Raw genomic sequence first — 57,671 nt, forward strand, 5'->3', positions numbered from 1 at the left:
AGCTTCGTAGGCTTCGACAAGATCGCGCTTTCCACCTTGGCAGACCCGAGATCGTGAAGCAATCCGCCCAGTGCGATCGGCATCAGGTCCTTAACAGGCATATCGACCCACTTGGCTAAATGATATGCAGTCAGGCTAACCATAATGCTATTGTGATGTATATAATCCTGTAGCTGAAAGCCTTTAGGGCTGAAGGTTAAGATTTGATAGGAGTCAATGGACTTGATTAAGCTTTCCAATGCAGTTCGAATCTCGAGTATAGGTAAGCTCTGTCCTCCGGATTCCGCCATACGAAAAATGGTCCGCATCAGCTGCAGCAGCTTGTCGTAGCTCTCATAGAAGGGCACAGCTCCTGTTGGCTGTTCAACAATTTCAACATCCTTCAAATTGGAAGTCTCAACTTCCTGACCTTCCACTTGTACAGACGAGATCAAAAAGGCCTTCAATATTTCTATTTCACGCTCAGTGATGATTTTCCCCTTAGGCAGCAAAACGTTATCGAACTTCGTTAGTACGCTGTCGGCGATCCTCTCACCGCCCTTAAGTTGGGAGACGGGGGTCATAGCCATATCGATTCACCTTACTCTCTGTATGAGCTGATGGAGCTAGCTTAACGTGTACTCAACCGATATTATAAACGAAAAAGAATGGGGATGTAAGTCCCCATTCCTGATACACAGCCTACTCCTCCGTCTCCGGATTAGCTTCTATAGATTCGTCGCCAGCCACACCATCTACTAATAGTGATCCCTGCTCATCCTCGAGCTCTTCTTCCTCATCACTCTTATCTACACGCGCAAGCGTCGATACTTCATCCTCATCCTTAATATGAATGAGACGAACACCTTGCGTATTGCGTCCCATTAACGATATACCGGACATGCTGGTCCGTATAATGGTGCCAAGCGCCGTGATGATCATCAGGTCTTCATTCTCCTGAACAACCTTCAGACCGACGACTGGACCATTCTTCGGTGTAATATGAATTGTCTTAATGCCTTTACCGCCACGGGTCTGCATGCGGTACTCGGACACAGGCGTCCGCTTCCCGTAGCCTTTGCTCGTCACGATAAGGACACTATTGTCCTCTTGCACGACATCCATATCAATGACAATGTCATCGTCGTCCAGCTGAATCCCCTTGACACCTGTAGCGGAACGCCCCATCGCTCTTACATCCTGCTCCGGGAAGTGGATGGACATGCCGAGCTTTGTGCCCATTACGATCGATTGATTGCCATCTGTCAGTCGAACACCGATCAGATCATCGTCCTCGCGAAGCGTTATGGCAATCAAGCCAACCTTGCGAATATTGCTGTAATCATCAAGCGGCGTCTTCTTGACAAGACCGTTCTTCGTCGCGAAGAACAAGTACTTATCCGAATCGAAGCTCTCCACGGGAATGACAGCATTAATCGTCTCGCCTTGCTCGATCTGGATCAAGTTAATGATCGGCGTGCCTCGAGCAGTACGGCTCAAATCCGGAATCTCATACGCCTTCAGACGGTATACCTTACCCTTGTTCGTAAAGAACATCAAATAATGGTGAGAGTTCGTCACGAACAGATGCTCGACGAAATCGTCCGTCTTCGTATCCATGCCGATAACGCCCTTGCCTCCTCGCCGCTGGCTGCGGTACGTCGACACGGGAAGACGCTTAATGTAGCCGGTATGCGAAATCGTAATGACGACTTCGGTTCTCGGAATAAGATCCTCGTCTTCAATGCTCTCTTCGCCGATCGTAATTTCACTACGGCGGTCGTCACCGAAGCGCTCCTTAATCTCATTCAGCTCATTACTAATAATCTCAAGCACGAGTTGTTCATCAGCGAGGATCGCCTTCAGCTCCGCAATGCGCTTCAGAAGCTCAGCATACTCCTCCTCAATCTTCTCACGCTCAAGACCGGTTAAGCGCTGCAGGCGCATATCAAGTATCGCCTGTGCCTGATCATGACTGAGTCCGAAGCGGCTCATGAGACCTTCCCGCGCTTCCTCTGTCGTTCGGGATGCACGAATAAGGGCGATGACTTCGTCAAGGTGATCTAGAGCTATACGTAGACCTTCGAGAATATGCGCACGCGCCTCCGCCTTGCGCAGCTCGAACTCCGTACGGCGACGAATGACGACCTTCTGATGCTCCAAGTAATGGTACAGTATGTCACGCAGGTTCAACACCTTCGGCTCACCATTGACGAGTGCCAGCATGATGATCCCGAAGTTAGACTGCATCGCTGTTTGCTTGTACAAGTTGTTCAATACAACATTCGGATTGACATCTCGGCGCAGCTCAATGACGATGCGCATGCCGTTACGATCCGACTCGTCGCGCAGGTCGGTAATGCCGTCGATCTTCTTCTCGCGGACGAGCTCGGCAATCTTCTCAATCAGTCTCGCCTTAATGACCTGATACGGCAGTTCATATACAATGATGCGCGCCTTATTGCCGGACTCTTCAATGTCGGCCTTCGCACGCATCGTAACCGAACCGCGACCGGTCATATAGGCCTGACGAATACCTTCCCGTCCTAGAATGAAACCGCCAGTCGGGAAGTCCGGTCCTTTAATCGATTGCATGAGCTCGAGTGGCGTTATATCAGGATTCGCAATCAGCTGCTGCACACCGTTAATAACCTCAGTCAAGTTATGAGGTGGAATATTCGTCGCCATCCCTACCGCAATTCCAGACAGACCGTTCACGAGCAGGTTAGGAAAACGTGCAGGCAGCACGGCCGGCTCATGCTCTTCCCCATCATAGTTCGGGACGAAATCAATCGTCTCCTTGTTAATATCGCGGAGCAGCTCCATCGCGATCTTAGACAGTCTGGCCTCGGTATAACGCATCGCTGCAGCCATATCACCGTCAATCGATCCGAAGTTGCCGTGACCGTCTACAAGCATATACCGCAAGGAGAAATCCTGCGCCATCCGCACCATCGTCTCATATACAGCCGAGTCGCCGTGCGGATGATATTTACCGATGACTTCGCCAACGATACGCGCCGATTTCTTATACGGCTTATCCGGCGCCATACCGAGCTCCGACATGGCAAACAGAATGCGCCGGTGAACAGGCTTCAATCCATCGCGTACGTCCGGAAGGGCGCGGCTGACGATAATGCTCATCGCATAATCCATAAAGGATGTCCGCATCTCCGAGCCTATATCGATTTCTTTAATCTGCGAACGTGGTTCTTCCGACATGTCTACCTCCCGCAATCTGAAAGCTATCCAGCTCTATACGTATAATCACGGCCTCATGAAGAAGCCGTATGAGTTAAATATCCAGGTTCTTAACATATTTGGCATGCTGCTGAATGAAATCACGGCGAGGCTCAACGTTATCACCCATGAGCGTATCAAATACGACGTCTGCTTCGATCGCATCCTGGATGCTAACCTGCAGCAGCGTACGGCTCTCGGGATCCATTGTCGTCTCCCACAGCTGGGTCGGATTCATCTCACCAAGACCCTTGTAGCGCTGTACATTCACCTTAACGCCTTCGCCGAACTCCGCCATAATGAGCTCCCGCTGCCGATCGTTATACGCATAGCGGATCGTCTTGTTGCGCTCCAGCTTGTACAGAGGAGGCTGGGCGATGTAGATATAGCCAGCTTCGACAAGCTGCTTCATGTAGCGATAGAAGAACGTAAGCAGCAGCGTTCGAATATGAGCGCCGTCGACATCGGCGTCGGTCATAATAATAATTTTGTGATAGCGCGCCTTCGCAATATCGAAGTCATCGCCGATTCCTGTGCCAAGCGCTGTAATGATCGCCCGAATCTCGGCATTGGACAAAATTTTATCCAATCTCGCCTTCTCGACGTTCAAGATCTTCCCCCGCAGAGGCAGTATCGCCTGAAAGTGACGATCACGTCCCTGCTTGGCGGAGCCACCTGCGGAGTCACCCTCTACGATGTACACCTCACTGATCGAGGCATCCTTCGAGGAGCAGTCCGCGAGCTTGCCCGGCAGTGAGCTCACCTCAAGCGCGCTCTTGCGCCGGGTCAGCTCGCGAGCCTTACGTGCAGCTTCTCTGGCACGCTGCGCCTGCACGCCCTTCTCGATAATTTTCTTCGCAATGGAAGGATTCTCATCGAGGAACTCCTGCAGCTTCTCAGCGAACAGCGACTCGACAATACCCCGCACCTCGCTGTTGCCGAGCTTCGTCTTCGTCTGCCCCTCGAATTGCGGCTCCGGAATCTTAACCGATATAATCGCCGTTAAGCCCTCCCGCACGTCATCGCCGGACAGATTCGCATCATTGTCCTTGATCGCGTGATGCTTGCGGGCATAGTCATTCAATATGCGGGTTAGCGCACTCTTGAAGCCGGACTCGTGCGTACCGCCCTCGCGTGTATTGATGTTGTTGGCGAACGAATAGATGTTCTCACTATAGCTGTCGTTATATTGCAACGCGACCTCAACATGAATATGATCCCTAGCGCCCTCCACGTATATCGGCGGCTGATGAACCGGCTCTCGGTTGCCGTTCAGAAACTCCACGAACGAGATAATACCACCTTCGTACTTGAAGCTTACCGATGCATCTGAGCGCTCGTCGGCCAGCACGATCTCAATGCCGCGATTCAAGAAGGCAAGCTCCCGAATACGCGACTGCAGCGTATCGAAGTCGTATTCGGTCGTCTCGGTGAAAATCTCCTCATCCGGCCAGAACGTCACCTGTGTCCCGCTCTCCGTCGTCTCGCCGATCACCTTCAGATCGTACTGGGGAACGCCGCAGCTGTATTCCTGCTGATGTATCTTGCCCTCGCGCTTCACGGTCACAATCAGCTTCTTCGACAGTGCGTTTACGACCGAGACGCCGACGCCGTGCAGACCACCAGACACCTTGTAGCCTTCGCCGCCGAACTTGCCGCCCGCATGAAGCACGGTAAGCACGACCTCCACAGCCGGACGCTTCATCTTCGAATGCTCGCCTACTGGAATGCCGCGCCCGTTATCAATAACGGTTATGCTGTTGTCTTTGTGAACGATAACTTCAATTTTGTCGCAATGGCCGGCGAGAGCCTCGTCAATACTATTGTCCACGACTTCCCAGACCAGATGGTGCAGGCCTCTCACGCTCGTAGAGCCAATATACATTCCCGGTCTTTTGCGAACCGCTTCCAGACCTTCAAGCACCTGTATCTGACTTTCATCATAGGTTGTACCCGGATTTACCGACATGCAGACACCCACTTTTCCGTGATAAAGAAACTATTATCGCATATAACTATCGTACTCGTCTAAGTCGTCAGCAGCTGATGTGCGCGCTTCTTCAAGGTCATAGAGGAAATAGGTGAATAGTATACCTTCGATTGCGTGACGACGAGCGACTTGCTCTCCTCCTCGCCGATCACTTCCACTTTCTTATCTCTGCTCGCATATGTAACGAACTGCTTTGATATTTTGGAGGACTTCTCAATGGACAGGTCAAAAATAGCGATTAACTCCGATGCGCGGATAATTTTCTCACCGCCTAAATGGATGAACATAGCTTCCCACTCCTTAATCGGCGAAATCGGATCTATATCAAGCCTCCGCTTCGAACATGAAGAACGGAGGTGTTATCCAGCTTGGACACATCTATACTTTCAATGCCGGTCGTCGTGATGAAGGTCTGCACCTTGCGCTGGAACGTGTCAATCAGCTGGGTCTGCCTGTATTGATCCAGCTCCGACAGCACGTCGTCTAGCAGCAATATCGGATATTCGCCCACTTCCTCGCAGATCAGTTCAATTTCGGCTAGCTTAAGCGATAAGGCGGTCGTGCGCTGCTGTCCCTGGGAGCCGAACGTTTGCACTTCCTTCTCGTTGATGAAGAAGCGCAGGTCGTCCCGATGCGGTCCAACGAGCGTGACGCCGCGGCGAAATTCCTGATCCTTTACCTTTGATAACTTTATCATAAATTGGTCGAATAAAACAGCTTCATCTTGACCTTCTGCAGCTGCTAGAGTGCTGTCGTACTCGATTTTTAACAATTCCTGCCCGTTCGTAATACCGGCATGAATTTTTTCTGCCCAGGCTTGCAGCTTTTTTATAAAGCTTTGACGTTTTTTTATAATTTTAATACCAAACTGTACCAATTGTTCGTTCCAAACGTCCAGCATCGCAGCTTGACTCTGTGCCTGGAACATCTGCTTCAAGTAATTGTTGCGCTGCACGAGCACTTTATTATACTGCGACAAGTCGTATAGATAAGACGGCTGTACCTGACCGATCTCCATGTCGAGGAAGCGTCGGCGCACGGCAGGGGAGCCCTTCACGATCTCCAGATCCTCAGGAGCGAACATGACGACATTGAGCGATCCGATGAAATTGCTCAGCTTCCGCTGCTCCAATCCGTTCACCTTTGCGCGCTTGCCTTGCTGGGAGATGGTCAAGTCTAGCTGCAGCGACCCGTACCGCTTGTCGATCTCCGCGTGCAGCCGCGCCGACTTCTCATTCCAGCGGATGAGCTCCTTGTCCTGATTCGTGCGATGTGACTTGGTCAATGCCAGCACGAAGATCGACTCCAGTAGGTTCGTCTTTCCTTGCGCGTTCGGCCCGACGATGATGTTGACCTTGGCATCAGTGCTAAGCTCTAGATGCTCGTAGTTGCGGTAATTCTCGATACTTATTTTTTTTAAATGCAAAATGGCTCCTCCTCAAGTGATTCGGACTACTCCGCTACAACTTGGAATTTGCCGCAGCCTTCCACTTCTACTACGTCCCCGGCGACCAGCTTCTTGCCTCTGCGGTTCTCCGCCTCGCCGTTCACCTTGATGTCTGCTTCCTGAACGAAAAATTTAGCTTGTCCACCTGTGGATATACAGTCAGCCAGCTTCAAAAACTGCCCAAGCGTGATGTACTCCGTACGTATGGCGATCGGCTTCATCGTACTCATCCTCTCTTAGCTCGTCGTGCGATACGGAAGAATGAGCTGAAGGAGGCTTGCATTCTCGTCCGGACGAATAATGATCGGCTGCATCGCGCCGGTAAAGCCAATATGAATATGCTCACTGTCGATGACCTTGAGCGCATCCAGCATATATTTGGAGTTGAACGAGATGCGCAGCATGTCACCAGTCAGCTGCACGGTGTCCAGCTCCTCCGTTACTTTCCCAAGCTCGGTGGAGCTCGATGAGATCTCGATCGAACCGTTGTCGCGCATCGTTAGCTTAACGATATTGCTCTTGTCTTCACGGGACAGCAGATAGGCACGATCAATCGCACTAATCAGCTGGTCCGTATGCACGACGAGCTGCGTCTGATACGACTGCGGAATAAGCTTGGACGTATCCGGATAGGTGCCTTCCAGAATGCGGGTGTAGAACAAGAGGCTGCTCATCTTGAACAGCACCTGGTTGTCGGCAAAAATGACGTCGATCAGCGTGTTTTGATCCGGCAATATTTTGGACAGCTCATTCAGCGTCTTACCGGCTATACATACATTGTTGAGTGTAAAGCTTGCCTCCGTATCAATCGCGGCCTCGCGGCTCGCAAGCCGATGACGATCACAGCCTGTAAACTTAAGCTTACCGTTCTGAACCGTCCACAGTATACCGGTAAGAATAGGCGTTGCTTCGTTCGTTGAGACGGCGAAGGACGTTTGCTTAATCATTTGCTTCAGGACGTCGCTTGGAATCTGGATTCGCTTGCTTTCCTCGATGCCTGGCATGATCGGATACTCTTCGGGATCAAGTCCCATTAATTGAATTTCCGAGGAGCCTGAACGAATAATCGTTTGGAAGTTGTCTTTCACTTCAATTTCGATTTGCTGCGCAGGGAGCTTCCGTGTAATTTCGACAAAGAACTTCGATGGCAGCACAACGCTTCCCGATTGCTTCAGCTCGATGACCTGCAGCTCATTTTTTTCAATCGGAATAAAGCTTTGAATGGAAATATCGGTATCGCTTGCTGTCAATGTCATTCCGCTTGAATCTACATCTATTTTGATTCCTGTCAGGATTGGAACAGTCGTTTTGTTCGATATCGCCTTCGATACATGCTGAATCGATTCATTCAAAAACTCTTTAAGCACGGATAGTTTCATAATGTCACTCCTACAGGTCTAGATTGAGCCGGAACGGCATATGCTTATATATTATAGTCTTTTTTTTTATTAGTAATAGTAGTAGGGGCAGTGGATATGTGGATATGTGGGCAAACCGCGCAAAAACAAAGCCTATCCACATGTGAATAGTTTGTGCATAGGCTTCATTTTATTCAACTTATAAGAGAATGCCAAATCGGACGTTGGAAACGGTGCTTATCCGGTCACATTCTTAATTTTTTCGATCAAGTTTTGCGTAATCTTATACAGCTCTTGGTCAGTCTTCAACGCCTCCGAAATTTTCTCGTGGGCGTGAATAACGGTCGTATGATCGCGGCCGCCGAACGCCTCCCCGATCTTAGGCAGTGAGAAGTCCGTCATCTCTCGGGCCAAGTACATCGCAATCTGCCGCGGATACGCGACCGACTTCGTACGCTTGCGCGCCTTGAAATCCTCAATCTTCAATCCGAAGAACTCTCCGACCTTCTGCTGAATATCTTGAATCGTAATGACTCGCGGGCGGCTGCTCGGAATAATATCCTTCAGCGCTTCTGCAGCCAGATGAGATGAGATGTCCTTGTTAATAAGTGAGGAGTAGGCGACGACTCGGATAAGCGCACCCTCCAGCTCACGGATGTTCGTATCGATCTGATTCGCGATATACACCATCGCTTCATTCGGAATATCCAGATTTTCAGCCCTAGCCTTCTTGCGCAGAATGGCGATTCGCGTCTCAAGGTCCGGCGGCTGAATATCGGTAATAAGCCCCCACTCGAACCTGGAGCGCAGACGCTCCTCGAGTGTCGGAATTTCCTTAGGCGGACGGTCGCTTGATATGATGATCTGTTTCCGCTCCTCGTGCAGGGCGTTGAACGTGTGGAAAAATTCCTCCTGCGTTTGTTCTTTTCCCGCGAGAAACTGAATATCGTCTATAAGCAGAACATCGATGTTCCGGTATTTGTTGCGGAAGCTCTCGCCTCGGTTGTCGCGGATCGCATTGATGAATTCATTCGTGAATTTCTCGGACGAGATGTACATGACGCGTGCTTGCGGATTCGTATCGAGCACGTAATGCCCGATCGCGTGCATTAGATGCGTCTTGCCGAGTCCGACGCCGCCGTATAGAAACAACGGATTATATGCCTTGGCAGGCGCCTCAGCGACTGCGAGCGAGGCTGCGTGTGCGAACCGATTGCCCGAACCGATGACGAACGTATCAAATGTATACTTCGAGTTCATCATATGAGAGAAGGTCTCTTCCGCTGGAGCTGGCTTACCCTTCGCAGGCACTGGCATAGCGGCAGCCAGCGTATCATCAGCTTGCGCTTCTTCGTCGGTCTCGATAATAAATTTCACATCAAGATGCTTGTTCGCATAGTCAAAGATCGCTTCTTTAATATGCTTGGTGTAACGGTTCTCTAGCCAGTCACGAGCAAAATTGTTCGGGGCACAGATGACGACGGTCGAATCGTTAAAGACGACTGCCCTTGTGGAGATCAGCCACGTTTCGTAACTAGGTTTGCTCACCCTTTTTTGCAATATGGAAAGGACTTGCTGCCATTGTTCGTTAGGATGGCTTTCCACAATCTATTCACTCCTTCAATGAGGTACCAATAAGGCTAAGCTGCGGCTGCTGTTGAAATTATAAGAAACATGTCGAACCTATCCACATTATGCAGAACTGTGCCCGATCAATTATACATAGGCCGTGTAAATTGTTCACAAAGTTGTCCACAGCCTGTTGATAACCCTGTTAGTAAAAATACGTATCCACAACGGAAAACATATTCATGATAACAAAAAAGACCTGCGTCCGCAATGAAATGTTTAGGCTTATCCACAAACCCCATAGCTTGTGTACAAAAGTTATCAACAGCACAAGATATTGTTTATAGCTTGTTTACAATTCGACAATTTGGGGATTTGTGCGGTTTTTTTTATTCACAGGGGGGTAACTCTGTTTCGATGGGCAAGCCTGTGCATAACTTTAACCCGGTGACCGCATTGACATTTGAGCTGGAAAGTGATTTAATATTGAAAGGTATTTTTGCGGGATTGAATGACGATCCTGGCTTGAGGAGGTGCACGATCCAATGAGACCTACATTTAAACCAAATGTAAGAAAGCGCAAGAAAGTTCACGGCTTCCGTAAAAGAATGAGCACGGCGAACGGACGTAAAGTACTTGCTGCCCGCCGTCTAAAAGGTAGAAAAGTTATCAGCGCATAAGACGAAAGACCACTTTCAGGTGGTCTTTTTTGCTGTATTGGGATGCTCGAGCGGTTAATTTAGATGAAATTGGCGTACGATGAGGATAGACTGCGCGGCCAGTCGTCTGATGATAAATGGAGAGATGGTCGATGTCGATGGAGAAAAAAAATCGCTTAACGAAACGGGAGTACTTCGACAAGGTATACAAGCACGGCAAATCTTCGGCCAACCATCAATTCGTACTATATTATAAGGTACAGCCTTCCCAGTTGACCTTCAGGTTCGGTGTATCCGTGAGCAAGAAGATCGGTAACGCCGTCGTGCGCAATCGGATCCGAAGGCAGCTGAAGGAGATCGTAAGGCTGAACGCAAGCCGATTGCCGTCCGGGTACGATCTGATTCTGATCGCCCGCAAGCCGGTGCTGGAGATGAACTATCACGAGATGGAGAAGAGTGTATTCCACGTGTTGAAAAGAGCTTCGCTGCTGCGGCGCAAGGAAGAGCCGAAAACGGCGGATTAGTTTCTTTGTGCCCGGAACTGTGATATAGTTTATTATTGGAAAAGCTGAATCTGGGAGGATGTTCTTTTGACACGTCGACTATTGAAATATATGCCTCTGGCGGCATTGCTGTTGCTTGCAGGCTGCAGCACGGAGATCTCTCCGATTGACCGCGAGAACAGCGTATGGGACAAGTACTTCGTAGGTCCGCTGTCGGATGCGCTGGATTGGTTTGCGGATTTGACTGGAGGGCAATACGGCTTATCCATTCTTATTGTAACGATTATTATTCGCCTCGTTATATTGCCGCTTACGTTGAAGCAGTACAAGAGCTCGAAGCGGATGCAAGAGGTTCAGCCTGAGCTGAAGAAGCTGCAGACGAAATATAAGGACGATCCGAAGAAGGTACAGGAAGAGACGATGAAGCTGTTCCAGAAGGAAGGCGTGAACCCGCTTGCCGGCTGCTTGCCGATTCTGGTCCAGATGCCGATTCTGATCGCACTATATAACGCCATCATGCGTAATGAGCATATTGGAGAGCATACGTTCCTCTGGATGCAGCTTGGCGAGAAGGACCCTTATTATGTATTGCCGCTGCTGGCGGCGTTGACGACATATATACAGCAGAAGATGATGGCTCATCAGATGACGCCTCAGATGCAGAGCCTGATGATTATATTCCCGGTACTGATCTTCGTCATGGCGATGAATTTTGCAGCGGCGCTTCCTCTGTACTGGGTATTCAGTAATATTTTCACCGTAGTGCAAACTTATTTTATATACGGCAAGCCGAAGCCGGCAGTAGCAGCAGCAGAACCAGCGAAGCTGAAGTCAAGCTCAGGCGGATCTAAAAAATAAGGGTGGCCGGATGAGATGAAAAAAATCGTGGTAACGGGTAAGACGGTCGAGGCTGCAATCCGCAGCGGACTGGAGCAGCTCGGTACAACCGAAGATCGGGTCAAGACTCAAGTGCTGGAGCAGTCTGCCAAGGGACTGTTCGGATTATTCGGCACGCGCCCTGCAAAGGTGGAGCTTGAGCTGCTACCCGATGCCATGGAAGAAGCGGTTGCCTTCTTGAAGGACGTGCTCCGTACAATGGAGCTGCATGACGTTCGGATTGAACAGAAGAAGGATCGTGACGGCTATGAGCTGCATCTGTACGGTGCTGAGATCGGCATGCTGATCGGCCGCAGGGGGCAGACGCTTGATGCGCTGCAATATTTGGTCAATATCGTGGCGAATCGATATGCGGATCATCATCTGCGTATCGTGCTCGATGCGGAGCAGTTTCGCTTGCGGCGTAAGAAGACGCTTCAGGAGCTGGCTGATCGACTGGCCGAGCGGGTCATTCGAACGGGGAAGGAAGTTGTTCTCGAGCCTATGCCTTCCCAGGAGCGGAAGATCATTCATGCACAGCTGCAGAAGCATACGAATGTGCGTACGTTTAGTCGGGGAGACGAGCCGAATCGTCGGGTCGTTATCGTTTCACGGTGAGATGAGTCAGGTGATAATGAGATGAGCTGCAATGATGTCATGCTTGAATGGCCTCATTGCTTTTTCTTTTGGGACGATGAAATAAGATTACACGGTATGAGGAATGAGGTGCAGGCAGATGATACAAGACACCATAGCAGCGATTGCGACGCCTCTAGGCGAGGGGGGCATTGCCGTTATTCGTGTGAGCGGCGACGATGCCGTTGCGGTGAGTGACCGTGTCTACAAGGGCAGGCTGAAGCTGACGGATGCGCCTACTCATACGGTCCAGTACGGTTACATCTATGATCCGGGCACGAATGCACGCATTGAAGAGGTGCTCGTTACGATTATGAGGGCGCCGCGCTCCTTCACGAAGGAGGACGTCGTAGAGATTAGCTGTCACGGCGGCTTCGTCTCAGTCCGTAAGGTGCTGGAGCTGGTGCTCGAGCATGGTGCCAGACTCGCGGAGCCGGGAGAATTCACGAAGCGGGCCTTCTTGAACGGACGAATCGATTTATCCCAGGCCGAGGCGGTCATTGACCTTATTCGGGCCAAGTCGGACCGGGCGTTCCGCATCGCCTACAAGCAGTCGGAGGGACGACTATCGAAGCAAATCCAAGCACTGCGTCATCAGCTGGTGGAGACGATGGCTCATATCGAGGTGAACATTGATTATCCGGAGCATGATGTGGAGGAGCTGACGAACTCGTTCATCAAGACGAAATGCGGTGCGGCAATCGAGGAGATCGATCAGCTGCTGACGACAGCCGGGCAAGGTAAAATATTGCGTGAAGGACTCGTCACCGCCATCATCGGACGACCGAACGTCGGGAAGTCTTCGCTTATGAATACGCTTGCCCAAGAGGAGCGGGCGATTGTTACCGATATTGAAGGAACGACGCGAGACGTTGTCGAGGAATATGTGCAGGTGAACGGTATTCCGCTGAAGCTTCTGGATACGGCTGGTATACGGGAGACGGCGGATCTCGTCGAGAAAATAGGAGTGGAGAAGTCGCGGCAAGCTCTATCCGAGGCAGACCTGATTTTACTTGTATTCAACGGAGCAGAGTCGCTGACGGATGATGAGCGTCAGATGATTCAGGAGCTGTCGGGCAGACAAGTGATTGCAATCATCAACAAGGTCGACCTGGAGCAGCGACTCGAGGAAGATGTTCTCGTAGAAGCGTTCGGAGAGGAGCGGGTCGTGCGTCTGTCTATTGTGAAGCAGCAAGGCATCGCGGACCTCGAGAAGGCTGTTGCTGCGCTGTTCTTCAGCGGACAGGTAGAGTCGAGCGACTTGACGTATGTGAGCAATGCACGGCATATTCATCTGCTGAAGCAGGCAAGAGCTGCGCTACAGGAGGCATATAGTGCGACGGAGGCATTCGTGCCGATTGATATGATTCAGATCGACATTCGGAATGCGTGGGAGCACTTGGGTGAGATTATCGGCGATTCGGTGAGCGAATCGTTGATTGACACCATTTTCAGCCAATTCTGCTTAGGGAAATAAACATCGATAGGAGGCACTACGTAATGGGATATGATGCGGGACAATTTGATGTCATTGTCGTTGGAGCCGGTCATGCTGGCTGTGAAGCGGCACTGGCTGCGGCACGGATGGGCTGTGAGACGCTGCTGCTTACGATCAATCTCGATATGGTGGCATTCATGCCGTGCAATCCATCCATCGGCGGACCGGCCAAGGGTCACGTCGTTCGGGAGATTGACGCGCTGGGCGGCGAGATGGGGCGTAACATAGATAAAACGTATATTCAGATGCGGATGCTCAATACGGGCAAGGGCCCGGCTGTGCATGCGCTGCGTGCGCAGGCGGATAAATTTCTGTACCAGCATAAGATGAAGGAAACGATTGAGCAGACAGACCATCTGACGCTACGTCAAGGTCTTGTGGAGTCGCTCGTCGTGGAGGATGGCGTCTGCAAGGGCGTTGTGACGAAGACGGGGGCGACGTATTCCGCGAAGGCAGTCGTCGTGACGACCGGTACGTACTTGCGCGGCAAAATTATTATGGGCGAGCTGATGTATGAGTCGGGGCCGAACAATCAGCAGCCAGCGGTTAAGCTGTCGGAGGATCTTCGCAAGCATGGGCTGGAGCTCGTACGCTTCAAGACCGGGACGCCTCCGCGGGTGCATGAGGATACGATTGATTTCAGCAAAACGTCGATTCAGCCTGGCGATGAGAAGCCGAAATTTTTCTCCTACGAGACGAAGGAAGAAATTCCGAACCAGCTCCCATGCTGGCTCACGTATACGTCGGAAGCGACGCATCAGATCATTAACGATAACCTGCATCGGGCACCGATGTTCTCAGGGGCTATTGAGGGTACGGGTCCGCGCTACTGTCCATCGATCGAGGATAAAATTGTACGCTTCAGCGACAAGCCGAAGCATCAAATTTTTCTCGAGCCGGAAGGTCGATATACGAAGGAGTATTATGTTCAGGGCTTGTCGACGAGCATGCCGGAGGACGTTCAGCTGAGCATTCTGCGTTCGATTCCAGGACTTGAGAAGGTCGAGATGATGCGGACCGGCTATGCAATCGAGTACGATGCGGTCGTGCCGACTCAGCTGCTGCCGTCGCTGGAGACGAAGGTGGTCTCTGGCTTGTTCACAGCGGGTCAAATTAATGGAACATCCGGCTATGAGGAGGCTGCTGGTCAAGGCGTGATGGCGGGCATCAATGCGGCCAGGAAGGCGCAAGGGAAGGAGCCGGTCATTCTGGATCGCTCGGAGGCTTACATCGGTGTGTTGATCGATGACCTGGTGACCAAGGGCACGAATGAGCCATACCGATTGCTCACCTCACGTGCCGAGTACCGACTACTGCTACGTCACGATAACGCAGATCTTCGCTTGACGAAGATCGGTCATGAGATCGGCTTGATTACAGATGAGCGCTATGAGCTGTTCCAGAAGAAGCTTCGTATTGTTGATCAGGAGCTGGAGCGCTTGAAGAGCACGAAGGTGAAGCCGGTTGAGGTGCAGGAGCTGCTGCAGTCGCTAGGCAGTGCGGAGCTGGTCAATTCCGTTGATCTGCTGACGCTGCTGCGTCGTCCTGAGATTACGCTCGAGCATCTTCACAGCTTGTCGCCATCACCTTATGAGATGACCGAGGACATGAAGGAGCAGGTCGAGATTCAAGTGAAGTACAGCGGCTATATTGAGAAGCAGCTGGCTCAGGTGGATCGGATGCGTAAGATGGAGAAGAAACGAATTCCTGACGATATTCGGTATGAGGAGATTCATGGGATCGCAACCGAAGCGAAGCAAAAGCTTGCGAAGATTCGCCCGGTCTCGATTGGGCAAGCTTCTCGTATTTCTGGCGTAACTCCAGCTGATATTTCGATTCTTCTTGTTCATCTAGAGCATTATAACAAAGTCGTGGCGGCGAGAGGACAATAATGGATAAGGTGCATGCTGCGTTTATAGAGCTGTTAGCGGTTAAAGGGATAACGCTTTCGGATCGACAGCTGGAGCAATTCGAGCATTATTATCGAGAATTGGTCGACTGGAACGAACGAATGAATTTGACAGGTATTACAGAGAGGGAGCAGGTGTACATCAAGCACTTCTATGACTCTCTCTCTGTAAGCTTTTTTGTACCGATGGGAGATGTTCGGACGATCGCCGATATTGGCTCCGGGGCTGGATTCCCGAGTATTCCGCTCAAGATAGCTTTTCCACATTTGCAGGTAACAATTGTTGATTCTCTGAATAAGCGAATTCAATTTCTTAATCATGTTGTGACGACGTTGAAGCTGTCTGATGTGAAGCTGATTCATGGCCGAGCTGAAGATACTTCGCGACTGCCGGAGCATCGCGATCAGTACGATGTCGTCACGGCAAGAGCGGTCGCGAGATTAGCTGTTCTGAATGAATTTTGTTTACCGTTCGTTCGGACCTCTGGTGTATTCGTGGCAATGAAGGGGAATGAGATTGGAGACGAGCTGGCTGAGGCTCAATATAGCTTGAAGGAGCTAAAGGGTCAATGGATGTCAACTCATCCGTTCGAGCTACCTGTGGAGCATTCGGTTAGACATATTGTTACAATAAAGAAAGTTGCTGCTACCCCGAAGAAATATCCAAGGAAAGCAGGAACACCTATTAAAGATCCACTTATAATCTCATCATAGTTCCACGTGGAACATTGTAACAGGTTTTTTAGAGGATTATCCAACAAAGTTCATAATTAATATAGCAGGATTTTGCTTTATGGTTGGAGAATAATAGAGTAAGAGCATATACTTTTCACTTTTTGTTGAAAAAGATCGGGTGATAATCGTTATGAAGGAACAAATCTCGAAGTTGTTTGGTTTTAACGAAAAAACATCAGCGGATGAAGTGAAGAATGTTCCTGTTGACAGCATCATCCCAAGCCCTTATCAGCCTCGGACGATCTTTGACGATGACCGCATCGAAGAGTTATGCCAAACGATCAAAACACATGGCGTCATCCAGCCGATTGTTGTAAGGGTACGGAACAACAAGTTCGAGTTGATCGCAGGGGAGCGGCGCTGGCGCGCGGTTACGAAGCTGGGACTGGATACGATCCCGGCTATTATTCGCGAATTCAACGATGCTCAAGCTGCCTCGATAGCTTTGATCGAAAATTTGCAGCGAGAAGGCCTAACGGCGATCGAGGAAGCAATTGCTTATCAGCAACTCATTGATCTGCATCAGCTTACGCAAGAAAGTCTTGCACAGCGTCTAGGCAAAAGCCAATCGACAATAGCCAATAAAATTCGCTTGCTGCATCTGAGCGAACCTGTCAAACTTGCATTGATGGAGCGGAAAATCTCCGAGCGTCACGCGAGAGCGCTACTTGCGTTCGAGCATGAAGAGCAGCAGGTAAAGCTCCTTGAAGAGATTATTTCCAAGGATCTAAACGTGAAGCAGACAGAGGCTAAGATCGCCTTTCTGAAAGAAGCCGACAAGGTCGCCAAAAGTAAGGCGAAGCGTGTTTCTTACTCGAAGGATGTTAGGCTTGCATTGAATACGATCCGACAATCTGTAGATATGGTAACCTCTTCGGGGCTTCCAATTAATACGGAAGAGAACGATCGCGACGATCATTATGAGATTGTAATTCGGATTCCAAAACGCTAAAATAGAAAAGTAGAGCTAGTGCATTAAGGCCTCTTCCGGAGGCTTTTCTTTTCTTTTCAAGCAAGCAGTAAGCTCTGACCAGTCATTGGCGAGTTGTTCGTTGCTCTCCAATGATATTTTTTATTAAGGCTCGGAAACGTTATTCCAGGAGAGCGATGCTGCCGCAAGAGCGGCGCAGATAAGAGTAGAATAATCGAAGAAGGCCCTCAATTTGGCTGCGCCAAATTCGAGGCTTGCCATAACAGTTCCGAGATGACTCGGAACTGTTATTCCAGGAGAGCGATGCTGCCGCAAGAGCGGCGCAGATAAGAGTAGAATAATCGAAGAAGGCCCTCAATTTGGCTGCGCCAAATTCGAGGCTTGCCATAATAGTTCCGAGATGACTCGGAACTGTTATTCCAGGAGAGCGATGCTGCCGCAAGAGCGGCGCAGAAAAGAGTAGAATAATCGAAGAAGGCCCTCAATTTGGCTGCGCCAAATTCGAGGCTTGCCATAACGTTTCCGAGACGACTCGGAAACGTTATTCCAGGAGAGGTGAATAATTTGTGTAAAACAATTGCCATAACGAATCAAAAGGGTGGAGTTGGTAAAACGACAACTTCCGTTAATCTTGGTGCGTCGTTGGCATCGCTCGGGAAAAAAGTGCTGCTCGTCGATATTGATCCGCAAGGCAATACGACAAGTGGTATTGGAGTCAATAAGGCGGACGTTCAGTATTGTATATACGACGTCCTCATCAATGATATTCATCCGAAGGATGCCATGTGCGACACAGCGCTTGATAATTTGAAGATCATTCCAGCTACAATTCAACTAGCAGGAGCAGAGATTGAGCTTGTACCGACGATCTCCAGAGAGGTTCGCTTGAAGCGCTCGTTGCAGCTCGTTAAGCATCAGTTTGATTATATTCTAATCGATTGCCCTCCATCTCTTGGAATTTTGACTGTGAATTCCTTGACGGCCGCTGATTCCGTCATTATTCCTATTCAGTGCGAATACTATGCGCTGGAAGGATTGAGTCAGCTGCTTAACACGGTGCGTCTTGTTCAGAAGCATCTAAATATGAACCTTCAAATTGAAGGCGTATTGCTGACTATGTTTGATGCACGTACAAATTTAGGTATGCAGGTTATTGAAGAAGTAAAGAAGTATTTCCAGCAGAAGGTATATCAGACGATCATTCCACGTAATGTGCGTTTAAGCGAAGCTCCGAGTCATGGGCAGTCGATTATTACGTACGATCCGAGATCCAAGGGAGCCGAGGTTTATTTGGAGCTTGCGAAGGAAGTGATTGCGATTTGAGTAAGAAGGTCGGTTTAGGAAAAGGGCTGGATGCGCTGTTGCCTGCATTGAGCATTAATGATGACGATAAGGTTGTAGAGATTCCGCTTTCGCAGCTACGTGCTAATCCGTATCAACCACGCAGACACTTTAATGATGAGACGATTCAGGAGCTTGCCGACTCGATTAAAGAGCACGGTGTTATTCAGCCGATTATCGTTCGTACCGTACTGAAGGGCTATGAGATCATCGCCGGTGAACGTCGATATCGGGCTTCACAGCTATGTGGTATGGCAACCATAGCTGCCGTTATTAAGAAGTTTACCGATCAGCAGGTTATGGAAATTGCACTTATTGAAAACGTACAACGTGAAGACTTGAATGCGATGGAGATAGCGATTGCTTATCAGGCACTTGTTGATCAATTTTCTCTGACACAAGAGGAGCTGTCGGTTAAGGTAGGTAAGAGTCGCTCGCATATCGCTAACTTCTTAAGGCTGCTACAGCTTCCAGAAGAAGTAAAGGAATATGTTTCACGTGGAACATTAACGATGGGCCATGCGAAGGCGATTGTAGGCTTGAAGGATAAGAAGCTTATTAAAGCACTAGCGGATACGGCCATTAAAGAGCAGTGGAGCGTTCGTGATCTTGAGGAAGAGGTCAAGCGTCTTGAAGAAAATTCGGATGCTAAGAAAACGAAAGCTAAACCGAAGCGCAAGGATCCGTACATTGACGAGCTTGAGGAGAACCTGAGAGAGATGTTCCGCACAACGGTGAAAATCAAGCACAACAATAATAAAGGTAAGATTGAGTTGTTATATTATTCGAGTGATGACTTGAATCGTTTGTTAGAGCTGCTTCAAGGTAAATCCTCATAGTGAGCTGTTTATGTATAGCATACCCAGATCATGCCTGATTGATTCAGGGTGAGCTTGGTATGCTATATTTATGTAAGTGAAACATTACTCCATATTAACAAGGGGCTGTCTATATGAGCACGATATACTTGGATCATGCCGCTTCATCTTGGCCGAAGCCGCCAGAGGTGTTGAAGGCGATGATGAGTGCATTAGAGCATGATGCTGCTAATCCCGGAAGAGGGAGTCATAAGATGGCGGTTCGAGCTAGCCGAATACTTTTCGAAGGGCGGAAGCAATTGGCTAAGTTGTTCGGAGTGAGAAATCCGAATGATATCGTCTACGCCTTGAATACGACGATGGCACTAAATTTAGCTATTCTTGGGTATGTTAAAGAAGGTGACCACATCCTATGTACTTCTGTGGAGCACAACTCAGTCCGTAGACCGCTTGAGCATGTGAAACGGACGAGACAAGCTCAGCTTACATACGTGAATACTGATAATAGAGGACAACTGCTGATCGATGAGGTGAAGCAAGCGATTCAACCGAACACCTCTCTCATCGTCATCAGCCACAGCTCCAATCTGCTTGGATCTATTCTTCCAATTGCCGAGATCGGACAGCTGTGTGCGGAGCATGGCATCAAGCTGCTGGTAGATGCTGCGCAAACGGCAGGCACTGTTCAGATCGATGTGAACCAGCTTGGCATTCATATGCTTGCCTTCCCTGGTCATAAGGCGTTGCTTGGACCGCAAGGGACGGGGGGATTGTATATACACCCAGAGCTTCAGCTCGACCCGCTGTTGTACGGCGGTACTGGCAGCCAGTCTGAGGCGATCGAGCAGCCGCTCGTCAGGCCGGACCGCTATGAAGCAGGAACGCAGAATACGGCAGGTATAGCGGGATTGGTGGAAGGCGTTAAGTGGATACAGCAGCAAGGGGTTAGCGCCATCTATGAGCATGAATGGAAGCTGACACAAGCGATGATGGAGGGACTATCAACCATAGAAGGTGTGAAGCTGTTAGGGCCGGCAATAGGGGAGCCACGCACAGGGCTTGTTTCGTTCACACTTGCAAATACGGATTCTTCTGAAATTGCTTTTATTCTAGATCAGAGCTTCGACATCGCAGTACGTGCGGGCTATCATTGTACACCGCTCGCTCACGAAACGGCAGATACGCTTCACAATGGGGCAGTAAGAGCTAGTGTCGGCTGCTTCACAACGGAGACAGAGGTAAAGCAATTCGTGCAGGCGATGAAGGAGATTGCCAAGCATCTGACTTAATACAGAGATCGTAACGGGGGCGCGAGAAATGGTTATACCGGTAGAAGTCATTGGATTAGCAGCAGTCGTTGTGTTATTCATTCTTATAGTTCTCATGATCGTCATGGGGGTAAAGCTTAGGAAGCTTCGCAAATCGTATCAAGCGATGCTCAATGGTTCCAGTTCGATGAATATCGAGGAGGTGCTTATGGACCTGCAAGGGAGGAGCAAGCAGCTTGAGCAGCAAAGCGAAAAGGCGGATCAAGCGATAAGCTCGATACGCCAAGATCTCAAGAAGCTGAAGGCCCATATTGGGGTGATGCGCTATAATGCTTTTGGCGACAGTGGAAGCGATCTAAGCTTCTCTGTAGCTATTGTAGACCAAGAGCTTAACGGCGTTGTCATAAGCGGTATACATAACCGCGAGGAGACGTATGTATATGCGAAGCCGCTGGAGCAAGGACGATCGAAATATACGCTGTCACCAGAGGAGCGGGAAGCGGTTAGTCGATCTTTACCAAAGGAATAGGGCTCCATTGCTTTCTCATATGTAATGCAGCATGGATGGCCTTGGCGATCGTTTCGGACATGGCCATGACCAGGCTCAATCTTGTATTCTGCAGCACGAAGTATTCCATGAAGCCGCCGACATTCACGATTCCGGTCATATGCATATCACCGACAGGCGGAAGCTCCTTGTTAACACCTGCTCCGGGCTTCACAGGACCGTTGCCAAGCTGAATACAGCCTACACTCGTGAGCTGACCGAGACAAGCATCGACAGCGATAATGAAGGGCTGGTTGAAATGCTGGTGAATAGTAGTCAGTGTTTCATTCAAATTCATCGCATGTACAGGCTGGTCGAGCGTGCCGTACAGGTGTGCGCCATCGAGCTGCAGCCGCTTGAGCTGCATGCCGACGAGCGGCCCGAGGCAATCACCGGTTGAGCGGTCTGTGCCGACGCAGACGATGACAATGGGCCGGTGGCTTGGCACCTGCTGGATGAGCTTGAATAGTGCCTCCGATAGCAGCTCCATACAGTTGGATTCCGAATGCATCATTTTTAGTGGCAGCTCGAGCGATGACTGTTCTTTCTTCTTGGCGGTCGTGTCTTTGGTAAAAGGCAGCTTCACAGGAATCCCTCCTTAAGGGAGCAAGGTTGATTTATACTAACCATTTCTGTTCGATAGAATAGTACTAGTATACGAAGATTCCAGAGCTTTTATACGTGCTATGAGCGACGAAAATGATAGAGGTGAATAGCGTGATGCTATTGATGGCTTTTGACTCGACACAGCAAGCGCTCAGGGCAGAGATGCTGCTGGAGTATGCTGAGATCGAAAACGACATGTGTCCGACTCCGAAGGAAATTACGGCTGGTTGTGCATTGTCGCTTGAATTTCCAGAGGCTGATCTGGAGCAGGTCAAGCAAATTATTACGAATGAGCACGTTGAAATTCGCGGCATTTATTTTAAAAAAGACGGCAAATATGATAGGATGGATTACGAACAAGGGGGGAGTCGATGACTATTCTACAAGCAAGTCGCAAGCTGCAAGCAGCACCGAACTCCGTGGAAGGATGGACGGAAGCATGGATGAGCATGCAGGAAAAGCTTGTTCAGTATGTGTCGGATCCGGAGGTATGGATTGGGCTGCTGCTCATCGTCGTGAAGATTACCTTGATCTACGTGGCGTCGCGGATTATTATCAAGATTGCGAATAAAGCGGTGCAGCATCTCATTGTAGAGCGTGAGAAGAGTCCGCTTAAGTTTGACGCTAGACGGACGAGAACGATCGGTAAGCTAATTGGCAATATCGTGTCTTATGTCATTAATTTTATTATGATCCTGATGATTTTAAGCCAGTTCAACATTAATTTAGGTCCGCTATTAGCTGGTGCGGGTGTCGTAGGCTTGGCCATTGGCTTCGGCGCGCAGAGCTTGGTTAAGGACGTCATTACAGGCTTCTTCATTATATTCGAGGATCAATTCGCAGTTGGAGATGTGATTCAGGTCGATACGTACAAGGGGACGGTTGAGGAGATCGGTCTCAGGGTGACACGAATTCGTAGCTGGACAGGGGAAGTATTTATCATCCCGAACGGTTCGATTAATCAGGTGACGAACTTCTCAATCAATAACTCGATAGCGGTCGTGGACGTATCCGTTGCGTATGAGGCGGATGTGGAGCATGCGCTGCGTATTCTGCAGGATACGGTGAAGGAAGCGTACGAGGTGAATCCGGACATCGTGAAGGCGCCAGATGTGCTAGGGGTGCAGATGCTGGGGGCGTCGGAGATCGTGCTGCGGGTGACGGCGGAATGTAAGCCGAATACGCATTTTGCGGTTGGGCGGAAGCTGAATGTCGAGATCAAGAAGGCGTTCGATGCGAATAAGATCGAGATCCCGTATCCGAGACTTGTGACGTATCATCGAAAGGAGCAGGCTGAGGCGTAGATGGAGCGTAAGCAGTATGAGCTGGGCGATATCGTTCTGATGAAGAAGCCCCACCCGTGCGGGACGAATGAGATGGAGATTATTCGAATGGGCATGGATATTCGGATTAAATGTGTCGGGTGCAAGCACAGTGTGCTTGTACCCCGGGCTAAGTTCGAGAGCAAGCTGAAGAAGGTGCTGCGCTCTGCGGCGGCTGAAGGTAGGACGCCAGGGTCAGTTCTTGATGACAGGGCAGATGGATAAACTTTTTAACTTTTCATTAAAAAAGACTTGCATCATGGTTCGCGTCTGTGGTATTATACTACTTGTCCCGTTGGAAATGCGGAAAGGTACCCAAGAGGCCCAAGGGGGCTGACTCGAAATCAGCTAGGCGGCGCAAGCCGTGCGTGGGTTCGAATCCCACTCTTTCCGCCATACATAACAAACCAAAACGACCGAGAGGTCGTTTTTTTGCGTGATGTGGAGCGGAAGTCGGGAGTGGGATGAGAACCCCAAGGCCAAGGGCAGGGTTCGTCGGAGCATAAGCTTCGGTAGGAATACTTCGCAGTCTCCCCGTCAGGGGAGTACTCCACTCTTTCCGCCACTGTTTTTCCTTTGTTACACTTGAAGGCATAACATAATGAAAGTAAGTGCTGTTACTTGCCTAGATGTTTATTATCGGTCTAACTAATTCCGACCTCCTACAATTATGGGAGGTTTTTTGCTGTGCAAGAAGTACCTGACAAAAGAATAGGTCGTAAGCGATTGCGTTTATGTTGGATACATATTTAGAATGCTGTGGGTTGTTGGAGAGATCAAAAAAAGGAGAGAAGCTGGACGGACAACATTCAGTTTATTCTCTGCGCCATAGCTTCTGCAAAAGCCTTGTTAATGCTGGCGTACCTATTCAGAACGTTGCTAAACTGGCTGGTCATGATTCGATTCAAACAACACTAAGATATGTGGAGCCACCACAACAGGATTTAAGATGAGCCATAAATTCAATTTAATAATTAAAGCCACTTCAACATGGAAGTGGCTTATTAATTTTATGCTATAAAGAATCGTTTTAGCGCCCATTCTGGTGTATTATCATCGGAGTAACAATTACAAAACCAACAATCTCGTTTTTTTACTTTTTCGTTTATACCGCGTAATTCCGCAGCTCTAGCTATGCGTTCAAAAGCATATTGACCCAAGTTTATTTCTTCGTGGGTGATCTCAGGAGCATCCACTATTATTTCTTTCAAATGCTCGAAAGTAAGGGGGGTTCGGGCATTTCTAAGTGTTATCATTTGACCAAATTTCCCTATTTTATATTTTGAACGTAACTCGTCTAACGAAGAAAAGTATCTATCATGTACGGTTTGTTTGTCCGTCCATATTTTGGGGTTTGATTTGGTTATTGCTACTGGTGGAGTATCTAGTTCAAGCAAAACTTCAAGATCATAAGTAAAAAGAACAGAACCGTAGAAATTCTGACGTGATGTTCTATTATGAATATCTACATCATCAAAGAAAAGGTCATGCCAAATGTCATACTTTTTATCAATTTCATCTGTGTTTTGCCAAGTCTGCGGCAGCCCTCGATCTTCAACAAAACCGCGAGAGAGTAAGCCCCCTTCACTTAGGAAGGTACAGGCAGTTAATACGGTATTAGCATGATGGAGCTGCTCAACCCCAATTTCTTTGAAAAAAGTATACACTTCCTCATTGTTCATATCACTGCCCCCACCCATATATAGGAAATCTATTTATATCGTGAATCCGTGATAAAAGAATATGAAAACAAGAGAAAAATAGAGGGAATCCAAGATTTTGTGTCGAAATTAAAGGATTATAACGATCCAATACTTTCACCAATGGGGTGATTGGCTTGAAGTTCGAATTCGTCCAATCTAATGAGTACTTAACCACACATACCGGGTTAACCGCTATTGGAGCTTTGCTAGCAAAGACTAATCTCGGTGCACGTTTGAATAAAACGGTATTGCCCGAGAACCCGAATCCAGATATCTCGAATGCTGATGTGATGAAAAGCTACTTGGGTCTGCTCTGCCAAGGCAAGAGCGACTTTGATCATATTGAGCCATTCCGGCAAGACGATGCGTTCAGCATCAGTCTTGACATTCGCGATGTTCCATCTAGTCCAACCTTGCGCCAGCGCTTAGATATGGCGGGTTCGTCGATATGGAAAGATATTGTGCTGGAAGAGTCGGCGGACCTGTTACGCCGAGTGGCCGCCCCGCTTACGGGTGTTGATCTTCTTGTCCTGGGCGAGAAGGAACGGACTACGTTGTTGCCGCTCGATATCGATGTGTCTCCCTTTGACAACTCCCGCACGAAAAAGAAGGCGTATCTCGCACCTACAAAGGCCATGATGGTTTTGCTCCGATCTTCTCTTACTTGGGCAAAGAGGGCTACGGCGTCCATGTGGAACTGCGTGAGGGCAGCGTGCATTGCCAGAAGAACACGGATGAATTTTTGAAGGCCAGCATTCAATATGCACGCCGAGTCACAGACCGTCCGCTCCTTGTTCGAATGGATGCAGGCAACGACTGCTTGGCGAATCTGAAGGTCTGTCACACTCAAGAAACTCGTGCCGATTACATCATCAAGAAAAATCTGCGAAGAGATCCAAAGGAGACGTGGCTCTTGTTCGCACAAGATCTGGGCATATGCTGCGAAGAACGCGAAGGAAAGAAGGTATACATCGGGTCGATGCTCATTCGTGAACAAGGATTTGACGAGCCGCTGCGTCAAGTGTTTCGTGTCATCGAACGAACCATAAGCCGTGAAGGTCAAATCTTCCTCGTTCCTGAGATCGAGGTCGAGGTGTACTGGACTTCCTTGCGTTGCTCGGCTTGGCGGGTCATTGAACTGTATCGCGATCACGGCACCAGTGAACAGTACCACAGTGAGATCAAGACAGACCTTGATCTGGAACGCTTGCCCGCTGGCAAGTTTGCAACCAACAATCTCATATTGCATGCGGGCGTGTTCGCATACAATATGCTTCGCTTGATGGGGCAACTCAGTCTGCAGATTCCCGACTCTCCGATTCGAAACAATGTTGGCCGCAGACGGATTCGCACGGTCATTCAGAATATGATCTACCATGCTTCACGACTCGTAAGACATGCTAGGCAAGTCAAATTCGCATTTGGAACGCACAGTCCTTGGTTTCAAACGTTGCGACGTGTGTATCTCACCATCCTAACCACTTGAGACTCAATGTTTAATAGGGGTGTATACGCCTTCACGCGTAGGCGTGTTTCAACATGTGCTTTTTTTGTCCACGCGAGGAAGTTCAATTGAAATGCTCATTACCTTGATGCTTTTACCATTTCCCTACAGTCACGAGCGGGCTGTCACGGATTCACGTATATAATAAATATTTTTGCTCAAAATGTTCAAGAGAACGTACGATCTAATTTCAATAAAAAAATTGTATTGGCTGGGGCGGAGGGGATTTTACCAATAGAACGCAATGCCAAACTCTACAAGCGGTAGGCGCACCTGACGACGAAAAATAATGACCTTTAATATGTTTACTTATATAGTTACTATTGAAGCAACTAACGAAAAGTGTTATAGTTGCTATCGGAAGGAGGTTGTCGAGGTGGACAATCAACAAAGAATTGAAATGATTCGTCAAATGATTGATGAAAAGATAAACAAAAGAAACGATTTGCGCATTCAGCTGGAGAATATTCAAAATGAAATGAAGCAAGTTGAATTAGCAATTACCGCGTTTCAAAACGAACTAGAACTGCTAACAGGCGAAAAAGTCGATAAACCTCTAACGATACTTAGGGGACAGGAAATAGGGGAAGCGGCGATTGAAGCATTGGAGCGTTTAGGTGGCAAGGCACATTACCAACAAATAAAGGAAGAAGTTGAAAAGGCGTATGAAATTAATGGAATCAACGAGAAAAGTAAAGCGGATTCAGTTTGGAATCACCTAAATAGGAGAGATGAAGTGATTAAACTAGGGAAGGGGGAGTTTAGATTGACTAGCAAGTATTCACCTATTACGGATTTATTAAATCGAAAGAATGAGCATAGAAATATTACACTAACATTCGATGAAATCGAGGAGTTATTGAAATTTAAACTGCCTGCGTCTGCATATAAGCACAATTCTTGGTGGGCAAATGAACAGGACGGAAACCATTCACACGCACGTTCATGGTTGTCTGCTGGATGGAAAACAACAGACGTGGAACTTGGGGACAAGATAACATTCATAAAGCAATGAAACTGTATTCATATATTATTCGAATTGATAGGAGGTAGATGTAATGGTTAAATATCCTGAGCCATTTCGCGGCAAGATCATTACAAATAACTGCACAATTCAAGGATCAATAAAAAAGAGAGATATTCTAAAAGCACGAATCAATGATAACGATGAATATGTCCTTTATATATTAATGAATCCGAGTAAAGCCGACAGTATTCAATCGGATAGAACAATAAATAAAATTCTGAAATTCACGAGAGAAAAGTATGTTGAATATCAGCAAAATTACAGGGATAGGAAAACGTACATATCGTCAATTTATTTTCTGTTTATAAAGCAGATTCTTCCCAACTTAATAGTATATTAAAAAGGCTGGGTAAACAGTATGAAGAAGTTGTTGAGAATAATAATATGGTAATCGAGGATCAAATTAAAAACGCTAAATATATTGTACTCGCATGGGGCAATGTTCCGAAAAACATGGACAAAGATAAACATCGTAATCAAGTCATAAAGGTATACGATTTCGTCCGAAATGCTAATAAAATGAGCAGTGTGATTGTACTGAAAGTAAATAACAAAAGCAAGAACATCTTAACAAACGATATGTATCCGCGACATCCTGCAAGAGCAAAAATATTGAAACTAGTCAAATGCGAAATTGATAATAAGAATGTGTTAAAAACAGTAATCAAACGTGTGCCTATCAAATTTAATGTGACTAAATAATCGGAGATATAATCATGTTAAACATTAACATTCAATGGTATGGCAGTTTTAGCTTAGACGAACTCATTAGTCTTAATGATGTATCTAAGGACTATGGCGTGTACCAGATTTATGGAAGTCATCCAGTTTACGGATCTAACGTACTATTGTACATAGGAAAGGCTGTAAGACAAACCTTTGCTACACGAATAAGTCAAGAAAATTGGCATTTTAACAAGGATTCAGAGAACGTCAGGATCTATGTTGGAAGATTAAGCGGCATTAAGAATGTATCTGTCGATGTTTGGGACAGCCTGATTGACAAGGCAGAAAAGCTACTGATCTATGCTCATGCACCAGCTTGTAATTCATCTAATATTGGAACAGTTCCATATGACGACTTGTTGAATCTACATGTTATTAATTGGGGCAATCATCGTGATTTAATGCCTGAGGTGTCAGGACTTAGGTGGATAAAGCAAAATAGCTGTAACGTGGAATATTCAATTTGAGTGGCATTATTGGGATAAAAGATATTGTAGGCTTATGACCGTCAATTTGAGGAAGTATTTATCTTGATGGGAGTGAAGAAGGACATGGAAGCAAAAGGACTTTGGAAAGGGTTTGTGATGCAGTGGAGCCACACTTCAAGCCTATAAATCTACATAAACCTACCTACATTAGTTGTTGTGGAAGCGGTCTCGCTCGTTGACCATACGTTGACTGCCTTTGGGAAGAATCCAATGTTCGTTGCCTTCAGCAATTTAATTTATAAAGACATGATTGTGCAGGTTAAGCTGACTTAATAGAGATCATTGAAATTTTACGGTATCAGAGTCCAAGAGATATTAAGCGGATAAAGAATGGTATTTTGGCGATGTTTCAAAATGAGACTCTTTCCGCCATACATAACAAACCAAAACGACCGCGAGGTCGTTTTTTCGCGTGATGTGGGGATGAAGGTAGGAGTGGGCTGTGAATAAGTTGGAACCATATCTTGCAGGCTTAAAGTGAGGATTAAATCAATACAGGTACGTTATGCACATGTGGATAACGGTCAGACTTACTATATTCAACTTGATGTCCACAGCTGTGCATAAGCGGAGCAGGGCATGTACACCATAAGAGAACCAAACAGGAGTTAGGAGGAAATAAGATGAATCCGAATGAAGAGCATCAGTCGATTATGGATGAGCTGAACAACGAGGAAGCAGCAGACATTATCGAAGCGAATCAAGCGATGGACGAACAGTTCTATGGGCAGGAGCAGTCGCTAGAGGAGATTACGGTAGCGGTAGCGTTCAGAAACCAATCGTAGCAGCGTTTACTGCGATAAATTATCTAAAATTTCTGACAACTTATTGTATGTACTCACCAAAAGCTGTATAATTCATAATATAATAGTGTAAGCGCTATTATATGTCCCAGCTTATATGGAGGTGGTACGCATGCACGATACGAAATATCGGAAGCTCGCGTTGACCCGTTGGGAGCAGGAACGAACGAAGGCTCAGCAGGAGCTGTCGGAGAGCAGTAGAAGAAGACTCGAATTGCTGTTTGATATGAAGGATTCGATCCTGCACATGCTGAATTCGCTGTCCATGAAGCGAAAGCAGCCTAAATCATAATGAAGCATACGCTCCTATAAAAAAGCTCACCATCCGATCAGAACCGGAGGTGAGCTTATTGTTTGTGAGCGAATCCAAGCCATGAATCGTGTAGCTGCCCTAGTGTCCTTGAGGTGAAGAGAGGCCAATGCGCTCTACAAGCGAACGACTTTCTTCATTAAGTCCGATGAGCTCTACAGATTTGTTCAGCTGCTTATACTTCACAAGTACTTTGGAGATCGCGGTTACCGCGGAATGGTCCCATACATGGGAGCCTGAGAAATCGATAATAATGCGTTCCGGATCGTCCTGCGCTTGAAACAGCAAGGTGAAGGAGGACGTCGTCGCGAAGAACAGCTGTCCTTGAATGTCATAGCGCTTCGTGCCGTTCGGCTGCACCGTTGTAACAGCGCGGATGCGGGCGATTTTCCAGGCGAAGATGAGAGCGCTCAGCACGACCCCGGCAAGAACGCCATAAGACAGGTCATGTGTCGCCACAACGATCGCAACGGTTACGAGCATTACGAGCGTATCGGCACGAGGAATGCTGCGAATGTTACGCAGGAATCCCCAGTCGAACGTTCCGAAGGAAACCATGAACATGACACCGACGAGCGCGGCCATCGGAATGTCCTTGACGACATCGCCTAGCACGAGAATGAGAAAGATTAGGAACAGACCTGCGGTAAGCGTCGATAGCCGTGTTCGTCCACCAGACTTGACGTTAATGACAGACTGACCGATCATTGCACAGCCGGCCATGCCGCCGAAGAAGCCAGTTACGACGTTCGCAACGCCTTGACCCTTGATCTCACGGTTCTTATCACTGGACGTATCGGTCATCTCATCTACGATCGTTGCCGTCAGCAGCGATTCGAGTATGCCGACAAGGGCAAGTGAGATCGAGTAAGGCAATATGATCCATAGTGTCTCAAGCGACAGCATCACCTCAGGTAGATGGAACACTGGCAGCGAGCTCGTCAGCTTGCCCATGTCGCCAACGGTACGTACATCCAGACCCAGCCCCATCGTAATGGCCGATACGACGACGATAGCGACAAGTGCAGATGGAATAGCTCTCGTCACAAGTGGAAGTAAATAAATAATAGCAAGCGTCAGTGCGACGAGCGCATACATGATCCATCCTTGACCGGTGAAATGCACAAGCTGCGCCATGAAGATCAGGATCGCCAGCGCATTGACAAAGCCCGTCATGACCGATTGCGGTACGAATGTCACAAGCTGTCCGAGCCTTAGCAGGCCAAGCACATACTGTAGAATCCCCGCGAGTATGGAGGCTGCGAACAAATATTCGATGCCATGGTCCTTCACCAGATTGACCATCAGCAGCGCCATCGCTCCAGTGGCAGCGGAGATCATACCCGGTCTACCGCCGACGAAGGCGATCACAATCGCAATCGTGAACGATGCATACAGCCCGACCATCGGATCGACACCCGCGATGATCGAGAATGCGATCGCTTCTGGGATTAGCGCTAATGCAACGGTCATGCCGGAGAGCAGGTCGTTCCTTGTGTTCGAGAACCAGCCCGTATTCAGTTGTTTCATTTCAATAAGATCCTCCTATATTCTAATAATATTGACTTTCCACTTTCAGAAAAGTCGGGGCCGATGTCTACAGGAAAGAATTATACCCGATTCTATACAGGTTGATCTAGCCATATAAAGACTATGTAAGCGTTTAAATGCATGCTTTTCTCTAAAATTCAACGTTTCTCTTATGTAATCGTATATAGCCTGCTCTAAGCGATCCATACCTTTTTTCATAAACGCATAAAGAAACAGACTGTCCCGCTGAACTGAACGGGTGCAGCCTGTGAGGGAAGCTCTAGCCGTTCGGAGAACGACGCTTCTGACGAATGACCGTGAATCGGTCGATGAGATAACCAATGATCGTCCACGACACAATGGTCAGTGTATAGAGCCAGAACGGATTAATGTTCGTGTAGCTGAAGAACGGGTAGAACCAGGCCGGTACGCTAAAAGCGTAGAAGAGCAAGTAGATCGGATCGTATTCGTGTCCGAAAAAGTGAAGCACGCACAGTGCAGCCCCGATTATGGTGAATACGGTGGTAGCTCTATAATTCATAAGGATGCTCCTTCAGTAATCGTAGATATGTTGGTTGCAATCTTCATGAGCCCCCGTTCCAAGCCATATGCCTTCGAGAATAGCCTAGAACGCAGCCTCGAACGGGGGCAGCTCTTCACTAGCCGCGGAACACTTTCTTCCACTTGCGGTTATGATTGCTTGTCTCCGGGAAATGCTCGCCCTTCTTCAGCGTAATCATCTTCGGATTGTTAATTCCCATGTGGAAGGCGTCCTCGCCTACCTCCATATACTCGCCGTCATTCGGAGCTTTATCGCCCGGACGAAACTGACTCCATTCACCCATGTCAGGGTCACCTCCTGCTGAAAGATGTACCTATATATTCTCCGATTCTGAGGCAGACCATGTTCCTCAATAATTGCCATTCATCACAAGGGGGCTTATGCGGCTGAAAGAGGGATTATGCTTGCGTTATTCAGCGAATTTTGCTATATTGTTTAGGTGCGAGTTTTGAGGTATCAACGATTCTCGCTCCTTGCTCCTAACGGCATCAGCTGGATTAGGGGCCTTAGTCCAAAAGGAGGTGGCAACATGCGCAAATACGAAGTGATGTACATTATCCGTCCTGAGCTCGATCAAGAGGCTGTACAGGCTACGGTAGAGAAGTTCCAGAACATCATCAACAACGGTGGCGAGGTTACAAAACAAGACCTGATGGGTAAGCGCCGTCTTGCGTATGAGATCAACAAGATTCGTGACGGTCATTTTGTGTTGGTTCATTTCAACGCGAACAATGACGTCGTTAACGAGCTTGACCGTGTAATGAAGATTTCGGATGAAATCATTCGTTTCCTGATCGTTCGTGACGTAGTCGCTTAAATCGGCTTATTGTTGTAATCAAGCAGGCTGTCGGAATGCTAAAGCGTCAGACAGTGATTCCGGGAGGGAATACGGATGTTGAATCGTGTCATTCTGATCGGCAGACTTACACGTGACCCAGAACTGCGCTATACACCTGCAGGCGTAGCTGTAACCCAGTTCACAATTGCAGTAGATCGCCCGTTCTCGAATAACCAGGGCAATCGCGAGGCCGACTTCATTCCGGTCGTCACTTGGCGCCAGCTGGCAGAGACTTGTGCGAATTATCTTCGCAAGGGTCGACTGACCGCTGTCGAGGGCCGCATTCAAGTACGCACATATGACAACAATGAGGGCAAGCGCGTATACGTGACTGAAGTCATTGCAGATAATGTACGTTTCTTGGAATCGGCGAACAGTGCCAATCGTGAAGAAGGCAGCTCGGGACCTAGCTATAGCGGTGGCGGCGGTGGTGGTAGCAGCGCTGGCGGTGGTAATCGTGGAGGCTTCGGCGGAGGACGCGACAACCAGGATCCATTCCAGGATGACGGTCGGCCGATTGACATTTCCGATGATGATTTGCCGTTCTAGGACGGCTCGGAATGAATCTAACGTAGAAAGGATGGAGAACAATGGCATTTGAAAAAAGAGAGCGTTCTGAAGACCGCGGCGAGCGCGGCGAAAGAAAGTTCGGCGGACGTGGCAAAAAAGGCGGCAAGCGCCGTAAAGTTTGCTTCTTCACCGTCAACAAAATCAAGCACATCGACTACAAAGACATTGAAACGCTCAAGAAGTTCATCTCGGAGCGCGGTAAAATTCTTCCACGTCGTGTGACTGGAACATCCGCTAAATATCAGCGTGCCCTGACGATCGCAATTAAGCGTGCTCGTCAAATCGCATTGCTGCCTTATACAACGGAATAGGATTCAAGCGCAGTACCCAAGGAGACAAGGCTGATTCGTTCAGTCTTGTCTCCTTTTTTCATGCGAGGACGTTCCTACACGATCTCTATACGTGCACGGTTTGTTTTTGTTATAGGAACGTTCATGTTATGATGAAGAAGCGGGTAAACAAGCATGCGTTGTGATGAACAGAAAGGCAGGGAGAACGTTGAATATTGCTTTTTTTCTTGTGCCTAAGGAGCAGGTTATTTATTTATCCCCTCATTCGACGATTCGCCAGGCACTAGAGCGTATGGAATACCATCGATATTCGGCTGTACCCCTCGTGGACGAGCATGGCCGTTATGTAGGAACGATTACCGAAGGTGACCTGCTGTGGAAGCTGAAGCGCTCGCCAGAGATCGGGTTCGACAATGCGCATCGCGTACAGCTGACCGAGGTGCCGCAGCATATGCAGATCAGGCCGGTCCATATTAATCAACAGATGCAGGACTTGATTACGCTCGCCACGAACCAGAACTACGTGCCTGTTGTCGATGATAACGGCGTCTTCATCGGCATTATACGTCGCCGCGAGATCATTGATTATTGCTTCAAGCTGTGGCAGTCGGAGCAAAAGGTGTAGAAACTGTGGTATAATCAACTAAATGCCGAGATAAGGGGAGATAGCGGCGTGACTTTTATGGATAAGGATGTAGACCTCGCGAAGCGGGCCAAAATTATTGAGTGGCTGAAGACGGAGCTCGTGGATCAAATGGCGCACTTGCTGAAGGGCATATGGGAAGGAAGCCATCATAAAATCATAGACGGTCTTGCAAGTCTCATCGCCTGCTGCTACATACTCGGAAGACGCCTCGGCATTTCGCTGCGCGCTTTGGATGAAGCGGTACTGGATAAGATGAAGAAGCATCGCGAGGAAGGTCACCAGCTAGAGGACTGGTATGGTGATATTTCGGCGTTAGAAGATCATTTGCGTAAGAGGTGAACGAATTGCAGGAATCGCGTGTGCCGCGCATGCTCGGGGTGAGCATTATTTATGCGCTGTTGCTTGTTTCGCTTATCGTCCCGCTGCTCGGACTGGCATCCTTGTTCGTTCTGCTGGTGCCTGTGTTGCTGTTGTATGTGCGGCTCGGGACAAAATCGTTTCTTATCCATTATATCGGGGCACTCGCCCTTGCTTATGTGCTCGGCTCCGTCCTGATCGGGGGGTGGCTCGGAGCGCTGTTCGTCGCCATCTCGCTGTTCCTGCTGCCGCCTGCCATTCAGATGGGCAACCAGTATCGGAAGAAAGCATCGGCGCGTGCGGTGATGACAGCAGGTGTGCTGACCTTGCTCGGCGAGCTGCTGATCAGCTTGCTCGTGGCGGACCTGCTCGGGCTCAATCCGACAGGTGAGCTGAAGCAGCTGATGAGAGAATCGTTCCAGCTCTACTCGCCGCAGATGCAGGAGCTGCTGCAGCTCGATATCGAGACGCTGGCGAGTGTAACGGTTCAGATGCTGCCGCTCTATATGATCTCTATCTCGCTCCTGTACATTATGGTGTCCCACACGGTGACGAGAAGGCTGCTCGTTCGATACGGAGAGCAGGCAGCGGCATTCCGTCCGGTGAAGGATTGGATGCTGCCGAAGTCGTTCGTCTGGATCTATGTGCTGGCGCTTATTGCAGAATTATTCGTGCAGGATTCGAGCTCGGGGATGTTCACGATTGTCGTTAATCTTGTGCCGCTGCTGAGTACGGCGTTCGCGTTCCAAGGCATCTCCTTCTTGTTCTTCACCGCTTATACGAAGGGATGGAACAAGGCGCTGCCGATTACGGGAATCGTGCTGCTGTTCGTCTTTCCTCCAGTGTTCTTCCTACTCAGTCTGCTCGGGGTATTTGACGTATCATTCCCAATTCGCGATCGGATGACGCACAAGGGATCATGAGGGGGATCGAACAATGCCGAAGTTTCTAATGAAGCGCAGGCATGGCTTGCCCATGTACGGCGTATTCGCTTTCGTCCTTATGCTGAACGGTCTCCTTGCGCTGTTCGTATGGCAGCTCGCTATCGTTACACTGCTCGTCAGCGGGGCTCTAGCGTTCTATACATTCCGCGCGGAGTCAGCCTTCCGGAGCGATCTGAACGACTATGTCACGACCTTGTCCCATCGGGTGAAGAAGGCCGGCACGGATGTTCTGCATGAGATGCCGCTAGGCGTTCTGCTCTATAATGAAGAGCGAATCATCGAATGGCACAATCCGTACGTGGCTCGCATGCTCGGCAAGGATACGTTAATCGGTGAGCCGCTGCTGGAGCTGTTTCCTAGTCTCAAGGGACGTAAGGACAAGGAGCCGCGGATCGAGATTACCGTAGATAAGCTTATTTACGAGGTGCTGATTAAGGCAGAGGAGCGCCTCTTGTATTTCACACACATTACGCCGATGAAGACGCTTCAGCTGAAGCTGGAGGAAGAGCAGCTGGCGATGGGTATAGTGATGATGGATAACTTGGACGAGGCGTCGCAAGGACTTGACGATCAGCAGCGAAGCTTGATGCTGGCGAAGGTGACGGGCGAGATTAACGACTGGGCCCAGAAGCATCAGATTTATTTGCGCCGAACAGCTTCGGATCGGTACTTGCTCCTTACGGATTACAAAGGGCTGAAGCAGCTGGAGCAGTCTCGCTTCGAGCTGCTGGATGAGGTGCGTGACCTGACGATTGAGAATAAGCTGCCGGTGACGTTGAGCATCGGTATTGCATCAGGCGCGTCGACGTATCCGGAGCTCGGGCTATGGGCGCAGACGAGCCTTGATATGGCGCTCGGACGCGGGGGCGACCAAGCGGCGGTGAAGGTCGGAGAGCGGCTGTCCTTCTACGGCGGCAGAACGAATGCGATGGAGAAGCGAACGCGAGTTCGGGCTCGTGTCATCTCCCATGCGCTGCGTGACTTGATTAAGGATAGCGACAATGTCATGATTATGGGCCATAAGCTGCCGGATATGGATGCCATCGGGGCGGCGATTGGCGTGCTGAAGATGACGCATGTCAGCAACAAGGAAGGCTACATCGTGCTAGAGGGTGTCAATCCTGGTATTCAGAAGCTGATGGAGCTGGTCCACGAGGATGAGAAGCTGAACCGCTGGTTCATTACACCGGAGCAGGCGCTGCAGGTGAGCTCGTCGCGAACGCTTACAGTCGTTGTTGATACGCACCGGGCATCGATGACGCCGGAGCCGAGGCTGCTGCAAATTACGCAGCGCAAGGTCGTCATCGACCACCATCGGCGCAGCGAGGAGTTCATACAGGACGCGACGCTCGTCTACATGGAGCCCTACGCGTCGTCCACCTGTGAGCTCGTTACCGAGCTGCTGCCGTACTTCCATGATCGGCTTACGATGGGGGTGCTGGAGGCAACGACGCTGCTCGCAGGCATCGTCGTCGATACGAAGAGCTTCAGCCTTCGTACAGGCGCTCGTACGTTCGAGGCGGCCTCGTACCTCAGGCGCAATGGGGCCGATTCATCGCTCATTCAGCGTCTGCTGAAGGAGGACCTCGATCATTATATTAAGAAATCAGAGATCATCAAGAACGCGGTTGTAATCTTCGACCATATTGCATTGTCCGTCACCGAGCCGGGACGTAAATATTCTCAGTTGATCATTGCGCAAGTAGCTGATACATTGTTAACGATGACAGGTATCATGGCGTCGTTCGTCATTAGCGAGCGACCGGACGGGTTAATCGGAATTAGTGCTCGTTCGCTTGGACAGATGAATGTACAGATCATCATGGAGCGAATGGGCGGTGGCGGGCATCTCACGAATGCCGCGACTCAAATAGAGGGAACTGTAGCCGAGGCGACGCAGCGGCTGAAGCAAATATTGAACGAGATACACGCAGAGGAGGGGCTATTCGAATGAAGGTTATTTTGTTGAAGGATGTTAAGGGTCAAGGCAAGAAGGGCGAAGTGAAGGAAGTATCTGAAGGGTACGCACAGAACTTCCTGTTCAAGCAAAATCTCGCCGCGCCAGCAAGCGAAGGTGCGATGAAGGTGATCGATCAGCAGAAGAAGGCTGAGGAGCGCAAGAAGGCCGAGGAGAAGGCCGCGGCCGAGGAGCTTGGACGCAAGCTCGCGGAGACGACGGTACAGCTGAAGGCAAAGTCCGGTACCGATGGCCGCCTGTTCGGCGCGATCTCGAACAAGCAGGTAGCCGAAGCACTGGAGAAGCTTGGATATAAATTGGACAAGCGTAAAATTATGATGAACGATCCGATTCGTACGCTTGGCGTGACAGAGGTAGCCGTGAAGCTGCATCCGGAGGTTAGCACGAAGCTGAAGGTGCATGTGACAGAGGAATAAGCGGACGGGCTGAGGTGCTGAACGTCTATGGAAGTCGAGTTAGCCGGTGTGAAGGTCATGCCGGCTTTTCATATTGCAGAAAGTAAGAAAAGTATCCTGAAGTCAGGGGGATCAACGGATGAATGAGAGCCTGTTTATGGATCGCATACCCCCGCAAAACATAGAGGCTGAGCAAGCGGTATTGGGTGCGATTCTGCTTGACGGCGATGCGCTCGTTACGGCGATGGAGCGGGTGAACGGCGAAGACTTCTATCGTGGGGCTCACCAGCGAATCTACGAGGCGATGATCGAAATTGCCGAAGCGAATGAGCCGGTTGACCTCGTGACGCTGACGGCGCGTCTGCAGGATAAGCAGCAGCTGGAGGAGGTCGGCGGGATTACGTACTTGTCCCAGCTGGCCCATTCGGTGCCGACGGCCGCGAACGTCGATTATTACGCGCAGATCGTGGAAGAGAAGTCGATGCTGCGCCGATTAATTCGTGCGGCGACCCAGATCGTGACGAACGGCTACGCCGGTGAGGATGAGGTCGGTACACTGCTGAGCGACGCCGAGCAGCGCATTATGGAGATTTCGCAGGCGCGCTCGGGCTCCGGCTTCATCGCGATCAAGGACGTCCTTATGGAAGTATTCGATAAGGTGGAGATGCTGTACAACCAGAAGGGGAGCACGACCGGTATACGCTCCGGCTTCTCTGATCTTGATAAGATGACGTCGGGCTTCCAGCGGTCTGACCTGATTATCGTGGCAGCGCGTCCTTCCGTAGGTAAGACGGCATTCGCGCTGAACATCGCTCAGAATGTCGGGGTGCGGGAGAAGGAGACGGTGGCGATCTTCAGCCTCGAGATGGGCGCCGCTCAGCTCGTACAGCGTATGATCTGCGCCGAGGCGAACGTCGATGCGGGACGCATGCGGACGGGCTTCCTGGAGTCGGACGATTGGGAGAAGCTGACGATGGCGATCGGCTCGCTGTCTGAGGCGAATATCTACATCGACGATTCTCCTTCCGTTACAGTGGCAGACATCAGAGCGAAGTGCAGGCGTCTGAAGAAGGAGAAGGGACTGGGGATGATTCTGATCGACTACCTGCAGCTCATTCACGGACGCGGCAAGGGCGATAACCGTCAGCAAGAAGTATCTGAGATCTCGCGTACGCTGAAGCAGATTGCCCGTGAGCTCGACGTGCCGGTCATTGCGCTGTCACAGCTTAGCCGCGGCGTCGAGCAGCGTCAGGATAAGCGTCCGATGATGTCTGACCTTCGTGAATCCGGATCGATCGAGCAGGATGCCGATATCGTAGCGTTCTTGTACCGCGATGATTATTACGACAAGGAATCAGAGAAGAAGAACATTATCGAGATCATTATCGCCAAGCAACGTAACGGCCCGGTCGGCACGGTCGAGCTGGCGTTCCTGAAGAACTATAACAAGTTCGTCGGCCTGGATCGGTCCCATTCGGAGCCTCCGCCGATGGCGAAGTCGTCGTAAGCAGAGAGCCTGAACAATTTGAACAGAAGCATTGGCAATGATCCATTTTATTAATAGTCACTTCATTGTCGGAGGGCTCTTCCTTATCGGGAGAGCTCTCTTTCGTGCGCATAGGCAGGGTAGCTCAAGGGAATGGTAATATGCGGACACGGGCTGATGTGCAAGGAAACGGTTTTATGCGGCTTTAATATGGTTTGCGATTTCCGAACATTACATGGACGAGCGTTTAGATTGTTCGTTTTTATTGACTTTGGATAACAGGACTGCTAAACTATTCATGGCGTATTGTGCCTATTAGGCAAATCATGGGTGGTTTCCACCACACGGGGGTAGTGTGAATGTCAACGGTAGTAGTTGTTGGAACCCAATGGGGAGACGAAGGAAAGGGTAAGATTACCGACTTCCTTGCTGAGTCCGCAGATGTTGTAGCACGTTATCAGGGCGGCAATAATGCTGGACATACGATTCTCATTAATGAGAAGAAATATAAGCTGACGATGATTCCGTCGGGTATTTTTTATGAGGATAAGCTATGTGTGATCGGTAACGGGATGGTTATCAATCCAGGGGCGCTGCTGGAGGAAATTCAATATATTCATGATAACGGCTTCACAACGAATAACTTGAAGATTAGTGACCGCGCTCACGTCATTATGCCTTATCATCTGTTGCTTGATGGTCTTGAGGAAGAGCGCAAGGGTGACAACAAGATCGGCACGACGCGCAAAGGTATCGGTCCTTGCTACATGGATAAGGCGGCTCGTAACGGTATTCGGATCGCGGATCTGATGGATGCCGAGGAGTTCGAGCGCAAGGTGCACCAGCTCGTTGCCGAGAAGAACGTCCTGATCGAGCAGGTGTACGGCTCTAAGGGACTCGAAGCGCAGTCGATCATTGATGAGTACCTCGGCTATGCGGAGCGTATGCGTCCATATGTGATGGATACATCCGTTATCTTGAACGATCAGATCGATGCAGGTAAGAAGGTGCTGTTCGAAGGCGCTCAAGGCGTTATGCTCGATATCGACCAAGGCACGTATCCGTTCGTGACGAGCTCGAACCCTTCGGCCGGCGGCGTATGCATCGGCTCGGGCGTTGGACCGTCGAAGATTAAGCAGGTCATCGGCGTAGCGAAGTCTTACACGACGCGCGTCGGTGATGGTCCATTCCCAACGGAGCAGATCAATGAGACGGGTGACTGGATCCGCGAGCGCGGTCACGAGTACGGTACAGTTACAGGCCGTCCGCGCCGTGTTGGCTGGTTCGATACGGTCGTCATTCGCCATGCACGCCGTGTCAGCGGCATTACAGGCTTGTCGCTGAACTCGCTGGACGTGCTGGCTGGTCTTGAGACGGTGAAGATCTGCACGGCGTATAAGTATCGCGGCGAAGTGATCGAGCATTATCCGGCGAGCTTGAAGATGCTGGCTGAGTGCGAAGCGGTGTACGAGGAGCTGCCGGGCTGGAGCGAGGACTTGACGAGCGTGCGCAAGCTGGATGAGCTTCCGGCTAATGCTCGCCGCTATGTAGAGCGTGTGTCGGAGCTTACGGGTATTCCGATCGCGATCTTCTCGGTTGGTCGTAATCGCGAGCAGACGAATTTGGTGAAGCCGATTTACGAATAAGAGATTGATTTGAAGGAGAACGGGCGATGAGCCCGTTCTTTTTGTTTTGCTCACTAACCACTTCACCCATATTCGTTGAGCGACGATGACTGATATTCCATAAACAGGTCCATACTAGTAAGAGTAAATTCGAGGCTTGCCATAACAGTTCCGAGGGAACTCGGAACTGTTATTCCAGGAGGCAGGGATGCGAAGTCGAGGAAGGCCCTCAATTTGGCTGCGCCAAATTCGAGGCTTGCCATAACAGTTCCGAGGGACCTCGGAACTGTTATTCCAGGGGCAGGGATGCGAAGTCGAGGAAGGCCCTCAATTTGGCTGCGCCAAATTCGAGGCTTGCCATAACAGCTCCGAGGGACCTCTGAGCCTGTTATTCCAGGAGGGGAGGATTGGGTACGTGAGAGGGTTGAAGTGGTTGGTGAAGCTGGCGGTGAGCGCTGCGGTGACGTCGGTCTGCTGTGTGGCGGTCACGTTCTTCACGGTCAATACGTATGTCGATGCGGTGCTGGAGCAGCTGCAGATCGAGCGTCCGGCCAGCGCGAGGATCGAGTGGGCTCCATTCGTAAGTCGGCTGGTCGGCAGTCTCGGGATCGATAGCTCTGTGGTGGTGGAAGCGGATCGTGTGAGGGAGCAGGAGATGGCCGTGTCGGCTACGCCTGTCGGAGGCAGCACGAAGGATGAGCCGTCTGGTTCATCGTCCAAGCGAACGAACGGTGACCCTGACCCGTATCGGGTCCCAGAGGATGCTGTAGCGGTATGGAATTCGCAGTCGCTCAAGGAGCTGGAGTCGGCTTCCGAGGGGACGGAGCTGCTTCTGCAGGAGGATCGCAAGGTCGTCGTCTCGAGCGAGGAGTTCACGAAGAAGAAGGAGCAGCTCTCCGACAGTCAGAAGGCGAAGGTGTTCTCGATGCTCGCGACGCGCCTGCCGCAGAAGGACCTGAATGACATATCGGTCATGATGGAGAATGGCTTGACGGCATCGGAGGTGAAGCGGCTGGATCAACTGCTGCAGCAGCACCTGAAGCCCGAGGAGTATACGGAGCTGAAGACTTTAATTGAAACGCCCTGAGCGCAAGCTGCGCGCCAGGGCGTTTTTTCGTGCGTCTACCACTGACCTCCGTAGCGGACAATCGTATCCTCGGCCTGACGTCTTCTCGACGATTCGACGACAACCTGCAAGTAGCGCTGCTGATTCGCGCCGATCACCGTGCTGTCTACAACGCCGGAGCTTGCAGCATTACTCCATTGCTGGGCGCTAGGACTTTGGTCCTCCGTCGCTGGTGCTGTCTTCAGGTTGATGGCGCCTTGCTCGCGCAGCGCCGCTGCTGCTTGCTCCAGCTCATGCTGGCTGCGGAATAGAGCTGTTAATGTTTCCATGGCTTACCTTCACACTCCTGTCATGTTTGGGTCCAATAATGTGGTATAGTATACAATTTTGTTGAAAAAAGCAGAGGGCATGTGGTAAATTTATTAAGGTACGTGTTTTAAACACCATGGTTATTGTCCCAATTTTAGGTGTTTTTATGTGCAGTTCGTTAGACATCCGAGAGAACGGCTGGCAGTAGAGGAGAGCAAGCTAGTATCTGAGTAGGAAATCGTCGCGTTTTATTGCTTTTGCTTGGCAAAGCGATGAAGCGAATTACGTCCGAATGCGGCAAAAAACGACTTAAAAGGAGAAGAAGATGAACGTTTTCAGAGGGATAGGCCGGCTTAGGAGCTTGGTGGACAAGCTCTTCACGAATCGACCACAAGCACGGCCAGAGCGCTTGACTAGCGATTCCGGGGATGCATCCGCGGATCGTCAAGCTGATCAGCAACAGCGTGCACTTATACATACAGAAGGACAAGCAGATATGCAGGCGAAGTCGCTTGCTTACAGACATACATGGAAGGCAGCACTGGCACAGCATAGAGGACTAGTGCTTCAATCTTCAGCAGCTGTCGTGCTCATGGCGGCTGTCGTGTGGAGCGGCCATCAGTACGTACGGGCGAGCATGGTCGATTACTACCAGGTGTTCGCAAATGGTGATGCGATCGGAACCGTATCGGACCCGGCACGGATCGAACAGTTCAAGCAAGCGAAGCGGGACGAGCTGTCTCAGGACGCTTCCGGCTTCAAAGTTATCGTGAAGGAACCGGCCATCGAATTAAAGCGTGAAAGGGCTTTCAACCATAAGGCCGACGATCAGTACGTTATGGATACGCTGGCTGATTACTTCTACTCGTATCCGGTAGGTGTAGAGCTGCTCGTGGATGGCAAGCCGATGGGCGTGCTCAAGGACGAGAGCTTGGCGAACGGGGTGCTCGAGCAGATCAAGTCGAACGCTATTGCAGCGACCGTGAAGACGAAGGAAGCGGGCAAGGTCGGTATTCTATCCGCCTCGCCGAAGGATTCGATCGTCCAGGCAGAGCTGCTGAATGCGGACTTCGTCCAGCAGGTCGAGCTGCGTGAGGTGAAGCTGAACCCAGCTGAGCTGATCCAGCCAGAGGAGATGCAGAAGAAGCTCGAGACGGGCGACGTGCAGCCAACGAAGTATACGGTGGAGGACGGCGACTGCGTCTCCTGCATCGCGAAGAAGCTGAACATTCCGAAGCAGCTCATCTATCAGAACAACCCAACGATTACGAACGATATGATCAAGGTAGGCCAGCAGCTCGACTTAACGGTGCTGCAGCCGACGCTGTCCGTGCGGACGGTGGAGAAGATCGTAGAGAACCAAGAGATTCAGCACGAGACGGAATATGTGCAGGACGATAGCATGAAGCTCGGGCTGACGCAGACGCTGACGGCTGGTCAGAACGGGATGAAGCGGATGACGATCCAGCTGACGAAGGTGAACGGTCTTCTCGAAGAGGAGGTCGTGCTCGCCGAGGAGATCGTCGAGGAGCCGAAGAAGGCGGTCGTGAAGCGGGGAACGAAGGTAATCCGCGGCGAGGGCACGGGCAAGTTCGCTTGGCCGGTCGTATCGGCTTCGATTACGAGCACGTACGGCACGCGCTGGGGCGCCTTCCACAAGGGCATCGACATTACAGGCAACCGCAACATTCTCGCAGCGGACAATGGCAAGGTCGTGACTGCCGGCTCGAAGAGCGATTATGGCAATTATGTTATTATAGATCATCTGAACGGGTATCGGACGCTGTACGGACATTTGAGCAAGATTCTAGTGACGCAAGGCACGATCGTCGAGAAGGGCGAGAAGATCGGTATTATGGGCAGCACCGGAGATTCGACGGGGGTGCATTTGCACTTCGAGATTTTGCGGAACTCGTCGCCGCAGAATCCGCTTAAGTTTTTGAACCGGTAACGGGTATGGATGATAGATAGAGCTAGAGATAGATAGAGCAGCAGGGGGCATGGAAGTCGCAGGGAAGCGGCGGTTCCATGTCTCTTTTTGCTTCATAGTATGGTAAAATAATAGGACGTGTGAAGCGCTCGAGTGACTCGATAACAGGCGGTGATGAATTCCGTGGCGAAAATATTAGTGGTAGACGATGAGCAGCCGATTGCCGATATATTGAAGTTCAACCTGGAGAAGGAAGGTCATGAGGTCATTCTTGCCTATGATGGTGCAGCTGCGGTGGAGCTGGCATATGCTGAGTCCCCTGACTTGATTCTGCTCGACCTGATGCTGCCCGTCAAGGACGGGATGGACGTGTGCCGCGAGGTGCGGGCGAAGCTGAATACGCCGATCATTATGCTGACGGCGAAGGATAATGAGATCGACAAGGTGCTCGGGCTCGAGCTCGGAGCGGACGATTACGTGACGAAGCCGTTCGGTACGCGGGAGCTACTAGCTAGGGTGAAGGCGCATCTGCGCCGTCAGCAGCAGACAGCGGCGGCGCCGGAGGCAGCTGCCGTGACCGAGAAGGAAGCCGAGCGCCAAGGGCTGCGTGTCCAGAGCTTGTTCATCGATACGGATATGTATGTCGTCTATAAGGACGGAACGCCGCTGGATCTGACGCATCGCGAGTTCGAGCTTGTGCAGTACCTAGCGAAGAATAGCGGCCGGGTCATGACGCGGGAGCATCTGCTGCAGGCGGTGTGGGGGTTCGAATATTTCGGCGATGTACGTACGGTCGATGTGACGATCCGCCGGCTGCGCGAGAAGCTGGAGGATGACCCGAGCCGTCCGGAGTATATTATTACACGCCGCGGACTCGGCTACATGATGAAGAACACGAAGTCTAACCCAGGCTCATATGGCAGCTGAGGTGAAGCAGATGAGCGGTGCGGCTGCTGCTGACGGGAAGAGCAACCGATTCTTCCATTCGATTCAGGCGAAGCTGATCATTATTTATGTGCTGCTTATTATGATCGCGATGCAGCTGATCGGCGTCTACTTCATCCAGACGCTGGAGGGGTCGCTGAAGAAGGACTTCATCGATAACCGCAACTACCAGGCGAGGCTGCTGGCGCAATATGCGGAGGATTATTTCCGCGACAATCAGCTTCAGGATGCAGGTAAAGGCGGTACGGAGCGTCTGACGAAGCGGACGCTGGGCGATGTGAACCAGATGGTGAACAGCTTGTTCGCAAGCGGCCAGGCAGAGATTCAGCTGATCGATGCGAACGGTCTCGTGCTGACGAGCTCGCTCGACAGCAACCAGTCGGTCGTCGGCAGCAAGACGACGCAGACCGAGGTGACGCGCGCACTCCAGGGCATCAAGGACAATCAGCGCATGTTCGTCGATCTCGACGGCTCGCGTAAGCTCATTATTGCCAAGCCAATCGGCTCCGGCATTAAAGTATACGGGGCGGTCTATATTATCGCCTCGATGGAAGAGGTCTACAACACGATGAACCGGATTAACCGGTTCTTCATCTCCGGTACGCTGATCGCGCTCGGGCTGACGGCAGTGCTCGGTGTATTCCTGTCATCGACGATCACGAACCCGGTGAAGGCGCTGACGAAGCAGGCGACGGCCGTTGCGGAGGGGCGTTTCGATGAGAAGGTGCAGATTATGGGGCAGGACGAGCTCGGTCAGCTCGGGCAGACGTTCAACTTCATGATGGAGCGGCTGCAGGAGGCGCTGACGCTGCACGAGGAGGAGAAGGAGAAGCTCGCCTCGATCTTGTCGAACATGAACGACGGCTTGATCGCCTCTGACGATCAAGGGCGCATTATCGTCATCAATCGGCGGGCGAAGCAGCTGCTGAAGGTGAACGAGGATACGACGCTCGGCATGCCGATCTCGGAGCTGCTGGGCGTGACGCCGAGCGTCGTGCGCAAGCTGGAGGCGAGCGAGGATAATGCGACGATGCTGCAGTTCGTGCACGATGAGGAGGACGACCCGCTGTTCGTGCGGGTGACGTTCACGACGATTCATAGCAAGGGCCGAGGCGCGGTCGGTACGATCGCGGTGCTGCAGGACGTGACGGGGCAGGAGAAGCTGGAGCAGTCCCGTCGTGAGTTCGTGGCGAACGTATCGCACGAGCTGCGGACGCCGCTGACGACGATCAAGAGCTATCTGGAGGCGCTGGAGGATGGGGCGCTTGAGGAGCCGCAGCTGGCGGGCAAGTTCGTCAATGTGGCGCACAACGAGACGGAGCGCATGATTCGGCTCGTGAACGATCTGTTGCAGCTGTCGAGGCTGGATTCGCGGCAGGCGCTCATTGCTAAGGAGCGTACGGACGTCGCGGAGATGCTCGAGGAGGTCGCCGACCGTTTCTCGTTCCAGCTGGAGCAGCGGGATATTGAGATCGAGGTCGCGGTGGAGCGAGGACTGAAGCCGATTCTGCTCGACCGCGATCGGATCGATCAGGTGCTGGACAATCTCGTATCGAATGCGATCAAATATACACCGGAGCAAGGCCGCATCCGCATTGCGGCGTGCTGTCCGGAGCCGGCAAGGCTCGAGGTGTCGGTGCAGGATAACGGTATCGGCATTCCGCGCAAGGATCAGGCCCGCATCTTCGAGCGGTTCTACCGCGTCGATAAGGCGCGCTCGCGCTCGATGGGCGGCACAGGCCTTGGGCTGTCCATTGCCCGGGAAATTGTGAAGGCGCATGGAGGAACGATTCAGCTCGAATCGGAGCTCGGTCAAGGGACGAAGGTGACATTCACGCTCCCTTACCCGCAGGAGGAGGCAGTCGGATGATCGAGAAGCTGAAGACAGCCGCGTTAACGCTGCTCGTGCTGCTAAGTCTGGTGCAGAGCTACTTGCTCGCCTACAGCTATCCGCAGCCCGAGCAGCCGTTAATTCAGGAGGAATATGTGAAGCCGGAGCTGCTCGGCACACAGGCGACGCTCGATGACATGCTGTTCCCGGATCACATCGTCATTCATCTGGGTGAGGGCCAGCACACGGTCGTCTACGCGCACAACTCGCCTTATGCCGAGGTGCTGCAGACGGTGAAGCAGCGATATCTGGAGGGCTTCCGTAAGACCAATATGAGCTCGCTCTCTATTAATTGGGACGAGGTGCGGAATAAGCAGCCGGGCGTGGAGCTGCGCTTCCGCGACGGCCTGCCGCTCACCGTGCTACAGCAGCTGCTGCAGATTAAGGGGGAGCTGCCTCCAGAGCATGATGTCATTACGAAGATATGGATCTTCGCTGAGGATTCCAGTCGGGTACGCACGCTGCTGTTCACCGATACGTACAACGTCGTGTACGAGGCGAAGGCCGACTTCACGACGAAGGATATCGAGGAGCGGTTCGTCAGCGCTGCCGGCAGCTATATGGCATACAAGCCGACCCTCAACGACATGTACATTCCGCAAAAGTCGTATCCGATGCCGTCCTACACGCTCGGCTATACGCTCATGACGGTAGACCAGCTGAAGCGAACGTTCTTCGTCGATCCGGCGCTTATTCGGAACTTGACGGAGCGGGACGGCTCGGAGATCTATACCGATTCCAAGCGGGGGCTGCAGCTGAAGAGCGGTCAGCATTGGATGACGTATTCTGATCCAGTGGCTCCGGCCAGCGATAATCGGGTGAACTACCTCGGCAACCTGCTGACAGCGGTGCAATTCATTAACCAGCACGGCGGCTGGAACGGCGCGTACGGGGTGCAACGCATGCCGGAGCGGCTGCTGCCAGGCAACCAGACGTACGTGTTCCGCCAATATTACGGCTCGTACCCGATTGTCGGGACGAGGGATGAGCAGGTCGGCTACATGCGCATTACGCTGCAGAAGGACGTCGTCTCCGGCTACGAGCGCTCGACGGTGCTGCCGGACTGGAAGTCGGTGAAGCGTGGCGAAGCGGAGCTGCCCGGCGGCGAGCTGCTCGAGGCGATGCTGCAGCAGTACAGCAAGCGGCTGCAGATCGTGTCACTGTTCCCGGCGTATCGTCCGTTCTTGTCGGACAAGACGATGGAGCTGGTGCCGAAGTGGGCGGTCGAGCTGTATGATGGGACGTATGAATTTTTGAACTAAGGATAGATGGGGCTATAAGGGAGGTCGTAGCATGGATTGGGGACGCGCCAAAACGATCTTGATCTTGTCGTTCCTGCTGCTCAATGTGGTGCTCGGCTTCCAGCTGAGCACGAGTCGTACGGAGCTGCTGGAGCTCGGTGTGAATCCGGACAGTCAGGTGATGGAGGAGCTCCAGCAGCTGCTGAAGCTCAAGAACATTCAAGTGCCAGCAGATATACCGAAGGAGAAGCAGAAGCTGAAGGAGATCGTTGCTCGCTTCGATGATTACCACGAGGTGGAGCGGCCGATTCCAGTGCCGACCCCGTTCAAGTTCGATCCGCTGATCAATAAAGGAACATTCACCGATATGCTGGCGAAGACAGGCATTCCGAATACGGATTCGTACCAGTTCGACCCGGTGACGAGCGACACGAGCACGTTCGTATTCCACCAGCTGTACGGCTCACTGCCGATGTTCGAGGCGCAGCTGAAGCTGTTCGAGAAGGACGGGATGGTGACGTCATATCAGCAGGGGTATGTGCGCATTATGTCGGAGGGAACGCAGCCGGAGCAGTCGGTCATCTCGCCGTACATCGCGCTGCGTAGTCTGGTGGAGAACTACCTGGAGCCGGGGACGGTCATTACGGGCGTGCGGCTCGGGTATCACGGTCAGCTGTACAATTCCCAGACGCTCTATATGGTGCCGACGTGGCGCATCTCGCTGGGGAATGGTGATCTGTATTGGGTGCACGCGATTAACGGGGCGGTCGAGCCGCCTCAACGTATACGGCCAGCATCATGAGGAAGCATCACTAGACGAATACAAGGGCAGGAGAAGCTATGGGTATACGATTCACAGTGCTGGCGAGCGGGTCTACAGGCAATGCGACCGTCGTGGCGACAGAGGAAGGCAAGGTGCTGATCGACGCGGGCTTGAGCGCGAAGAAGCTGGAGCAGCTGCTGAAGGAGAAGGGGATGTCGGCCTCCGAGCTCGATGCGATCGTCGTGACGCATGAGCATGCCGATCACATTAAGGGACTGGGCGCGATTGCGCGCAAGTTCGACCTGCCCGTGTACGCGAACGAGAAGACGTGGGAGGCGCTGGACAAGCATATTGGGGAGATCGCCGAGGCGAACCGCTGCACGATGCAGACGGGGGAGCTCCGCGAGTTCGGCTCGCTGCAGGTGGAGTCGTTCGGCATCTCCCATGACGCGGCTGAGCCGGTCGGGTATTGCTTCTACCATCAGGACCAGAAGCTCAGCGTCGCAACGGACCTCGGGTATATGAGCTCGAAGGTGGCCGATCAGGTCCGCGACAGCGACGTGCTCGTGCTCGAGTCGAACCACGATATTGAGATGCTGCGCATGGGGCGGTATCCGTGGAACATTAAGCGGCGCATTCTGAGCGACGTCGGGCATTTATCGAATGAAGCGGCTGGAGAAGCGCTGCTCGACGTGATGAGTGAGCGAACGAAGCGGGTATATCTCGCGCATCTGAGCCGGGATCATAATCTGATGGATTTGGCCAGGCTTACCGTGAATAACATCTTAGAAGAGAGGCTTGCACCGGACGATTACCGGGCGAAGCTGATGGATACGTATTATGACCGGGCGACCGAATGGGATCGGATCGATGAAGACTGATCGAATCGCTCCATTCGAGGCCCGAGGGGGAGTGATGGTGCTTCCAGTGGCGCTATGGCGTCAGGGTGCCACCTTGTAGTCGGCGTCCTGGCGTAGATGAGCAGGGAGGTCGGCTTGCTCGAGTGCGCGGGCTTTATCTGTTATTTCTTCCAGCGTGAGGATGCCCTTCTCTTGAAGCAGCTCGATGACGGCGCTGAGCAGGAGGGAGTTGCGGTATTGGTGCTCCTGCACGCCTCCGAGCTTGGCGATCCAGGCGATCTCCTCGAGGTGGGTATGCAGGCGGTTCGTGTTCCTATTCAAGCGGATCATCCTTCCGTTGGCGAATGGTTAGCGTGCATGTGCATGTGCGTGTTCGTGTAGCGCGTGAAGCTCTATGACTATATTCTAGTCTGGTTAGAGAGAAACTATTCCTTATTGTTGAAAGTTTAGAAGATGACGTTACCGCTAGCGCGGTGCCTTCATGGGCTTGTAAGGTTCGTATGTTCGTGGGATGAGAGAAAGAGATCGAGACGGATGAGCCGCAGAGGAAGCGGCGCCCGGAAATGGGGGACAGACGCGTGAGTTTATTCGAGGATGAGTTCTATTCAACCAGAATGTCCCGCAGGGAAGCATGGCGGCTACCAAGAAGCGGCTGGCTGGGCCGAGTGCCGGGCTGGATGCTGGCGGCTGGAGGCGGCGCTGCACTGATCGTGCTGACGCTGGGGCTGTATGTGGGTGCGGCTCATTCGGACGCGGACAGCGTGGCGGAGGGTGCCGCTGTACCTGCTCTGGCGGTGCCGTCACACGGTCTGAAGGGCGGAACGCTGAGCGAGAAGCAGATGAGCGATACGGTCGTTGGCGCGGCTGGCAAGGTATGGCCGACCGTGGTGAGCATTGTCGGGACGACGGAGGCGGGCGCAGATGAGCCAACGATGCACGCGAGGTCGATGGGTCTGGGGTCTGGCGTTATTTTCTCCAAGGAGGGCAATAAGGTACGGATCGTGACGAACAACCATGTGGTGGAGGGGTTCACGAAGCTGGATGCGATTACGGTGACGGGGGAGAAGCGCCCTGCGGTGCTGCTCGGTCGTGATCAGATTACGGATCTGGCCGTGCTAGAGATCGATGGAAGCGGCATTAAGGAGATCGCGGAGTTCGGCGATTCGGACGCGCTGCAGCCGGGGGAGACCGCGATCGCGGTCGGCAACCCGCTCGGGCTCGGCTTCGCCCCTACGGTGACGAAGGGTATCATCAGCTGGCCGAAGCGTACGATTCCGGTGACACTGGGCCGCGAGGGTGAGTTCGACTGGGAGATGGACCTGATCCAGACGGACGCGGCGATCAACCAAGGCAACAGCGGCGGAGCGCTCGTCAATCTCGACGGCAAGGTGGTCGGCATCAATACGCTGAAGGTGGCGGATATGGGTGTGGAGGGAATCGGGTTCGCGATTCCGATCAATCAGGCGCGCGGCATCATCGATGCGTTGATCAAGGATCATAAGGTGAAGCGTCCATATATCGGTGTCGTGACGCAGGATCTGCAGTCGTTCCAGGGGACGGAGGAGCTGAAGCTGCCGAAGGATGTGAATGAGGGCGTGCTCATTCTCGAGGTGCTCGGCCCGGCGAAGGCGGCGGGGCTCGCGAGCAGCGATGTGATCGTGGAGCTCGACGGCACTCCGATCGACAGCACGCTGTCGCTGCGCAAGTATGTGTACGGCAGCAAGCGGATCGGCGACAAGCTGAAGGTGACGTACTATCGCGGCGGCAAGAAGCAGAACGTGACGGTGACGCTGGAGGAGCTGCAGGAGAAGTAGGGTGAGCTGGGGGAAGTGCGGGAGCTTGTGTGGGGTAGGAGCGCTTAGGTAAGGCGCTTGCGGTGCTTCTCTTGGTGTCTTGGCTGGCGTGCTGGGGCGGCTGGCTTCCGCTCCGCGGCTGGTAAGGACCCCTTGTTGCCGAAGGCAGGTTGTGAGATGGAGCGCTTTAGGGTACACTAATAGTACTTATTTCAGACGATCACTCACAGCATAAGCAATTGCCAGGGGAACGATAAAGGGGTCAGAATCAATATGCACATCGTATGTAAAGAGCATCTGGAGCTAGCGATTGATATGTTCGTGGACGAATATGAGGATGCACCGGATATTGTCGATCTGGAGAAGACGACGTTCTCGGCATGGACACCGCCGGAGCATTGCGAGCGTTGCACGTGTCGGGGCCAGTTTTTGGTTGTATAGCTGTTCGCTGAAGAGGGTCGTGCTGCGGCCTTCTTTTTTTGTATGCGGAGAGAGGTAATGTTGCACGTGGAACGGGATTGTGCAGGTAGGCTTGGGTTATTGGAAGAGATGATGAGACAGGGGGCGGCTGCTTGTGAATATACAGATCATATCGGTAGGGAAGCTGAAGGAGAATTATCTCGTGCAGGGGATCGCGGAGTATGTGAAACGTCTCGGGCCGTATGCGAAGGTGACGCTGGTCGAGGTGCCTGACGAGAAGGCACCTGAGACGATTAGCGCCGCCGAGGAGGCGCAGGTGAAGCAGCGCGAGGGCGAGCGCCTGCTGGCACAGCTGCGCGAGCAGACGTACGTCATCGCGCTGGCGATCGACGGCCGCACGCTGTCGAGCGAGGAGCTCGCGCGGCAGCTCGAGGACCTCGCCGTGTATGGGCGCAGCCACGTCGCCTTCGTTATCGGCGGCTCGCTGGGGCTAGCGCCGGAGGTGCTGAAGCGGGCCGACCTGAAGCTGTCGTTCGGGCGGATGACGCTGCCGCATCAGCTGATGCGGCTGGTGTTGGTGGAGCAGGTGTACAGGGCGTTTAAGATTGTGCGGGGGGAACCGTATCACAAATGAGGCGAAATTTTTAGCATTTCATGCTTGCGGGGCACGGGAAGTGGCCCCTGAGGAATAGGGTGAAGGTAGTAGCACCTCGGGAAACAGCCATGTAGGCGGACTGTTGGATGCTTCGGCAGAGAGAAGGTGTTCGTGTACCTTTTTGACCTACATTTTCTAATTGTAAATTTAAGGTCAGCTATGGTTTGCAGGTTATATGTGCTTGGAAACCTAATTCCTTACAGGTAGAAATAAAGGACGAAAATAACCAAAATAGCTGAACACTTTGTGCTGAGGTACTACGTCCTTCTCTCAACGCAGTTAGTTCAGAAAGAACTCTACTCTTTGAGAGATAATTAACTACGATATATATATGACTTATTGTATTTGGATGATTTAATGTTTTTGTAAAAGCAATAACCCCATTTTCAACGCTGTCGCCTCTTCGCATCATCGGTATGTTTGATCCAGAGTATAGTGAGCTCCAACGTGTCTTCTTCTGTTCAAGTTGTGCATTTGATGGGCTCATATTTCCAATATTCTTTAATGCTTGGCCGATTACAACTTGGAAGTCACTGGCTGAAAACTGGGAAGTGGCGTATTTGGCATGGTAATAGCAAATACTGTTTTGATTATAAATGGATATGAAATCCGCAAACTCATTCCCCAGATCATCACAAAATAGGTATTCCGGATCTATTGCTAAGACTGAATCAATGAAACTAAAGAGAGTATCTCCTTCGAAAGAAGTCATGTGGGGTTCAATTTTACCTTTTTCAGAGTGGATGGTTGTTAACTCCTGCTGTTCTTCCAAAACATCCATAAAGGAGTCTAAATTGGCCAAAAGCTTACTGTCCTGGAATAATCTTTTATTAGTATATACAATATCGAACTCGGAAAATGTTACTATAAAACTCTGTGCACTATTAATATAGTCAATAAGTCTAACCTCAGAGCCTGAGTAGACAATGTAAATGTTTTTAAGTCTGGCAGAACTAACTTTTATGGAATTTTTGTTTTTTTTCAAGAGCAGTTTTTTATCCACCGGGTTTAAAACTTTGTACAGGAATTTGCCTGTCTCTCCGATTTCGACAGCACTAATCTCACAAAAAGTACCAAAAGAGTCGATGAAGCCTTGAAGATCAACATATCTCTTTTTGTTTTCGTCGATTCGATATTCAATTCGTTCGATTTCCCCACGATCTAATTGGTCTAGTAAATCTCCGAAATGAAAGAGTACACTAGTAGGAACTAGCCTATTCAGTGTCTCTTGAACCTTTAAAGGGGTAGAGAAGTTATCTAAGTAACTTTCATGCAACTCAAAATTTTTTATTTTATCTACAACTTGAATAACCCATTGTAGATAATCATCAAACGAGCCTTTTCTGCCTAATCTGTTTATTCTAGAGGTGCTCAAAGCAAGAGTTATTCTATTGCTATCTTGATCTTTAATCCTAATAGAATTTAAAATATATTTGCTCGCGTATATAGGTGAAAATGAGCTTTTCAAATCCATTGCCTCAATGTTCCTTCTTCTAACTGCTTTATCGCTCACATCCATATTTGACATTGAAAATTTTTCGAAAAAAGCTCTGTCACTAAGAAATAGACGTGATATAGTTACATAATTAATTTCAATAATATAATTAGAAAGCATTCTTTCAACACCACTGACATTCTTTTTGCTCACAATTAACATATCAGAATATTGAATTAATAAGAGGTAGGCATATTTAAGCTCCTCTTCCGTTCCTTCAGAGTCAAGAAAACTTGGTTTTCCCTTTGTTTTAAATACGCATAATGAATAAGTGATCACTTTTTCGCTAATGTTTCTAGTTTCATTAACGAACTTGGCGACGAATCGTCCAGTTTTTTGCCTGGACACCGATTGAAATACTGAATTAATTAGAGTAGAAGTGAGTCTGCCTGTACTATGATAAAAATACGCAGCATCATTTAAAATAAGACGATCTATCATAGTACAAGCCTCCCATAGGGTTATATAACTATAGTACCATGTGGTGGTTAAAAATGTCGAACCACCCAATTGATAAGAATAGTGAGAGAAGGGTCGATGTCCGGTCCGCGCAAAGTCTTACACCCTGGATTCCCGGGAACTCATAACGATGATGGCGGCTCAATCCCCAGATTGGTGTAGATCTCCTTCTGCTTCTCCAAAAGTTCCCCAACACGCAGTTGTTGACCGGGGGCTTCAAAGCACTCAATAACATCAAGCTTATCCAGTGTGCTTTGCATCGTGTATTTCTTGAATAAACCGGTGCCTTGCATTTGTTTCTTGATGTAAGAAAGATAAATGAGGGCTACGAATTCAACAAACAGCTTGCCATCTAGGCTTTGCTCAGAAGATACCAATGTGCGGCGCATGTTGAGCCGTTCCTTCAAGTTGCCAAAGGCCTTCTCCACAACATCCTTATTCCGGTATAGCTCCAGGGCTGTGTCGGCATCCATCGTTTCGTTAGTGACTAGGGCAAAGTAACCATAATATCGTTTGGTCTTTGCTACAGCCTCTTCATTCACCGTTACCCGCGGTCCCCGTTTGGGCGTGGTCTTGACCTCAAAGTACTTCTTGTACAGCGTCTCATGCTCCGGAACTCGTTTGCCAGACTCCAGTTCCTTTAGCAAACCGAACAATTTGCGATCAAGTGCTTTTTCATCCTCGGCAGCTTTGTCAATGTTGTAGTAATAGTGAATGTACATACGCCTCTGTTCTGTGAGTGTATCTCCTTTGTAGAGACGATGCTCGGTGTAGTTCCACTGCGTCGGCACGGTATGGCGATAGAGCTCATATTTTTCATTGAAGTGTTCGTAGGAGCGAAATTGATCATAGATGCCGTCCAACTCTTTGCGAATGAAAGACAGGGACATTTTGGCTGAGATCAAAAACTTCAAATGTGCCTTGAACAGTGCGTTGATGTTTCCCTCACTGTAGAAGCCGCGATCCATCACCAACTTGACCTTCGAAAATCCAAGTGTAGAGAAATCCGAGAGTAAATTTGTAATCGTCTTCGCATCCGGAATATTCCCCGCCAGCTTACGGTAATAGAACGGCAGGTTGGAGGTTTCACCAAACACCAACGCCAAGTTCAGTTGCTCCAATGAATAGTCTTCTTTATTTCGGCCGTATTGGACACCTAATGGAACCGCCGTGTACCGAACGGTACGCACGGTGGTGTGGGAGGTCGGCTACACAACTAATGGGTAGCCTCCTACCAGATTTTATATATATTTTTTTGGTTTTTTTCAATGATTTGAAGGGGATCACATAATTCTGACGAACTTTTAAATGTAAGGAAATTCGTTCCAACACATTTGGGGGGGTAGTCGCAGAATGTCGTTTGTTTCAAATTATTTTATGTTGTCTGATCCGGAGATAGTGGATAATGAGGAACTTAGAGAACCTCAGATTTTAGCTTATTTGGATGCATATAAGCACTTTGTGGAAGACAAATCAACAAGAGATGCTGTCATTGTATTGCCGACAGGCGCTGGAAAAACTGGCGTCATGGCTCTTGTACCATATGGGATATCAACTGGTAGGGTTCTTATTATTACACCACAACTTGTTATTAAAGATCATGTTGTGGAATCCCTTGATCCTTCTGTTCCGACGAATTTTTGGCTTGAAAGAAAGGTGTTTTCTTCATATGAACAACTTCCCACCGTTACAGAGTATGATAATAATACTCTCCTTCATGAGTTGGAGCATAGTAATATTGTCATTTTAAATATACATAAGCTCAGCGCTCAGTTTAGAAACTCCTTATTAAAGAAAGTGTCTCCCGACTTTTTCGATATGATTATTATTGATGAAGCTCATCATTCGCCAGCCACAACATGGAGAACGGCATTAGAATATTTTAAGAATGCGAAGGTAGTCAAAGTAACGGGTACGCCTTTTAGAACAGATCGGAAGCCAATTGAAGGTAAGGTTGTAACTGACTATCGTTTAGGAAGAGCTATGCAACTAAAGATAGTAAAGTCTTTGGAAAACTTCAGGCTAATCCCTAATGAACTGTACTTAACAATAGATGAAGACGAAAACAGGCGCTACACTGTGCAAGAAATTATTGAAATGGGAATAAAGGATGAAGACTATGTGCAAAGAAGCGTAGCGCTTTCTCCTGAATGTAACAATCAAATTATCGATGAGGCTATAAATGTATGGAAAGGTAAAAAAGAGGGTTCTAGTGTACCGCATAAAATTATTGCAGTGGCTTGTAGCATTTTTCATGCGGAGCGACTGCAAGAACTTTTCCATAAAAAGGGCGTTTATGCTCTGGTTATTCATAGCGGTTTGGATAAATCAATTAGAGATAGGATTCTTGCAGATGTGGAGAATCATAGATGTGATGCTATAATACATGTTGCTATGTTAGGGGAGGGTTATGACCATACATACTTATCAGTTGCTGCAATATTCCGCCCTTATAAGTCATTGGCACCTTACTCACAGTTTATAGGAAGAGTTCTTCGAAAAGTCCCGGATAGTGAAGTCAATAAACCTTCTGATAACATTGCCACTGTGATTGCACATGTTGATCTCGGTCTTGATGCTCTTTGGAAAGAATATCAGAAAGAAATGAAGATATGCTCTATCATCGAAAAAGTAAAAAAGCAGGAGCGAAGCGAGAGAAAATTAGAAGGAAAGTTATTAGGGAAATCTGGGGCATACGATAAGAGTACAGCAAGCATCGAAGTGAGTGAAGAACTGACAATCGAAGCAGATCACTATATTGTCAGTGACTTAATAATCGAGAACCAAAAGTTTGAAGAAGAATTGAAACGGAAAATTAATCTGTTTAAAG

Annotated in this window: 59 protein-coding genes, 1 tRNA gene and 2 pseudogenes (2 of these 62 running past the window's edge); 45 read left to right on the plus strand and 17 right to left on the minus strand. The window is 50.2% G+C overall.

Going from position 1 to position 57,671, the window contains the following annotated elements; all coding sequences use genetic code 11:
• From PAE68_RS01110 to dnaA, 8 genes are all read right to left on the minus strand, one after another.
• Window positions 1–569, minus strand: partial view of an HD-GYP domain-containing protein gene (locus tag PAE68_RS01110; protein WP_281883250.1) — the 5' portion only. The gene continues 502 nt to the left of window position 1, outside the view; the window shows 569 of its 1,071 coding nt (coding positions 1–569); it begins with the start codon at window positions 567–569; its stop codon lies beyond the left edge, outside the window.
• A 112-nt stretch (window positions 570–681) separates the two neighbouring features.
• Entirely contained in the window at window positions 682–3,201 is a 2,520-nt protein-coding gene (gene gyrA, locus PAE68_RS01115) for a DNA gyrase subunit A (RefSeq protein ID WP_281883252.1), read from the minus strand.
• 73 nt (window positions 3,202–3,274) lie between these two features.
• Window positions 3,275–5,188, minus strand: a complete 1,914-nt coding sequence (gyrB, locus tag PAE68_RS01120; protein ID WP_281883254.1) for a DNA topoisomerase (ATP-hydrolyzing) subunit B — start codon at window positions 5,186–5,188, stop codon at window positions 3,275–3,277.
• Window positions 5,189–5,247: 59 nt separating this feature from the next.
• Window positions 5,248–5,496 carry an extracellular matrix regulator RemB gene (gene remB, locus PAE68_RS01125; RefSeq protein WP_281883256.1) on the minus strand — a complete coding sequence of 83 codons (249 nt, stop codon included), beginning with the start codon at window positions 5,494–5,496 and terminating at the stop codon, window positions 5,248–5,250.
• 32 nt (window positions 5,497–5,528) lie between these two features.
• A complete protein-coding gene (gene recF / locus PAE68_RS01130; protein ID WP_281883258.1) occupies window positions 5,529–6,635 on the minus strand; it encodes a DNA replication/repair protein RecF in 1,107 nt (368 codons plus the stop codon).
• A gap of 26 nt (window positions 6,636–6,661) precedes the next feature.
• Entirely contained in the window at window positions 6,662–6,877 is a 216-nt protein-coding gene (yaaA, locus tag PAE68_RS01135; protein ID WP_281890838.1) for a S4 domain-containing protein YaaA, read from the minus strand.
• Window positions 6,878–6,892: 15 nt separating this feature from the next.
• Complete coding sequence (dnaN, locus tag PAE68_RS01140) at window positions 6,893–8,035, minus strand: DNA polymerase III subunit beta (RefSeq protein WP_281883260.1); 1,143 nt, start codon at window positions 8,033–8,035, stop codon at window positions 6,893–6,895.
• Window positions 8,036–8,251: 216 nt separating this feature from the next.
• The gene (gene dnaA / locus PAE68_RS01145; RefSeq protein ID WP_281883263.1) at window positions 8,252–9,619 is read right to left on the minus strand and encodes a chromosomal replication initiator protein DnaA; all 1,368 of its coding nucleotides are present in this window, start codon (window positions 9,617–9,619) and stop codon (window positions 8,252–8,254) included.
• Between the two features lie 509 nt (window positions 9,620–10,128).
• Between dnaA and rpmH the strand changes: the two genes are divergently transcribed.
• The 12 genes from rpmH to PAE68_RS01205 all read left to right on the plus strand — a co-directional run bounded on the left by rpmH (window position 10,129) and on the right by PAE68_RS01205 (window position 21,286).
• Window positions 10,129–10,263, plus strand: coding sequence for a 50S ribosomal protein L34 (gene rpmH, locus PAE68_RS01150; RefSeq protein ID WP_281883265.1), 135 nt, complete (start codon window positions 10,129–10,131; stop codon window positions 10,261–10,263).
• A gap of 137 nt (window positions 10,264–10,400) precedes the next feature.
• Window positions 10,401–10,766, plus strand: coding sequence for a ribonuclease P protein component (rnpA, locus tag PAE68_RS01155; RefSeq protein ID WP_281890839.1), 366 nt, complete (start codon window positions 10,401–10,403; stop codon window positions 10,764–10,766).
• Window positions 10,767–10,832: 66 nt separating this feature from the next.
• Complete coding sequence (locus tag PAE68_RS01160; RefSeq protein WP_281883267.1) at window positions 10,833–11,603, plus strand: YidC/Oxa1 family membrane protein insertase; 771 nt, start codon at window positions 10,833–10,835, stop codon at window positions 11,601–11,603.
• 15 nt (window positions 11,604–11,618) lie between these two features.
• Window positions 11,619–12,239 (plus strand): RNA-binding cell elongation regulator Jag/EloR, encoded by a 621-nt coding sequence (gene jag / locus PAE68_RS01165; RefSeq protein WP_281883269.1) that lies wholly within the window; start codon window positions 11,619–11,621, stop codon window positions 12,237–12,239.
• 118 nt (window positions 12,240–12,357) lie between these two features.
• Window positions 12,358–13,734: a tRNA uridine-5-carboxymethylaminomethyl(34) synthesis GTPase MnmE gene (mnmE, locus tag PAE68_RS01170; RefSeq protein ID WP_281883271.1), complete on the plus strand. Its 1,377-nt coding sequence runs from the start codon at window positions 12,358–12,360 to the stop codon at window positions 13,732–13,734.
• 23 nt (window positions 13,735–13,757) lie between these two features.
• Window positions 13,758–15,647 carry a tRNA uridine-5-carboxymethylaminomethyl(34) synthesis enzyme MnmG gene (mnmG, locus tag PAE68_RS01175; RefSeq protein WP_281883273.1) on the plus strand — a complete coding sequence of 630 codons (1,890 nt, stop codon included), beginning with the start codon at window positions 13,758–13,760 and terminating at the stop codon, window positions 15,645–15,647.
• Window positions 15,647–16,378, plus strand: coding sequence for a 16S rRNA (guanine(527)-N(7))-methyltransferase RsmG (rsmG, locus tag PAE68_RS01180; RefSeq protein WP_281883275.1), 732 nt, complete (start codon window positions 15,647–15,649; stop codon window positions 16,376–16,378). The genes mnmG and rsmG overlap by 1 nt, the downstream gene beginning before the upstream one ends.
• Window positions 16,379–16,529: 151 nt before the next feature.
• Entirely contained in the window at window positions 16,530–17,351 is an 822-nt protein-coding gene (gene noc / locus PAE68_RS01185; protein ID WP_281883277.1) for a nucleoid occlusion protein, read from the plus strand.
• Window positions 17,352–17,894: 543 nt separating this feature from the next.
• Window positions 17,895–18,653, plus strand: coding sequence for a ParA family protein (locus PAE68_RS01190; protein WP_281883278.1), 759 nt, complete (start codon window positions 17,895–17,897; stop codon window positions 18,651–18,653).
• The gene (locus PAE68_RS01195; protein ID WP_281883279.1) at window positions 18,650–19,510 is read left to right on the plus strand and encodes a ParB/RepB/Spo0J family partition protein; all 861 of its coding nucleotides are present in this window, start codon (window positions 18,650–18,652) and stop codon (window positions 19,508–19,510) included. The genes PAE68_RS01190 and PAE68_RS01195 overlap by 4 nt, the downstream gene beginning before the upstream one ends.
• A 113-nt stretch (window positions 19,511–19,623) precedes the next feature.
• Window positions 19,624–20,778 (plus strand): aminotransferase class V-fold PLP-dependent enzyme, encoded by a 1,155-nt coding sequence (locus PAE68_RS01200; protein ID WP_281883281.1) that lies wholly within the window; start codon window positions 19,624–19,626, stop codon window positions 20,776–20,778.
• A gap of 28 nt (window positions 20,779–20,806) precedes the next feature.
• Window positions 20,807–21,286: a DUF4446 family protein gene (locus PAE68_RS01205; protein WP_281883283.1), complete on the plus strand. Its 480-nt coding sequence runs from the start codon at window positions 20,807–20,809 to the stop codon at window positions 21,284–21,286.
• Here PAE68_RS01205 and yyaC read toward each other — a convergent pair.
• Window positions 21,261–21,890 carry a spore protease YyaC gene (gene yyaC, locus PAE68_RS01210; RefSeq protein WP_281883285.1) on the minus strand — a complete coding sequence of 210 codons (630 nt, stop codon included), beginning with the start codon at window positions 21,888–21,890 and terminating at the stop codon, window positions 21,261–21,263. The genes PAE68_RS01205 and yyaC overlap by 26 nt on opposite strands.
• Before the next feature lie 134 nt (window positions 21,891–22,024).
• On the opposite strand from yyaC, the gene PAE68_RS01215 reads away from it, so the two are divergent.
• From PAE68_RS01215 to PAE68_RS22720, 5 genes are all read left to right on the plus strand, one after another.
• Window positions 22,025–22,285, plus strand: coding sequence for a putative Se/S carrier protein (locus tag PAE68_RS01215; RefSeq protein ID WP_281890845.1), 261 nt, complete (start codon window positions 22,025–22,027; stop codon window positions 22,283–22,285).
• On the plus strand, window positions 22,282–23,214 hold the full coding sequence (locus PAE68_RS01220; RefSeq protein ID WP_281883287.1) for a mechanosensitive ion channel family protein: 933 nt from the start codon (window positions 22,282–22,284) through the stop codon (window positions 23,212–23,214). The genes PAE68_RS01215 and PAE68_RS01220 overlap by 4 nt, the downstream gene beginning before the upstream one ends.
• Window positions 23,215–23,457, plus strand: coding sequence for a DUF951 domain-containing protein (locus tag PAE68_RS01225; RefSeq protein ID WP_281883289.1), 243 nt, complete (start codon window positions 23,215–23,217; stop codon window positions 23,455–23,457).
• A gap of 80 nt (window positions 23,458–23,537) precedes the next feature.
• Window positions 23,538–23,628 (plus strand) — tRNA-Ser (locus PAE68_RS01230).
• A gap of 338 nt (window positions 23,629–23,966) precedes the next feature.
• Window positions 23,967–24,185 (plus strand): tyrosine-type recombinase/integrase, encoded by a 219-nt coding sequence (locus PAE68_RS22720; RefSeq protein ID WP_397377960.1) that lies wholly within the window; start codon window positions 23,967–23,969, stop codon window positions 24,183–24,185.
• A gap of 57 nt (window positions 24,186–24,242) precedes the next feature.
• Here the strand turns inward: PAE68_RS22720 and PAE68_RS01235 are convergent, their stop codons facing one another.
• A complete protein-coding gene (locus PAE68_RS01235) occupies window positions 24,243–24,914 on the minus strand; it encodes a hypothetical protein (RefSeq protein ID WP_281883291.1) in 672 nt (223 codons plus the stop codon).
• Window positions 24,915–25,069: 155 nt separating this feature from the next.
• On the opposite strand from PAE68_RS01235, the pseudogene PAE68_RS01240 reads away from it, so the two are divergent.
• The 7 genes and pseudogenes from PAE68_RS01240 to PAE68_RS01260 all read left to right on the plus strand — a co-directional run bounded on the left by PAE68_RS01240 (window position 25,070) and on the right by PAE68_RS01260 (window position 29,775).
• Window positions 25,070–26,421, plus strand: a pseudogene (locus tag PAE68_RS01240) (IS1380 family transposase).
• A gap of 394 nt (window positions 26,422–26,815) precedes the next feature.
• On the plus strand, window positions 26,816–27,454 hold the full coding sequence (locus tag PAE68_RS01245) for a DUF7662 domain-containing protein (RefSeq protein ID WP_281883293.1): 639 nt from the start codon (window positions 26,816–26,818) through the stop codon (window positions 27,452–27,454).
• Between the two features lie 43 nt (window positions 27,455–27,497).
• Window positions 27,498–27,806: a DUF1643 domain-containing protein gene (locus tag PAE68_RS22725; RefSeq protein ID WP_397377962.1), complete on the plus strand. Its 309-nt coding sequence runs from the start codon at window positions 27,498–27,500 to the stop codon at window positions 27,804–27,806.
• Window positions 27,749–28,168, plus strand: coding sequence for a DUF1643 domain-containing protein (locus PAE68_RS22730; protein ID WP_397379345.1), 420 nt, complete (start codon window positions 27,749–27,751; stop codon window positions 28,166–28,168). Before PAE68_RS22725 ends, PAE68_RS22730 begins: the two co-directional genes overlap by 58 nt.
• 14 nt (window positions 28,169–28,182) lie before the next feature.
• On the plus strand, window positions 28,183–28,659 hold the full coding sequence (locus PAE68_RS01250; RefSeq protein WP_281883295.1) for a GIY-YIG nuclease family protein: 477 nt from the start codon (window positions 28,183–28,185) through the stop codon (window positions 28,657–28,659).
• 644 nt (window positions 28,660–29,303) lie between these two features.
• Window positions 29,304–29,465, plus strand: coding sequence for a hypothetical protein (locus tag PAE68_RS01255; RefSeq protein WP_281883296.1), 162 nt, complete (start codon window positions 29,304–29,306; stop codon window positions 29,463–29,465).
• A gap of 130 nt (window positions 29,466–29,595) precedes the next feature.
• Window positions 29,596–29,775: a hypothetical protein gene (locus PAE68_RS01260; protein WP_281883298.1), complete on the plus strand. Its 180-nt coding sequence runs from the start codon at window positions 29,596–29,598 to the stop codon at window positions 29,773–29,775.
• Between the two features lie 99 nt (window positions 29,776–29,874).
• On the opposite strand, the gene PAE68_RS01265 is transcribed toward PAE68_RS01260, so the two are convergent.
• From PAE68_RS01265 to PAE68_RS01275, 3 genes are all read right to left on the minus strand, one after another.
• Complete coding sequence (locus tag PAE68_RS01265; protein WP_281883300.1) at window positions 29,875–31,323, minus strand: SulP family inorganic anion transporter; 1,449 nt, start codon at window positions 31,321–31,323, stop codon at window positions 29,875–29,877.
• A gap of 280 nt (window positions 31,324–31,603) precedes the next feature.
• Window positions 31,604–31,864 carry a hypothetical protein gene (locus PAE68_RS01270; RefSeq protein ID WP_281883302.1) on the minus strand — a complete coding sequence of 87 codons (261 nt, stop codon included), beginning with the start codon at window positions 31,862–31,864 and terminating at the stop codon, window positions 31,604–31,606.
• Window positions 31,865–31,982: 118 nt separating this feature from the next.
• On the minus strand, window positions 31,983–32,168 hold the full coding sequence (locus tag PAE68_RS01275) for a YjzC family protein (RefSeq protein ID WP_281883304.1): 186 nt from the start codon (window positions 32,166–32,168) through the stop codon (window positions 31,983–31,985).
• A 246-nt stretch (window positions 32,169–32,414) separates the two neighbouring features.
• On the opposite strand from PAE68_RS01275, the gene rpsF reads away from it, so the two are divergent.
• The 11 genes from rpsF (at window position 32,415) to PAE68_RS01330 (ending at window position 42,101) form a co-directional block, all read left to right on the plus strand.
• Entirely contained in the window at window positions 32,415–32,702 is a 288-nt protein-coding gene (gene rpsF, locus PAE68_RS01280; RefSeq protein ID WP_281883306.1) for a 30S ribosomal protein S6, read from the plus strand.
• Between the two features lie 75 nt (window positions 32,703–32,777).
• The gene (ssb, locus tag PAE68_RS01285) at window positions 32,778–33,272 is read left to right on the plus strand and encodes a single-stranded DNA-binding protein (protein ID WP_281883308.1); all 495 of its coding nucleotides are present in this window, start codon (window positions 32,778–32,780) and stop codon (window positions 33,270–33,272) included.
• A gap of 41 nt (window positions 33,273–33,313) precedes the next feature.
• The gene (rpsR, locus tag PAE68_RS01290) at window positions 33,314–33,604 is read left to right on the plus strand and encodes a 30S ribosomal protein S18 (RefSeq protein WP_281883310.1); all 291 of its coding nucleotides are present in this window, start codon (window positions 33,314–33,316) and stop codon (window positions 33,602–33,604) included.
• A 187-nt stretch (window positions 33,605–33,791) separates the two neighbouring features.
• Window positions 33,792–34,208: a CBS domain-containing protein gene (locus PAE68_RS01295; protein WP_281883312.1), complete on the plus strand. Its 417-nt coding sequence runs from the start codon at window positions 33,792–33,794 to the stop codon at window positions 34,206–34,208.
• A 57-nt stretch (window positions 34,209–34,265) separates the two neighbouring features.
• Window positions 34,266–34,568, plus strand: a complete 303-nt coding sequence (locus tag PAE68_RS01300; protein ID WP_281890846.1) for a MazG-like family protein — start codon at window positions 34,266–34,268, stop codon at window positions 34,566–34,568.
• A 5-nt stretch (window positions 34,569–34,573) separates the two neighbouring features.
• Window positions 34,574–35,509, plus strand: a complete 936-nt coding sequence (locus PAE68_RS01305) for a DUF2232 domain-containing protein (RefSeq protein WP_281883314.1) — start codon at window positions 34,574–34,576, stop codon at window positions 35,507–35,509.
• Between the two features lie 13 nt (window positions 35,510–35,522).
• On the plus strand, window positions 35,523–37,484 hold the full coding sequence (locus PAE68_RS01310) for a DHH family phosphoesterase (protein WP_281883315.1): 1,962 nt from the start codon (window positions 35,523–35,525) through the stop codon (window positions 37,482–37,484).
• The gene (rplI, locus tag PAE68_RS01315; protein WP_281883318.1) at window positions 37,481–37,924 is read left to right on the plus strand and encodes a 50S ribosomal protein L9; all 444 of its coding nucleotides are present in this window, start codon (window positions 37,481–37,483) and stop codon (window positions 37,922–37,924) included. Before PAE68_RS01310 ends, rplI begins: the two co-directional genes overlap by 4 nt.
• A gap of 118 nt (window positions 37,925–38,042) precedes the next feature.
• Window positions 38,043–39,410 carry a replicative DNA helicase gene (gene dnaB / locus PAE68_RS01320; RefSeq protein ID WP_281883320.1) on the plus strand — a complete coding sequence of 456 codons (1,368 nt, stop codon included), beginning with the start codon at window positions 38,043–38,045 and terminating at the stop codon, window positions 39,408–39,410.
• Window positions 39,411–39,748: 338 nt separating this feature from the next.
• A complete protein-coding gene (locus PAE68_RS01325) occupies window positions 39,749–41,035 on the plus strand; it encodes an adenylosuccinate synthase (RefSeq protein WP_281883321.1) in 1,287 nt (428 codons plus the stop codon).
• A 394-nt stretch (window positions 41,036–41,429) separates the two neighbouring features.
• Window positions 41,430–42,101, plus strand: coding sequence for a hypothetical protein (locus PAE68_RS01330; protein WP_281883323.1), 672 nt, complete (start codon window positions 41,430–41,432; stop codon window positions 42,099–42,101).
• A 35-nt stretch (window positions 42,102–42,136) separates the two neighbouring features.
• On the opposite strand, the gene PAE68_RS01335 is transcribed toward PAE68_RS01330, so the two are convergent.
• Entirely contained in the window at window positions 42,137–42,409 is a 273-nt protein-coding gene (locus PAE68_RS01335) for a hypothetical protein (RefSeq protein WP_281883326.1), read from the minus strand.
• Window positions 42,410–42,714: 305 nt separating this feature from the next.
• On the opposite strand from PAE68_RS01335, the gene PAE68_RS01340 reads away from it, so the two are divergent.
• The 6 genes from PAE68_RS01340 to PAE68_RS01365 all read left to right on the plus strand — a co-directional run bounded on the left by PAE68_RS01340 (window position 42,715) and on the right by PAE68_RS01365 (window position 50,040).
• Window positions 42,715–44,340: a peptidoglycan DD-metalloendopeptidase family protein gene (locus PAE68_RS01340; protein WP_281883328.1), complete on the plus strand. Its 1,626-nt coding sequence runs from the start codon at window positions 42,715–42,717 to the stop codon at window positions 44,338–44,340.
• 162 nt (window positions 44,341–44,502) lie between these two features.
• Complete coding sequence (gene yycF / locus PAE68_RS01345; protein ID WP_281883330.1) at window positions 44,503–45,246, plus strand: response regulator YycF; 744 nt, start codon at window positions 44,503–44,505, stop codon at window positions 45,244–45,246.
• Window positions 45,236–47,134, plus strand: coding sequence for a cell wall metabolism sensor histidine kinase WalK (gene walK, locus PAE68_RS01350; RefSeq protein ID WP_281883331.1), 1,899 nt, complete (start codon window positions 45,236–45,238; stop codon window positions 47,132–47,134). The genes yycF and walK overlap by 11 nt, the downstream gene beginning before the upstream one ends.
• Window positions 47,131–48,417, plus strand: coding sequence for a YycH family regulatory protein (locus PAE68_RS01355; protein WP_281883333.1), 1,287 nt, complete (start codon window positions 47,131–47,133; stop codon window positions 48,415–48,417). The genes walK and PAE68_RS01355 overlap by 4 nt, the downstream gene beginning before the upstream one ends.
• Window positions 48,418–48,448: 31 nt before the next feature.
• Complete coding sequence (gene yycI / locus PAE68_RS01360) at window positions 48,449–49,198, plus strand: two-component system regulatory protein YycI (RefSeq protein WP_281883335.1); 750 nt, start codon at window positions 48,449–48,451, stop codon at window positions 49,196–49,198.
• Between the two features lie 38 nt (window positions 49,199–49,236).
• The gene (locus PAE68_RS01365; protein ID WP_281883337.1) at window positions 49,237–50,040 is read left to right on the plus strand and encodes an MBL fold metallo-hydrolase; all 804 of its coding nucleotides are present in this window, start codon (window positions 49,237–49,239) and stop codon (window positions 50,038–50,040) included.
• A 60-nt stretch (window positions 50,041–50,100) separates the two neighbouring features.
• Here the strand turns inward: PAE68_RS01365 and PAE68_RS01370 are convergent, their stop codons facing one another.
• Complete coding sequence (locus tag PAE68_RS01370) at window positions 50,101–50,340, minus strand: hypothetical protein (RefSeq protein WP_281883339.1); 240 nt, start codon at window positions 50,338–50,340, stop codon at window positions 50,101–50,103.
• A gap of 257 nt (window positions 50,341–50,597) precedes the next feature.
• On the opposite strand from PAE68_RS01370, the gene PAE68_RS01375 reads away from it, so the two are divergent.
• From PAE68_RS01375 to rlmH, 3 genes are all read left to right on the plus strand, one after another.
• Entirely contained in the window at window positions 50,598–51,833 is a 1,236-nt protein-coding gene (locus PAE68_RS01375) for a S1C family serine protease (protein ID WP_281883341.1), read from the plus strand.
• A gap of 252 nt (window positions 51,834–52,085) precedes the next feature.
• Entirely contained in the window at window positions 52,086–52,253 is a 168-nt protein-coding gene (locus PAE68_RS01380) for a CxxH/CxxC protein (protein WP_281883344.1), read from the plus strand.
• A gap of 133 nt (window positions 52,254–52,386) precedes the next feature.
• A complete protein-coding gene (rlmH, locus tag PAE68_RS01385; protein WP_281883346.1) occupies window positions 52,387–52,866 on the plus strand; it encodes a 23S rRNA (pseudouridine(1915)-N(3))-methyltransferase RlmH in 480 nt (159 codons plus the stop codon).
• 178 nt (window positions 52,867–53,044) lie between these two features.
• Here the strand turns inward: rlmH and PAE68_RS01390 are convergent, their stop codons facing one another.
• Window positions 53,045–54,823 (minus strand): hypothetical protein, encoded by a 1,779-nt coding sequence (locus PAE68_RS01390; RefSeq protein ID WP_281883349.1) that lies wholly within the window; start codon window positions 54,821–54,823, stop codon window positions 53,045–53,047.
• 140 nt (window positions 54,824–54,963) lie between these two features.
• Window positions 54,964–56,043: pseudogene (locus PAE68_RS01395) on the minus strand (IS1634 family transposase); the annotation flags it as partial.
• Window positions 56,044–56,194: 151 nt separating this feature from the next.
• On the opposite strand from PAE68_RS01395, the gene PAE68_RS01400 reads away from it, so the two are divergent.
• Window positions 56,195–57,671 carry the 5' portion of a DEAD/DEAH box helicase gene (locus PAE68_RS01400; RefSeq protein WP_281883352.1) on the plus strand. The gene runs 416 nt beyond the window's last position, so 1,477 of the gene's 1,893 nt are visible here — the first part of the coding sequence; it begins with the start codon at window positions 56,195–56,197; its stop codon lies beyond the right edge, outside the window.

This window comes from Paenibacillus sp. YYML68, assembly GCF_027923405.1.
Lineage (GTDB): Bacteria > Bacillota > Bacilli > Paenibacillales > NBRC-103111 > Paenibacillus_G.

Bases quoted from the DNA above. Each gene is read 5' to 3' on its own strand.
- rpsR (WP_281883310.1), top strand. From the start codon at position 33,314: ATGGCATTTGAAAAAAGAGAGCGTTCTGAAGACCGCGGCGAGCGCGGC.
- rpmH (WP_281883265.1), top strand. From the start codon at position 10,129: ATGAGACCTACATTTAAACCAAATGTAAGAAAGCGCAAGAAAGTTCAC.
- PAE68_RS01310 (WP_281883315.1), top strand. From the start codon at position 35,523: ATGCCGAAGTTTCTAATGAAGCGCAGGCATGGCTTGCCCATGTACGGC.
- gyrA (WP_281883252.1), bottom strand. From the start codon at position 3,201: ATGTCGGAAGAACCACGTTCGCAGATTAAAGAAATCGATATAGGCTCG.
- yycI (WP_281883335.1), top strand. From the start codon at position 48,449: ATGGATTGGGGACGCGCCAAAACGATCTTGATCTTGTCGTTCCTGCTG.
- rnpA (WP_281890839.1), top strand. From the start codon at position 10,401: ATGGAGAAAAAAAATCGCTTAACGAAACGGGAGTACTTCGACAAGGTA.
- PAE68_RS01260 (WP_281883298.1), top strand. From the start codon at position 29,596: ATGCACGATACGAAATATCGGAAGCTCGCGTTGACCCGTTGGGAGCAG.
- PAE68_RS01220 (WP_281883287.1), top strand. From the start codon at position 22,282: ATGACTATTCTACAAGCAAGTCGCAAGCTGCAAGCAGCACCGAACTCC.
- PAE68_RS01265 (WP_281883300.1), bottom strand. From the start codon at position 31,323: ATGAAACAACTGAATACGGGCTGGTTCTCGAACACAAGGAACGACCTG.
- PAE68_RS01300 (WP_281890846.1), top strand. From the start codon at position 34,266: ATGGATAAGGATGTAGACCTCGCGAAGCGGGCCAAAATTATTGAGTGG.
- jag (WP_281883269.1), top strand. From the start codon at position 11,619: ATGAAAAAAATCGTGGTAACGGGTAAGACGGTCGAGGCTGCAATCCGC.
- PAE68_RS01380 (WP_281883344.1), top strand. From the start codon at position 52,086: ATGCACATCGTATGTAAAGAGCATCTGGAGCTAGCGATTGATATGTTC.
- PAE68_RS01275 (WP_281883304.1), bottom strand. From the start codon at position 32,168: ATGGGTGAATGGAGTCAGTTTCGTCCGGGCGATAAAGCTCCGAATGAC.
- mnmG (WP_281883273.1), top strand. From the start codon at position 13,758: ATGGGATATGATGCGGGACAATTTGATGTCATTGTCGTTGGAGCCGGT.
- PAE68_RS01270 (WP_281883302.1), bottom strand. From the start codon at position 31,864: ATGAATTATAGAGCTACCACCGTATTCACCATAATCGGGGCTGCACTG.
- PAE68_RS01325 (WP_281883321.1), top strand. From the start codon at position 39,749: ATGTCAACGGTAGTAGTTGTTGGAACCCAATGGGGAGACGAAGGAAAG.
- PAE68_RS01205 (WP_281883283.1), top strand. From the start codon at position 20,807: ATGGTTATACCGGTAGAAGTCATTGGATTAGCAGCAGTCGTTGTGTTA.
- PAE68_RS01225 (WP_281883289.1), top strand. From the start codon at position 23,215: ATGGAGCGTAAGCAGTATGAGCTGGGCGATATCGTTCTGATGAAGAAG.
- PAE68_RS22725 (WP_397377962.1), top strand. From the start codon at position 27,498: ATGGTTAAATATCCTGAGCCATTTCGCGGCAAGATCATTACAAATAAC.
- rsmG (WP_281883275.1), top strand. From the start codon at position 15,647: ATGGATAAGGTGCATGCTGCGTTTATAGAGCTGTTAGCGGTTAAAGGG.
- PAE68_RS01355 (WP_281883333.1), top strand. From the start codon at position 47,131: ATGATCGAGAAGCTGAAGACAGCCGCGTTAACGCTGCTCGTGCTGCTA.
- PAE68_RS01340 (WP_281883328.1), top strand. From the start codon at position 42,715: ATGAACGTTTTCAGAGGGATAGGCCGGCTTAGGAGCTTGGTGGACAAG.
- dnaB (WP_281883320.1), top strand. From the start codon at position 38,043: ATGAATGAGAGCCTGTTTATGGATCGCATACCCCCGCAAAACATAGAG.
- PAE68_RS01215 (WP_281890845.1), top strand. From the start codon at position 22,025: ATGCTATTGATGGCTTTTGACTCGACACAGCAAGCGCTCAGGGCAGAG.
- PAE68_RS01335 (WP_281883326.1), bottom strand. From the start codon at position 42,409: ATGGAAACATTAACAGCTCTATTCCGCAGCCAGCATGAGCTGGAGCAA.
- rplI (WP_281883318.1), top strand. From the start codon at position 37,481: ATGAAGGTTATTTTGTTGAAGGATGTTAAGGGTCAAGGCAAGAAGGGC.
- PAE68_RS01390 (WP_281883349.1), bottom strand. From the start codon at position 54,823: ATGATAGATCGTCTTATTTTAAATGATGCTGCGTATTTTTATCATAGT.
- walK (WP_281883331.1), top strand. From the start codon at position 45,236: ATGGCAGCTGAGGTGAAGCAGATGAGCGGTGCGGCTGCTGCTGACGGG.
- remB (WP_281883256.1), bottom strand. From the start codon at position 5,496: ATGTTCATCCATTTAGGCGGTGAGAAAATTATCCGCGCATCGGAGTTA.
- rpsF (WP_281883306.1), top strand. From the start codon at position 32,415: ATGCGCAAATACGAAGTGATGTACATTATCCGTCCTGAGCTCGATCAA.
- PAE68_RS01365 (WP_281883337.1), top strand. From the start codon at position 49,237: ATGGGTATACGATTCACAGTGCTGGCGAGCGGGTCTACAGGCAATGCG.
- PAE68_RS01200 (WP_281883281.1), top strand. From the start codon at position 19,624: ATGAGCACGATATACTTGGATCATGCCGCTTCATCTTGGCCGAAGCCG.
- yaaA (WP_281890838.1), bottom strand. From the start codon at position 6,877: ATGAAGCCGATCGCCATACGTACGGAGTACATCACGCTTGGGCAGTTT.
- PAE68_RS22720 (WP_397377960.1), top strand. From the start codon at position 23,967: ATGTTGGATACATATTTAGAATGCTGTGGGTTGTTGGAGAGATCAAAA.
- PAE68_RS01235 (WP_281883291.1), bottom strand. From the start codon at position 24,914: ATGAACAATGAGGAAGTGTATACTTTTTTCAAAGAAATTGGGGTTGAG.
- PAE68_RS01250 (WP_281883295.1), top strand. From the start codon at position 28,183: ATGTTAAACATTAACATTCAATGGTATGGCAGTTTTAGCTTAGACGAA.
- PAE68_RS01255 (WP_281883296.1), top strand. From the start codon at position 29,304: ATGAATCCGAATGAAGAGCATCAGTCGATTATGGATGAGCTGAACAAC.
- mnmE (WP_281883271.1), top strand. From the start codon at position 12,358: ATGATACAAGACACCATAGCAGCGATTGCGACGCCTCTAGGCGAGGGG.
- dnaN (WP_281883260.1), bottom strand. From the start codon at position 8,035: ATGAAACTATCCGTGCTTAAAGAGTTTTTGAATGAATCGATTCAGCAT.
- noc (WP_281883277.1), top strand. From the start codon at position 16,530: ATGAAGGAACAAATCTCGAAGTTGTTTGGTTTTAACGAAAAAACATCA.
- gyrB (WP_281883254.1), bottom strand. From the start codon at position 5,188: ATGTCGGTAAATCCGGGTACAACCTATGATGAAAGTCAGATACAGGTG.
- ssb (WP_281883308.1), top strand. From the start codon at position 32,778: ATGTTGAATCGTGTCATTCTGATCGGCAGACTTACACGTGACCCAGAA.